We start from the raw sequence: 54,566 nt of genomic DNA, 5'->3' as shown, positions 1-54,566 counted from the left end.
TTATCCCTCCAAAATGAAGTAATATGCACATCAATTTATTACCTTATCCTACTTCGCCATACTTCTAAAAATACCTCCTTGTTCAACTAACCTGCCGCTTTAGTTCAATAAGAAAAAGCTTTACTCCTTCTTGAAGTAAAGCACTCGTTAGTTGAATAGCAACTCACATCAAAAAGACTTTTAGAGTTTGTAACATATGCTCTTAAACTCGAAAAAATGAAGAAAAAAGGTCAAAACCATTCGTATAATTTAAAATTGCAATCGTTACTCAAATGGTTCCACTAGCTCAGTTTCAGCCTTTTTTAAAAATTCTTCATAGGCTTCGTATTGCTCTTGTAGACGTATATGTGCTTGTTCACGTTCTTCCGATGTTGTTGCCTCTTCATAATCATGAATACTATCAGCGTAGTTACCTTTAGTGTCCTTATACTCACCAAAATATAATTCCCTTATGTGTTGCTCCATTTGAAGCCCACCGCCAGTGAAATTATAGATATCTGAAAATGCATTAACTAATGGCTCCAATAATCGGTCTCTTTGCTCCTCGTCATACTGCTCTGCAGTTTCTTGGAAAGCCAAGATTCGTTCCGTTGGCTTCTGTATCACAGACAATTGACCATAAAGTAGCTCCCGATAGCTATCTATTAATTGATGCTGCTGATAAAAAATCGTGCCGATTACAATCAGTAACAATAGTAATACCGCACTGTAAATCTTTTTCACAAATCCACGCTCCCTTTTAGCAAAAATTCAAAGCATTTTAACTGTTAAGTTAAACCAACCAATTAAGTCCCAATAACAGTAAATACCTTCTTAAACTAACCTGCTGCGTTAATTCAATAAGAAAAAAGGCTTTACTTCCTACTTGAAGTAAAGCACCCGTTAGTGGAAGAAGAACAGTTATTCAACTAAACCACATTCGTTACATTTTCAGATTTTGTTTTAGAATATAGATATCCTATCAATGAAAACGAAGCCACCATAATAGATAAAATCAAAAAGATATTCATACCTCCTATCATCATAAAAGGACTTAAAACAAGAATAGTTAAGGATGATAAAATCAATACTACAAGGAAAAATTGATTGATTCCTTTTCTTTTTTCCAATGGAATAAAATAAATTATAGGATATAGAATAATTGCACTAATAAACATAACAATTAATATCAAGACCAAATAAAAGACTAAAAACATAATTATCTCCTCTCTTCATCTTTCACTTAAATATTTTTCATTAATTATAACATTTAACACATTCTACCATTCATTTTTTTCAACTAACCTGCCGCTTTAGTTCAATAAGAGAAAAGGCTTTACTCCTTCTTGAAGTAAAGCACCCGTTAGTTTAAGTACATTTTTTCACAAACTCTTAGTTTAATTCAACACTCACTCAAATTAAATCTATTTATTTCCCTGACTTTTCTGGGTTATTAATAATAATTGAATCGAACAATATTTCCTCATTTTCATGAATGAGCTTGGGTGTAATAGTAAGTCTATCAGAACCACTTTGTAAATTCGCAAATGTATAGGACCCCTTTGCTGCATGTTTGGTTGTACTACCCGCTAAGTTTGTAAGCATCTCATATTCATTTCCAAATTCATCTTTCACTTCAAACTCAATATTATATGGTAAGTTAGACAGCTCGTATTTTGAAGGCATTTCAACCTCAAATGGAACATTTATTGTATAACCTGTTATATCTACAGATGGCACATTAAGTATGAAATCTTTCCTTGTATCTGTATAGTTGACAGGTATACCTTCAACATTAATCTTTTTTAATTTGAATTCAAATGACCAATCGCCTTCGACAATTTCGTCCGTTTCATGATTCCAAACACTTCCGGGTGACCATGAAAGACTTACTGTACGTGGTGAACCTCCGGTTAACTCAGGGGTTACGGTAATAACACCAGCATAAGTTGTATCTGTTACTTTTTTAATCGATGTAACTGAACTACCTTGAACGTTTCCGTTCGTTACTATTGGACTTCCGAAAATTGGGTGTTCTCCAAAATCTTCTTTTTTAGATTCAATAGCAAACGCAATAGTGACTGTTGTTCCATCATAAATTGCATCCCCAATTTCGATTGATACACCGTTACTCGTTTGCATTGAGCCTATAACCGTTGCATAGTCTTTGAAATAAGTAAATTGTGTTGTGTCACCATTAAAATAATCGACGATGTTTTGAACAATTGGAATTTGAGCTGCAATCGTTGGGGAAAGCACCAATACTGAAGAACCTATTCCAAAGGTCATTAAACCAACTGCTACTGCATAATGAAGAAATCGATGTTTTTTCTTATTCAAAATGTTATGAAGTAGACGTTTTTTCTCAATCTGTGTCACACTCTCTGGCTCTATATCATCGATATTTAGTTGAAGCATTTCTTGTAATTCATTCATTCTAATCGCTCCTTTATCGTAGGTAATGTTGCCAATTTTTTCTTTCCTCTATATAAACGATTTTCAACAGCTGCCTTTGTAATACCTAACGCAGCAGCAATCTCTCCATTGGATAAATCTAAATAAAATTTCATCAAAAATAGTTCGCGTTCTGTATCCGGTAATGTTTGCAATTCTATTAAAATCGATTCCTTCTGCTCTTTCCTTAAATAAAGTACCTCTCCATTTTTGTTATCCTCTTGTTCCTTCGTATGCTCAAGACTGACCGTTTCATTTTTTTTCTGTTTCCTATACATATCAATTGCTTTGAATTTTGTAATCGTACCAATCCATTTCTTAAATTCCAGTTCATCTCCATTAAACTTAGTGCTATTTTGCCAAACTGCTAAAAATACATCATTTACACATTCATCTACCGCACCAGTTCCGCATGAGTGTTGTAATATTTTCTTCGCTATTACTTTTACATAAGGCATATATGTATTGACCACAAAGGCAAGTGCCTTTTCCTGACGCTGTTGAAGCTTCCTTATAAAATCCGTCAATTTCTCAACTCCCTTCATTTATAACAACGAAAATAAAAAGAAACACTCTCGGAAAATTGAAAAAAAGACCATTATTATATTTGGTCTTCTAAAAATTATATATTGAAAGAATTAGCAGTAATTAGTATTTTCTTTAGATACAGAGCGTTATTAAACTAAACTGCCGCGTTAGTTCAATAGTAAAAAGGCTTTACCCCTACTTGAAGTAAAGCACCCGTTAGTTGAATATTCCATTTTAATTCTCCTCAGAATATTCTTGTGTGTAATACTCGACACCTTCTGGGTCCTCGATAATTCTTAATCCTACCTTTTCAAACTCTAACTTAATATTTTCGTCAAGAGTTACATAGTATTTAGAACCATCTGTCTTAATCGTGGCGTCTTTATAAACTTTATTAAATTGTTGGGTAAGTGGAATATTTTCTTTTTCAAGAACTTTATCAATATTGCTTTTTCTGTGACTCTTTCCCCTCTGAACATGACTACTAATCCTTATTCCCTCTTCTGATAAAACAATGATTTGATTAGAATTATTTATAAACCCTGAGTTTTCAAAATCTGAGACATATGCTTTTAATTCATCATTGTTGGAATTATCAGTACAAGCAACTAAAAGTAAAGCTGAGAAAAACAATAACATGAGCTTTTTCATCGCAATTCCTCCCTATAAAATATATACAGATTAATAACGTAAAGTTTTCAAAAAATTAGGAATTGTATGAAAAGAATCCTCAAACTAAGAATTATTGTTAAGTTTGAATTTCCTGAAATGCCGTTTCTTCAACTAAATGCATCATTAGTTCAATAAGAAAAAGTGCTTTACTCCTTCTTGAAGTAAAGCACTCGTTAGCTTAATAAGAGGGTGAATATATCCTATCTGTATCAGTATCAATTACAAAATCAACTTTAATATGATTGGAATAAGGTATTTGTTCAAAATTGTGAAGACTGCAAAATACATTTGCAAGATCACTATTACTTGTCTCTAATGCTAATTCTTTAGCTTTGAGGTACTTTAGCTTTAGTTGCTGTTTTGAACACTTTTTACCCGTAAGTAGAACTTGTTGAAAAAAACCGTCAATTTCAATAATCATAATAATCACGACTGGTTGCTAATCAGTCATATAGCTTAGATTTTTTTATAAATGAATCCTTATTTTATCAAATTTCCTTGTTGAACTAAACTGCCGAGTTAGTTTAAGTGTAACATTTCACAAACAAAACCACCTTCCTAAAATCAACCCTAGCCTTTAACATAGCCTTAATTAACAATAAAAAATTCTATAGCGAAACCCATTCTCTTCATTCTTTACCGATCAATTTAACTTTTCCTTTTAATAAGTACTGCAATGGTCATTTGGTTGGGGGAAGACAATTATGAAATTCATTCAAATAGATACTGTATAAAAAAATTCTCTTTGAATACGTGTACAACTATATTTATTTCATTTACTATTACTATAAAGCGTGATACCAAAAATGTAGCTATATTCATAAAGGAGTTTTGACATGAAGCATGTTTATACAGGGAAAACAAAAGATGTTTTTGCATTAGAAGATGGCAATTATCTTCTTCAATTTAAAGATGATGTTACTGGTGTTGACGGTGTTTTCGATCCAGGTGCCAATTCGGTAGGTTTAACTATCGAAGGTGCTGGCCGTTCAGGATTAAAGCTTACTAAATACTTTTTTGAAGTATTAAAGGAAAAAGGAATACCAACTCATTATGTGGATGCTGACATTGAAAAGGCGACAATGACTGTAAAACCTGCTGAAGTTTTCGGTAAAGGACTTGAAGTCATTTGCCGCTACCGTGCCGTAGGAAGCTTTTTACGTAGGTACGGATTATACGCTGAAGAAGGGCAGTCACTTGATGCATTCGTCGAAGTAACAATTAAAGACGATGAACGCGAAGACCCGCCGATTAGTGAAGATGCATTAGATATGCTCGGTGTCTTATCAAAGGATGAATATAAAGTATTAAAAGTATTAACACAGCAAATTGGAAACGTCGTTAAAGAAGAACTCGCGAAAAAAGGTATCGAGTTATATGATATAAAATTTGAATTTGGCCGTACAGGTGAAGAAAAAGAAATTGTTCTGATCGATGAAATCTCTGGCGGTAACATGCGTGCTTACAAAGACGGAGAATATATTGAACCATTAGAATTAGAAAAACTGTTCCTATAAGCAAGCAAAAGAAAAAGAAGAATCAAGGACATAACATATTTCATGTTATGTCCTTTTTGACGCTTACTTTGAAAACTTCCTTATATTAGATACAATATAAGGAAAGTCAAATAATATTGGAGGAATTAAAATGGAACTTACTGTTTATTTAGCTGGTCAGATTCATGATGATTGGAGAGAAGAAGTTGCAAAAAAAGCAAAAGCAAAAAATCTTCCTCTTATATTTGTATCTCCGCAAACAAACCATGATCGTTCAGACAATATAGGCGAAGAAATTTTAGGAAAACAGCCATCAAACCTTTATAAAGATGATGCAGCATCAAATATAAACAATTTCAGAACACAAGTATTATTGCAAAAAGCCGATATCGTCATAGCCCTATTCGGAGAAAAATATAAACAATGGAATACAGCAATGGATGCCAGCATGGCCATTGCCATGAACAAGCCAACGATTATCATTAGACCTGAATCATTAATACACCCATTAAAAGAGCTATCAAACAAGGCAAATGTAACCGTAGAAACTGTTGATCAAGCGATAGATGTTATCAGTTATATTTTTGATTGATACCAAAATAAAAAACAGTGAGTTGAATCTTACTCACTGTTTTTTCATTTCAAAAAGTGATCATTCACTTAGTCCCAGGTCTCATCAGCATTCTTTGACTCAAAACTATCGAGCAATGCACGCACTTCATCAGTTGACTTTGTGTTCATCAATTGATTCCTTAGTTCACCGGCTCCACGGAACCCTTTGACATAAATTTTGAAAAAGCGATGCAGTGCTGTGATGGAGCGTGGCAATTCTGCTGCATATTGATCTTGAAGATCCAGTTGCAATCGTAGAAGATCAAGGTATTCCGTAGTACTATGCTCTTGCGGTTCTTTTTCGAAAGCAAAAGGATTTTTAAAAATACCTCGTCCAATCATAACTCCGTCAATACCGTATTTTTCAGCAAGCTCTAAACCTTTTTGACGGTCAGGAATGTCGCCGTTAATGGTTAATAGTGTATTCGGTGCGATATGATCTCGTAATTTTTTAATTTTCGGAATCAGCTCCCAATGGGCATCTACTTGACTCATTTCCTTCCGTGTTCGCAGATGAATGGAAAGATTTGCGATGTCTTGCTTCAATATATGGGTTAGCCAGTCCTGCCACTCCTCTATCTCTGTAAAACCAAGTCTTGTCTTCACACTAACAGGCAAACCTCCTGCTTTTGCGGCTTGTATAAGTTCGGCTGCAACATCTGGACGGAGGATCAGTCCACTTCCCTTTCCTCTGGTTGCTACATTCGGAACAGGGCATCCCATATTAATATCAATACCTTTAAATCCTAGCTCTGCCATACCTAAACTCATTTGACGGAAATACTCGGGATTATCCCCCCAAATATGTGCCACCATTGGTTGTTCGTCTTCTGTAAATATTAAACGACCACGCACACTTTTCTGTCCTTCCGGATGACAATAGCTATCTGAGTTTGTAAACTCTGTGAAAAATACATCCGGTCTACCGGCTTTACTTACGACTTGACGAAACACAACATCCGTCACATCTTCCATTGGCGCAAGTACGAAAAATGGACGCGGTAAATCTTGCCAAAAATTATCTATCATACTAAATTTCAAATCCTCTCACTATGGTGTATCTATAGGTTAAAATGATAAAGTCATTTTTATAGTATAACCTAGCTTTTTTAATTTTTCTTCTAACATGTTTGCTACTCGAAAAAACAGAAGCAAAGCAGACGGTTAATTAGAGGTGCATAATCGCACTTCTATACCGTCTGCTTTTTATATTTCATCACTATTTAGTTGAGTCAAACTTCTATATATTATTTCATTTTGATAATGCGATTTTTATATGGGCTAAGTGATGCTCTTCGTGCCAAGCTAATTTTGCAACTTTTTTCGCTACTTTTATTTCGCCGTTTGTTTGATGAGTAAATACTCGATCTAATTGTTCTTCCGTTAAACTCTGCCCTAAAGATACGATTCGCTCATTTATTCCTTCTAACATTTTAATAGAACTTTCTACTGGAAGCAATGTATCCGGTTGAATAGCCCACTTTTCTTCATTAAAACCTGGTACTAATGGATTCTCATCAGTTAAAGCTAACTTCAATCGTTGATACATATTCAACTGAGAATCTGCAATATGATGAACAAGCTGGCGAACTGTCCAGGCACCTTCACGATAAGTTTTGTTTAATTCGTCATCACTTAAAGTGTCAACAGTTTCTCTAAGTCGCGCCGTATACGTTTTGATTTCCTTTAACCATTCTTTCATATTTTCTAATGTTACTTTTTCAGGAACTTGTAATTCTCCAATTGGGTATCTTACATCCATTTTCAAACCCCTTTTCCCTCATCAATATTTTATTTGTTGGTATTAACACTTAATATACCAATCAGTTCAGTTGTTGTAAACCTTCAATAAATAGATTTATAGCGTCTAAAGACCTAAATTATTAACTTCTTATTCTTATAAAACATAGGAATATAGTTTGCTTTTTATTATAATCTAAAAAATTTACAATTTTTTAATAGCTCCTTAACATCACAAATTTAACATCATAAGTGGAACAAAATTAATTAACCCTATTGGAGGTAATTTAATGAATAAGAAAAAAATCATCATTCCATTATTAAGTGCAGCAATTCTGTTTCCTTCTGCAGCCAATGTGTTGGCTCAACCAAACAAACCAATTGATACTGTAAAATCGGTTGAATTTATCAGCATGCCTGTACCTGCTACTACTGAGGAAAAATCAACGATGTACAGTGAAGCAAAAGTAAAAGTTACATTAAATGATGGTACTGAAAAAACGTTAAATTTGGATTACACTCCACTAGCTAAGCCAGGCGATGTCATTAACGGAAAAATTTTAGGTGCCGCATACGACATCAACGGCAATATCATTACAAATGCAAAGGGCGAGCCTATAGTTTCCACTTCACCAGACGCTAACTCACTCCTCAGTGTAAATGGAAAAAGCGGCAAATTACACATGATCAGCCATTTTGAAAGTATGCCAAATAATGAAATTGGAACAGTTCCAAGAGCGTTATATTTAAATACAGTAAAACAGGATAAGAAAACCGGTGAGATGAAAATCACTGATATCGAGCCAATTGATTTTTCAGCTTATGGAGGAGTTTGGACACCTTGTGCTGGAATTTTATCACCTTGGAATACTCATTTAGGCAGTGAAGAATATGAACCGAATGCTCGTGCTCATGAAGCAAATCCAGAAAAATCTAGTGTAACTCAATTTGCTCGCAACTATTATCAAAATCCAAATGCAATTGGAAACCCTTACCTTTACGGCTATACAACAGAAGTATCCGTTCATCCAAATGGGAAAGCAGAAGCGGTTAAACACCACAGTATGGGGCGCTTATCTTTTGAAAATGTAACAGTCGCACCAGATAATCGCACGGTATATTATGGGGATGACGGCGATTATGTGATGTCCTTTATGTATATTGCAGACGAAGCTAAGGATTTATCAGCTGGGACGTTATATGCGGCAAAATTTGAGCAAACTAGTGCTGAAAACGGCGGTGCTGGTAATATGAAGTGGATTAAATTAGGACATGCAACCGATGAAGAAATTAAAGAACTTGCAGAAAATCTTACTTTTAGTGATATTTTTGAAACGACTAACGATGCTGCTTATGCAAAAGCCAATGGATTCAGCCATATTAAAACTTCATCTGGTGAAGAATATTTGAAAGTCAAACCAGGTATGGAAAATGCGGCTGCGTTCCTTGAATCCCGCCGTTATGGTGCTATGCTTGGAGCAACTTCTGAATTTAATAAAATGGAAACACTCACATTCAACAAAGCAGATAACAAAATTTACATGGCTATGTCTACAATCGCAAAAGCCATGGAGGAAAACTCAAATGATCCTGTAGACGATATTCGCTTACCAAAAATTAACGCTGGCGGTATTTATGAAATGAATATAGCTGAAGGACAAACGGACCGTGATGGTAGAGCAATTGATAGTGATTATGTTGTTACTACTATGTCTGCTATTTTAGTAGGTAAAGACATCCCGAAAGACGCTGAAGGTAACAAAGCTGATCTTGATAGCATTGCAAATCCGGACAATATTGTCTACTCTGAAAACTTGAGAACTTTGTTTATTGCTGAAGACACCGGCAATCATGTAAATAATGTTGGCTGGGCTTATAACGTTGATACAAAGAAACTTTCTCGAATTATTTCTGCTCCAGATGGTGGTGAAGTAACCGGTATTCAAGCCATCGATGATTTAAATGGACATGCCTATTTAATGGTAGGTTCTCAAAATCCGGGCAACATCGGTTATATTAAAATGCCTTCTATAAAAAAATAATAATAAAGTAATAGGTTTGAAACGCCGAGACGGTTCGAGACAACCGAAAAATAATCTAGTTTTTTGTTAACATATGCGTTTCGGATATAAATAATATCAGCGAATATAGTAAAAACCCCCATTTGGTATAGTAGGTTTTCGATAATCTACTTCTAAATGGGGGGTTTTCTATGTTTAAGGATAAAGATTTGCAGTTAAACATCTATTCCTTATTATAGTTATCACAAAAAAGCAGATGGTATGGATACTTCTCTATCAACTGCTTTTTTTATACCAACTCCACGCTCGGGACCCTTCAAAATGCGCGGAGTATATGTGGCAACATAAGTGATGCTAGTGGGTTTACACGAATACTATTTATAAATATTTTTATATGTCAAAGATGTTTTTTCAAAACTTTTTCTAATATTCTAGTCCTGCAATCCCAAAACCTCCAGGACCAGCATGGGTAGAAATCATTGCACCTGCTTGCATCCATGTTACATTTTCGAAACCAGTTTCCTTTGCTATTTCATCCATTCTTTTCTTAATACTTTCATCAAGTCCGATAGAGTAGATCAAATACAGCTGTTTTCTATTAATATCGTATTGCTTTAAGTAATCTCGCATGAGTTTTTCTGCAACTATGCTCATACTCCCCCGATATTTTCTAGTTGAAACAAGCTTTCCTTCTATTAATTCAATGCAGGGCTTTATTTTTAATAATACCCCTCCAATATAAGCAACATTACTTACCCGTCCACCCGCTCTTAGAAAATCTAAACTGCCAGGAAGGAAAGCCAGTCTTGTTTTAGGAACTACAGATTCTATTTTTCCTATTAAGTCAACATGGCTAATGGAAGGTTCTTCCTTAAGCATAGTTACCGCATGCATCATGATTGCAGCTAATCCACCTGTAACGTTTAGCGCATCAATTAGGAAAAGATTTTCAAAATCTTCCGCTGCAATTAACGCACTTTGAAAGGAAGCAGATGCTTTTGACGTGTATCCAATATGAATAATGATGCTATCAGGAAAAGTTTTTCTAATCTTTGTAAACAATTCATGATACTCATGTACATTCGTTGCTGTAGTAGATGGTATTTTTTTGGTGCGACTATGATAATCAAAAACTTCCTCTACAGATAGATCCCCATCCAAATAATCCTTCCCATCCATGATGACATGCATCGGTACTACTTGAATTTGATGTTTTTCAACCAGTTCTTTCGGTATATCCGCTCCACTTTCTGTCGAAAAAATAATCCTGCTCATTGTACATTCCTTTCAAATAAGACAGTCATTCCTGCGTACTTATTTATTTTAGTTATCCTAAATATACACTATCAGGAGAAATTATCCATACAAATAATCAGAAAACTCCCTCAAATAAGGGCATTTCAACAACAAATTAAGGGACTACACTATATTATTATTTTCAATGTGCCGAGTGCACATGGGGTGTTTGATGAGTTTAAACTCTTTTTATAAAGCTTTTTCCCGTTAAAAAGTAAATTCTATCATCTTCCATTAAGACAACCATAGTTGATATTTTGGAAAAATCGAGACCTAATAATTAGAAATGTGACATATAATTATTGAGATAATTATAATAACATAAAAGAGGTGGAGAGTTATCTATGACACAAGATATAAGTCATGATTATTATAAAGAATTAATTGATTTACAAGATGTAGAAGGTGTCGAAGCTCAATTTCAAGGTTTACTTGAGGTTCCGATTGAATCAGTTTCTGACCTAGAAAAGTGGCTAAGGGATGAAAAAGATTTAATCAATAAAATTATGGAGGCGATGACAGGTCACCAAGTCGACTTCAACCGAAACACAGAGGATGCGGACATCAAGTCAACATATCTACACGATCAGCAAGTCGTTCAACCACTTTTAATGAAATATGAAGCAAAACTGAATGAGAAATGCTGTAAGTCTCCTTATGTAAATCAATTAGATGAGAACCATTACGGCTTAATGCGACGCTTTCGTGAGTCCAAAATTAAACTGTTTCGAGAAGAAAACATTCCATTGCTTGTAAAAGAACAAGAACTCTGTACTAAGTATAGTGAAATTATGAGTGGACTAACAGTTGAATGGGAGGGGGAGGAAAAGCCTTTTCCATTTATCGAATCCCAACTCGATAACCTAGACAGAGCCGTGCGAGAAAAAGCTTATCACGCAATGATATCAGCCTATCGTCAAATTAAGCCCGATATGGATGCCATTATGGATGAGCTCATTCAACTACGCCATCAAATTGCTTTAAATGCTGGCTTTGAAAATTATCGTGATTATATGTTTGTTGTCAAAAATCGTGAGTATAACATCCAGGATTGTTATGACTTTCATGAAAATGTAGAGAAACATATTATTCCAGCTTGGAATCGACTCGCAGAGGTTTTTAAGTCCAAGCTTGGTGTCGATACTTATCGCCCTTGGGATAACACCGCTAAACTATTGAAAAAACCACCATACTCCGAGGTGTCTACTCTTATGGATGGTGTTTCTGAGATGTTAGGAAAGACCGACCCATATTTTGCAGACCGTTTTGATTACATGAGAGCGCATAAGTTACTAGATCTTGGAGATCGGAAAGGGAAAAGCCCTGGTGGTTTCTGTACCATCTTACCAGTTTCCGAGGATACCTTTGTTTTTGCTAACCTTAGTCCATCCTTTTTCTCTCTTATCGCATTAATTCATGAAATGGGTCATGCGGTAAATGCGTACCTTGTGTTTTCGGAGCACGGTCCCTTGGAGGAACACCAAGACCGAAGTGAAGTTGCTGAACTATACTCTCATGGGATGGAATTGCTCTTATTGGATAAGCTTGATCAATTTTATCCAGAAGAAGAAGAATTTAAAAGTGCACAGCGGGAAGAGCTGAAACGCGCATTCACAATGTTATTCGGTCCATTATCAGGGGACCTCTTCCAGCATTGGATGTATACGAATCCAAAACACACTGCCAAAGAGCGTGATGAAAAATTCTTTGAAATTTCTAGCCGTTATGGTCTCAACCCTGTAGATACTTCTGGGCTTGAGGATGCAATAGGGATGAGTTGGGTAGGCACCCTTCATTATTTCCAAGTTCCTTTCTATACTATTGAATACTCCATCTCGATGCTTGGTGCTCTACAAATACTTGAGAATTATCGAAACAATCCAGAGAAAGCTGTCGAATCCTTTAAAAAAGGTGCAAGCGCGGATAACAATCAATCCATTGCGTCAATTTATAAAGAAACTGGGGTCAGTTTTGATTTTTCAGAGGCAGCCGTGAAGAGAATGGGTGAATTCCTAGAAAAAATCATTCAAGACATTCATTAACGTAGTGGAAACACTGTGAAGGATCTGTAAGGGATAATTATTTCCTAAATCTCTTCAAATATATTTCTTTAATTTAATTTGAATATTTTTCTAGAGTTCTATTATGGCATTCAAAAAAAAAGAACGAGTTTCACTTTAGGAAATTCGTTCTTTTTTTATTATACTGTGCAGTTGAAAAACACATTTTCAAAAACACCCCCCACCAACCCAAATTCCACCGTTGGCGTTTAAAATAAAGTCTTCCTATTTCCCCGCTTTTTGCCCATTTCCTTAAAAAGGATTACGCTTTTTCGGGCTTTTCCCACGCTTTTTTTCACGATTGTTTAACTATCGGGCTTGGCAGGCTTTTTCTCGTGCATTTTTGGAAAAACTTTATTTCTATTGGTGTGCTGAAAAGGAAAATGTTTATTTTGTTTGGAACGTTTTTATTTTGGGGTAACACTACTAACTCCAACCAAGCAACCGCTTAACAATGTGCGGAGTGTAGGTGGCAAAAAAAGATGTTGGTGGATTTAATTAAAAAGCTGGGTTCCTATTTCAATTCAATCTAGCTATTTTTTTATTTTCACAAATATTTTTAACAATAAATGCAGGCTGGAACATAACTAGCTTCAATATTAAAAACCTGTGAAATTTTACGACAAAATTTCACAGGCTTTTTCATTTCAGAGGATTGTTTTATCATAACCTCAACATTAATAAAGAAAATTTATTTATTCAAATACAGCTACTAATCGGCCTTTTACTTCATGATTTTTCAATTTTTCAATACCTTTGTCCACTTCTTCAAATGGAATTGTAATAAGATTTGGACTCATTTTTCCAGTAGCAAAACAATCATATACACCTTTTAAGTCTTCTACTGACCCACCATTACTTCCTAAAAGCTTAATTTCTTTTGTAATCATTAAATAAGTATTGATATTCGATTCTAATTTACCCATACCAACAATTACAACTGTACCTTGTGGTCTTACAGCTTCCAGTGCATCAGAAGTTGTTTGTCCAAAACCAGCAAAGTCAACAATGACATCGCATTCTGCTTCTTTCATATCTAGAACAGTATCGAATACCTTATGAGCTCCTAGTTCTCCAGCAAGTTTTCGTGCACCTTCAGAAACATCTGTAGCGTACACTTCGCAACCTTTAATTAGTGCCATTTGCAGTGCAAATTGACCAAGTCCACCGATACCGATGATTCCTAACTTTGTACCTTCTTTTGCTTGTCCAATACTGAATAGAGCACGATATGCTGTGATACCTGCATCTGTTGAAGCTGCTCCTTCTACAAAAGAAACACCTTCAGGAATGACTACACATTGATCTGCAGGAACACGCACTTTTTCAGCATATCCTCCGTCATAATTATAACCAGCAGTTACTTTTGTTTCTCTATTCATTGGGTTAGCCCCAACGCGGTCTCCAACTTTAAAACCTTCTACACCTTCACCCACTTCAATAACAACCCCTGCAAACTCATGTCCCATAATAACAGGACCATTTGGGAAAAGTGGCATCCAGCCTGGATCTTGCAATGCTGCAACGTCTGAATGGCATAGACCAGCGGCTTTCACGTCTATAACAACGTGACCTGCAATCGCCTTTGGATCTTCTTTTTCAATCAATTCTAGTGGTTTATTTGTACCTGAAAATAACCAACCTCTCATACTATCTCCTCCTAATTGTTCAAATCTAATTTTTGCAACCCCGCTAATAAATTTAGCTTCATTAATATTTTACCTGGTTTCTCTTTCTGTAAACCATCCTTAATATTTGCTATAATGTTGAGGAAACCAACACTTTCATCAAATCTGTCTAATAGGAGAGGAATATGATGAAATCCAATTCCAACCAAGCGATGCGGACAAAAAATTTCTTAAAAAAAGCATTTATTGAAATGGTACATAAGAAGGGATTTAATGCTGTTACGGTGAAGGACATTGTTGATTATGCACAATATAATCGAACAACCTATTATGTATATTATCAAAACATATATGAGCTTGTTGAAGAGTTAATGGATGAGATGTTTGAAGCTATTCAGTATTACAGCATGTCCAAATACCAAAATGATAGTCGGGTGAAAGTAAATGAGTTGACAACAAACTCCTTCGAGTTGTTGTATTACATATACGATCATCGTGATTACTTCAAATTATTACTTTTAGAAGATACATTACCCCACATTCACCAGCAATTGCCTGAAGCTATTTTTATTTTACTGAAGAATAAATTTGATATTCAATACGGAGTATCTACGGTTGATGATCACTCCCAAAAACGATATATGGCCTATGGTACGGCGGGGTTAATAATGGACTGGATTGCGCAGGACTTTGATGTAACACCCAGTGAAATGACAGAACGTCTCATAGGTATTTTTAATACCTTTGCAAGTGAGTTTTCTATAAAAGAATTCGACACTTAACAAACTTTGAATTTTCTTCTATACAATTTTATAAAAGTACTAAAACCTTGTTAAATAAAGAAAATAACATTTGCCAATTCATACGTCATTTCATATGTCATTATTAAAATGTAGTTGGGAGATACACTCACCTTAACAAGCAAAAAAGAACGAATTCCACCAAAATCGGAAGTCGTTCTTTTAATTGTAATTATGATAACTCCAACCAAGCGACCGCTTCACAATGTACTAAGTGTATGTGGCAACACAAGGTGTTGGTGGTTTATAAAAAGGCTTTTATTCCCTTTGTCAGAAACATACATGAAAACCACAACACTAACAATTGTTTGAATTACCGTAAATGTTTCTGACAAATAGTTACTTTTAGATAAATGTTTCAGAAATTGAGTCTTTACCAGTATACTTTCTACCTACAGTACCTGTGTACAGACTGCTATCCACTTCGATTAAAACAGGAAAGGTTCAAATAATAACTCCTCACTTTAAGCGAGGTCTTGTCTAACTCCATCCTTTAACCATTTCGCAGTCACTGTCTCTGCATTTAGCATTTCTTCTGGTGCACCTTCGAAAATAATTCGCCCACCGCCTTTTTTTCCTCCTCCCGGACCCATTTCTATTATCCAATCGCTCGCCGCTATAAAGTCTAAATTGTGCTCGATTACTATGACAGAGTTGCCTCTGTTTACTAGCTTCTGAAATACTTCCAGAAGTTTCTCATTATCTTCTGCGTGTAATCCTAAAGATGGTTCGTCTAACAGGTAGATTTGACCTTCCTTTTGTAATTGGCTTGCGAGTTTTAGACGTTGGATTTCTCCTCCGCTCAAAGAACTTGTCGTCTGTCCTAAGGTCAAGTACCCTAACCCTACGTTCTTTAGCGTATTCACTCTTTTTAGGATTTTTTGCTGTGTAAAATAATCAGCAGCTTCATCTATTGTTAATCGCAATATCTCAATTATATTTTTATCCTGATATCGATATGACAGTGCTTCGTCTGAGTATCTCGTTCCACCGCATGCTTCACATGGAATTGTTACTGGATCTGCAAATGCTACCTCTGGTGTAAGAACTCCTTTTCCTTTACAGACAGGACATGCTCCTAAAGAGTTAAAACTGAACAATCCTATAGGTTGTTTAGTTGCTTTTGCAAATGCTGCGCGAATGTCATCCATTATTCCCATGTATGTAGCCATGGTGGAACGGTTAGAAGTTCCGATAATACCTTGATCTACCGTTATGGACTCTGGATATCTCTCCTTGAAGGCTTCCAATATTAAGGAGCTTTTGCCTGAACCCGAAACCCCACAAACAGAGACTAAGACTTCTTTAGGTATATCAACATGCACATCTTTCAAGTTGTTGTTCTTAGCACCTCTTATTGTAAAATAATCTTTACTATCTCTTGTGGTTTTGTTTATTTTTAGTTTATGCTTTAAGGCGTTTGCAGTCGGAGAGTATTTTAATCCTTGTAAGTGCCCTTGATAGACAACTTCTCCTCCATTCACACCTGCACCTGGACCCATCTCTATTATTTCATCAGCTACTTTTATTACCGATAGATTGTGTTCGATTACAATCACGGTATTATGTTGCTGTTTTATCCTTTTTAGCATTTGAATTAACATATTCACTTCTTCTGGATGGAGCCCTGCACTTGGTTCATCAAAAATGTAGGTAATATTATTTAAACTGCTCCCTAAATGACGGGCAATTTTTACGCGTTGAGCTTCACCACCGGAAAGGGTCCCCATTTTTCTTGTCAGACTCAAATACCCTAATCCCATGTCGACTAATTGCTTTATATAGGGGATTGCTTGTTTAGCTATCGATTCTCCCATAGGTTCTTTTATTTTCTTTAGTTCTTCAAGTATTTCCGGAAGCTCTAATTGATCATATTCTGCGATATTTAAGCCATTTATTCTGCATTCTAAAACCTTTGGATTTAGACCTGACCCTTGGCATGTTGGACATAATGAATGGGTTGATACTGCTAATACATCATCTTGGGATATTTGTTTTAGTTTTGAGATATCTCTATTGATATAAACGCGCGTAAATCTAGGCAATAACCCATCCCACTCTGCATTGTGCGGTCCATTTTTTGTGTGAAACGGCGCATAAGCTCTTTCACCTTCCGGGGGACCATACAAAAACAGATGGAGGTCTTCTTCTGAGTAGTCCTTTAATGGTTTATCCGGATCAAATAATCCGCAGGTCATCATCCAATTTCCTTGCCAACCTGAAGGCGATAAAGGTTTAAATTTAACAGCATATTCCCGAAGTGAGTTATCGAAATCAACCAACTTATTTACATCGGGTGCAATCACTTCCCCAAATCCACTACATTCCGGACATCTACCAAAGGAACTTTGACTTGAAAAATCGTTAGCAGAACCAATCGGTGGTTGTCCTATCCTGGAAAACAAAAGTCTAATTAGTGGATCTATATCCATATAGGTGCCTACTGTTGAACGGGAATTGCCTCCAATAGGTCTTTGCTCTACAACTATGACCGGACTTAAATTTTGCATAAGATCGGCGTGCGGTCTTTCGTACCTCGGCATTTGATTTCTGACATAGAGAGGATAGTTCAAAGTCATTTGTCTTCTGCTTTCTGTTGCTAACGTATCAAAAACAACTGAGCTTTTACCTGATCCTGAAAGACCAGTAAATACGATGATTTTTTCTTTAGGTATGTTTAAATCTATACTTTTTAGATTGTTTTCTTTAAGCCCTCTTAAGATTATTTCATCTTTTCTTTCCAACATTTTACTATCCTTTCTGTGCATTAATGTATTATTACCAATCGTTCATCTATACCCTATTATCTAAAAATAAATCAACTACCTAAAACACATGAAACTACCCTATTTATAATTCTCTTGGGGCCTTGGCAGATAATTTCTTGTTCTAAATTAGTGGCACCCGAACATCATAAAAAAACGAATTCCACTATCGGAAATTCGTTCTTTTAATTGTAATTATGATAACTCCAACCAAGCGACCGCTTCACAATGGGTGGTCTGAGGGAACATATCCACTGGTTGAACTTCCTTCGTTTTGTATCCGCCATCTTCTAAAATTCTCAAATCACGGGCAAGCGTTGCTGGATTACAAGATACGTACACGACACGTTCTGGACGTTGTTCGATAATCGTTGCTAGTAGTACTTCGTCGCAGCCTTTTCTTGGTGGATCGACTACTAGAACATCTGCCTGCTTTCCTTCTTTATACCATTTCGGAATTACTTCCTCCGCAGGTCCCGCTTCAAAGTAAGTGTTTGTAAATCCATTGAGCTCTGCATTTCTTTTCGCATCTTCAATTGCTTGCGGAACGATTTCTACCCCGAGCACTTGTTTTGCTTTTTGAGCTAAGAATAAAGAAATCGTACCGATTCCGCAGTAAGCATCGATTACGGTTTCTTCACCTGTTAGTTGTGCATAATCCAGTGCTTGTTTATATAAAACTTCTGTTTGTTCAGGATTTACTTGATAGAAGGAGCGAGCGGAAATTTCAAAACGTACGTCTCCGATTAAATCCTCTATCACTGGTTTCCCCCAGATGACATTTGTTTCATTACCAAAAATCACATTTGTGTTTCGGTTATTCACATTATGAACAATCGATTTAACATTCGGCTCTACTTCACGGATAAACTGAATAACTTCTTCTTGCTTCGATAATTTTGCATGTTTCGTTATAAGAACAACCATCACTTCACCAGTTGCTCGACCCTTGCGAACTACTAAGTGACGAAGCTGCCCTTTTTTCGTTTCTTCATTATATGGGATTAAATCTAACTTCAATGCATTTTCTTTTACCGCTCGTAGTAAGCGATCTGCTTCATCTGTTTGTATTAAACATGTATTCGTATCTGCAATACGATGAGATTTAGCTTGATAGAATCCGGCGATTACTTGACCATTTTCTAAATCGAATGGAATTTGAGATTTGTTGCGGTATTCCCATGGCTTGTCCATACCTTTTACTGGTAGTACTGGCGCATCTATTTTCCCTATACGTTTCATGACATTGCGAACCATATTTTCTTTCCATGCAAGCTGGCCTTCATATGTCATATGCTGAAGCTGGCAGCCTCCGCATTCGTAAAATACTGGGCACGGTGCTTCTACACGAAATGGTGAAGGCTCCACGATATTCTTTAATTTGGCAAAGCCATAGTTTTTTAACGTTTTGAGCACATGGACTTCCACCGTTTCGTTCGGCAAACCTCCTGCGATAAATAATGGGTAGCCGTCGACCTTTGCCACTCCTGCCCCGTCATGTGTTAAATCTTCAATATAGACTGTTAACTGATCATTTTTTTGTACTGGTGTATTCAATGTAAATCTCCGTTCTAGTTATGATTGCTTCATTATACCAAAAAGAATGCGTACAAGTCTGCTGACCTGTACGCATTATCATATATTTTTCAGTTCTTCTACGTTCCTCACTGCCTTACATGTTATGCGTTTACTGTTATTGGTTGTTTTTTTAAAATTTCCGCTAACTTATTCCATGTATGAATTTCAAATGTAGGCTGGATATCTGTTTTGTTTAGCTTTCTTGTTGGATTAAACCAGCAAGTATCAATTCCGAAATTATTGCCACCTTGAATATCTGATGTAAGTGAATCACCAATCATTAATACACGAGCTGGATCAGAAATTTGTAGTTTTTCGAAGGCGTATGCAAAAATTTCTTTTTGCGGTTTTTGAAAGCCTGTTTCTTCTGAAGTAATAATGATTTCAAAAAGATTTTTTAATGCCGATCCATTTACTCGATTATGCTGTGCATCTTTAAATCCATTTGTAAGGAGTGCAATCCGGAAATCCTTTAAGCTAGCGAACATTTCCTCCACACCTTCAATCATATGAACTTCTTTTCCTAAATTTTCTATGTACTTCTGTCCGAAAATTACCGGATCTATTTCTAACGCCAGTTCTATAAATAATCGTTTAAAACGCTCGACTTTCAACTCTGATAAGGTTGTGCGTCCATTCTCTAGGTCATCCCACAAAATCTTACTAATGGCTTTATAGGTCCCCAGATAATCATTTAAACCATTCGGCAATCCATACTCTTCAAATAAAAGACGGAATGCATTTTGTTCAGTCATTCCAAAGTCGAGTAATGTATCATCCAAATCAAATATTAGTACATCATATTTCATCTAAATTGCCCCTTCCCTACCTCTGTAATTGTAACAGATTCAGTTAATTATTAAACTGGAATACCTTTTATAGGCTGATAAAAAATTTATGGGCTATATTCCATGTGTTATGGGCTATTTCAATAATTTAAGGGCTAAATCCGATTTTTATGGGTGATATCTAGATTTATAGGCTATTTACGATCTTCTATGGGCTATTTTAGATCTTTTAAGGATTATCTTAATCATCTCATACTAGCTCATCAAACTAATAATATAAAAAATGACCCCAATCTGTACGATCGAGGTCACTTGCATTTATTCCTCCTTCACTGCTCCGTCTTTAGAAGCAGCCCAAAAGGCTACGATAATGGAGCCGATTAATACGATGAATGGTGCATAAAACATCAAAAATTCTGTCATAGTTTGCTCCTCCTTATGCGTGATTCTTTTTGTTTCCACGTACATAATCTTTATTGAACAAGAACAACCTTAACAATAAATACAACGATGGGATTAACAGAGCAAGCCCAGCTATGAAAGCGATTATGAGAGCGATAGCCATTGCTTCATTTGTAAAGCTGTCATAAATCGTTAAGTAAGGATAGAGTAAGTATGGAAGATGCGAAAATCCGTAGGCAAAAAATGCTATTAGAAATTGACCTGCCAATAAACCAAATGCCAATCCGTAACTTCGTTTCGCCCATAGTAACCATACCGAACCGATAAAGAGCAATAACGACAATGCAAATGCCCACCAAATATCAACCATATTTTCATAATGCTCTGTATTATGAGAACGTAGCTCTACCATAATTCCACCCGCTGTAATAATAGTTGGAAGTGCCCAAATGAGCGCATACTTTCTCATCAACCTTGTTGCTTCTAAATCACCTGCTTTATTGGCATACCAGGTTAAAAATACTGCTGAAATATAGAGTACAGAGGAAAGGCTTAGTACTACTATTGACCAGGTGAGTGGACTTTTAAATAATGCTCCATAGTCAAGTGAAGGTGAGCCATTGACCATATTAACGAAGCCACCCTCTGAAATAGTTAGTACGATGGACAACGCTGCAGGAGTGAAAAAACCAGCCATTCCGTACATAAATGCATATCCTTTATGCCCCTTAAAGCCATATGTTTCAAAAGCATAATACGACCCCCGAATAGCGAGCAATATTATCGCAATACTTGCGGGCACTAGCAAAATAGTTCCAAAATAAAATGCGGTCTTTGGGAAAAAACCTACGATGCCGACAAAGAAAAATACAAGAAATACATTCGTCACTTCCCACACTGGTGATAAATAACGTTGTATAATATTTGTTAGTATTCGTTGTCTTCCAGTGAGCAAACTATAGGCGTTAAAAAAGCCTGCGCCAAAGTCAATAGATCCCACTATCAAATAACCAAATAGAAACGTCCATAATACAAAAACACCAATAATTTCTAATGTCATAAAATATCACCGCCTTTTTCCACATTTCGATCTTCAATTTCACGCTCAACTGGATTTTTTCTAAACATCCGAGTCAGCACTACTACGCTTCCAACACCTAAAATGAAGTAAAGACCTGCAAATAAAATGAGCATTTTGTCTACATGCCCACTAGTCGTAGCAGCATCCTCTACGCGCATGAGGCCTCTTAAAATCCAAGGCTGCCTACCGACTTCTGCTAGCCACCATCCAGTTTCTATTGCTATAACGGATGCCGGTCCACCTAATACAATGAGCAGGCGATACCACCTGGAATTAACAAATGTCCATCTAAGCTTTGTACCGAGCCAGTATAGTCCGGAAAGTCCTACCAACGACATACCAATCGTCACCATAATATTGAACAAGTAATGAATATATAAAGGTGGTATTTCATCCTCTGGAAACTGATCTAAACCAATCACCTCTGCTGTGGGATTAGCATGAGCTAAAATACTCAGTGCAAATGGTACTTTTATTGCATACTTCACTTCTCCATCATCTAAAATCCCATATAAAACTAGTGGAGCATTTTCTACTGTTTCAAAATGCCACTCAGCTGCAGCCAGTTTTTCAGGTTGATATTCCGCCAAATATTTCCCTGAAAAATCTCCAATAATGGCAGTAGCAATGGAAAATACTAAACCGACCTTCATCGTTAAAAATAATGCTTTTTTGTGATATATGTGATTAGATCCCTTCAGCAAACGGAATGCTGCAATTGCTGCTAACACAAACGCAGAAGTCATATACGCAGTTACCACTACATGCGCTACCTTTGTTGGCATCGCAGGATTGAACATAGCTAGTAGTGGGCTAATATTCACTAACTCCCCTTCCACCACATCAAACCCTTGAGGGGCATTCATAAACGCATTTACGATTGTGATAAAAACGGCGGAAAATGATGCTCCAACCGCCACTGGAATAAGTAACAGGAGATGTTTCTTTTGGTTCTCAAATCGATCCCATGTGTATAGGTAAATGCCAAGGAAAATTGCTTCAAAAAAGAAAGCAAATGTCTCCAAGAATAGTGGAAGCGCAATAATATTTCCTGCTAGTTCCATAAAGTTCGGCCAGAGTAAGGAAAGCTGCAAACCAATCGCAGTCCCGGTCACTACTCCTACCGCTACAGTAATCACGAACCCTCTTGCCCACCTACGAGCTAATAATATGTAATGTTCATCATTCTTTTTAATACCTACCCACTGGGCAATCATTATCATTAGTGGAATACCAACACCAATTGTTGCGTAAATAATATGAAACGATAAGGTCAATTCGGTCAGCGCACGACTAAAAAATACAGATTCTTCACTCATTATTCTTCCCCCATCCTAGTTCCCAAATATTCTCCCCGCAATTGATAGCATCATGATTCCTGCGACAATAAAAGCAAGCCACATTAAATATTTTTCTTGTTTCTTATACATGTGCTCCACTCCTTTCTCATTATATTACCCAATAATGAGAATATTGAACTTTATCTCCACTGTTGTTTTACAAATGAATACAAAAAAGCTCAACATATAAAATGCTGAGCAATTGCTTAAGGTCTATCCTCTTCTCGAATTTCTTCGATTGGTACGAAAACCTCTATATGTCTGTATAAATTTTGGAATGTTGCTGGGATATCCCCACCGTATTCACCATCTAAATTAAGAAGAACCTTATCCTCAGATGTTACTTTAATATTTTTCGCTTTTTTAAAAATAACATGTGGATCAGTCAAATGCTCACCACGTAGGGCTAAAGACGCCACACGAATAAACTCCGCTATGTTTAACTTTTTCAAAATTAATAAAGAAAACAAGCCATCGTTAATACTCGAACTTGGGGCAAGCTTTTCAAATCCACCAACGGAATTCGTTAAACCAACTAAGAACATCATCGCTTCGTCTTCAAATACTTCCCCATCATATTCAATTCTCACTTTTGTAGATTTAATCGATGGAAGCATCTCAATACCTTTTAAATAATAGGCTAGCTGCCCAAGTATCGTTTTAAGCTTACTCGGCACATCATAAGTAAGCTCTGTAATTCGACCACCACCTGCAATATTGATAAAATAGCGATCATTTACCATGCCGACATCGACTGGAATTGAATCCCCTTTAACAATAATCTCCACAGCTTTTTTTATGTCTCTTGGAATATGAACAGCTCGCGCAAAATCATTCGTCGTGCCCATTGGAATCAGACCAATTTTAGGGCGTTTCTCAAATGCGCTTACCCCTGCAACAACTTCATTCAGCGTACCATCTCCGCCAGATGCAATGATGATATCAAAACCATTTTCTACCGCTTTCTTTGCTGCCGCTTGAGCGTCACCTTCGCAGGTAGTCGCATGACACGATGTCTCATAACCAGCAATCTCAAGAGCTTCAAGCACTTCTGGCAAATTCTTTTTAAATAGTTCTCTTCCAGAAGTTGGATTATAGATAATTCTTGCACGTTTCATACTTATTTCCTTTCTGCTTCACAGTACTTTCTTGTTATAAAGACTATATTTCTTCACAAAAAGTTTCATACCACCATTAAAAGAGTCGACTCATGCCGACTCCTTTAAGGATTAGTTTAACTGACGTTATTTTTGTAGTGCAGGTAACCAAGCATTGCGAATTGCTTCATATACAGCTAGGTGAAATTCCTGATTATTAACAAACTCGTTGGACATTTGTGCATAAAATTCTTTTTGCACTTCCTCAAACGAAGGATCCTCTTTTGCCGGGAATTTTGCTCTACCTTCCATAACGAACTGTTGAACTTGTTCCGCACGTGGACCCCATTTAGATATCACTTCACCGTCTTTATTTAACAAAAGATATACGGGAATTGAACGCCCGCCATTTGTTAAATACTGATCCATTAAATCCAAATTCTCATCACGATAAACAGCACGAATCTCTACATTTGCCGCCTCTGCAATTTTACGTAAAACGGCGTTATTCATCATTGCATCTCCACACCAGTCTTCTGTAATAGCTAATATATGTGGTCCTTTTTCCTTTAATACTTGAATGAATTCATCATCCGCTGGTACATCAAATTTGTTGTAAATGCTGAAGGATTCTTCTTTTTTCGTAGTCATATCGTCCATATATTGAGTAAGTGGTTTTGCTTTTTCAAAATATTGTTGTTCAGTAGACAAATGAGTAGCCCCCTTTTTTCTAAGTATACTGCGTTTTGAATCGTTATTCAAACAAGCTCTATAACCCCATTTTATACTATTGTTTTTTTATTCGCTAGAAATGAGATTACGTCATTCACTTTCTTATGTATTCTTCCATCTTTGTAAAAAATGGAGCTTCCATCTGGTAGGGCATAAATTGTGCGTTCATTAGAAAGTGACATTAAATCATCATCAGATGCTTCGTTATAATGTACCTCCACACTAAAGTCTACTAAACCTAATCCTTTTATAACTAACGACTCTGGATAGTCTTCATCTTTTGTTAAAATACAACCCTTGCAAAATGCCAAAGCCCCGGCGCTATAGCCAATTAATAGCCCAGGATAACTTTTAATACTCATGGCTAGTTCTTTTTTCTCGATGATTTCAAGTAACTTTTCGGTTCTTCCTCCTATTAAATAAAGGGCATCGCTATCATCTATTCTAGAAATCATTTCCCTTTTTGATAGGTCTTCATGTAGCAATGTTAACCCCACATTCGAAATGTTGGCGAATCCCTGCTCCAAGCTTGACATCCAGCTATCATATTTTGAAATATCTGTTGCAAAAGGAACTACAACAATATTTGCATTTGGTTTAATCCGCTTCGATAATTCCTCAAATACTTCATCCAACTCACCCTTTAAAAAATGCCCACCACCAATAAAGCATAGCTCCAACGCATTCACCCCAATATGTGTTGATTATTAGTTTCTTTCATCATATCACCAGTATCGTTGGAAATAAACACCATTTAATTTGTGAATCTCTTGTTTATCGAAAAGACATCATGGTTTTCCTTTCTATACGCAAGCGATCACCCTCTATCCGAGAGAGTTTCACATACGTACGAGAGACATTAGAGACATCGTGTTTTTCCTTTCTATACGAGAGCGAATAGTGCCCATACGAGAAACATTCAATTCTATACGAGAGAGGCAATAACCAGATACCAAAAAAGGATGCCCGAATTCGGGCATCCTTAGTGTATTATCGTTTTGTAATTTCTTCGTTTAAGATTTTGTTAACAAGAGGCGGATTTGCTTGGCCTTTTGTTGCTTTCATGATTTGTCCAACTAAGAAGCCGATTGCTCGGTCTTTTCCGTTTTTGAAATCTTCGATAGATTGTGGGTTTGCATCAAGTGTTGCTGTAACGATTTCGCGTAAAGCACCTTCGTCCGAAATTTGTACTAAGCCTTTAGCTTTTACTACTTCTGCAGCGTCTCCGCCGTTGTCAGCAAGCTCTTTGAAAACTTTTTTCGCGATTTTGGATGAAATGGTACCATCAGAGATTAGTTTAATCATTCCAGAAAGATTTGCAGGAGTTAACCCTGTATCCTTCAACTCTTTTTGATCTGCATTTAAGTAAGCTGAAACCTCACCCATTAACCAGTTCGCAGAAAGTTTTGCATCTGCTCCATCGGCAATAGTTGCTTCAAAGAAGTTAGCCATATCCTTAGATAATGTTAATACGTGCGCATCGTATGCAGATAATCCTAGCTCTTCAATATAGCGTTGTTTACGAGCATCTGGTAGTTCTGGAATTTCTGCGCGTACACGTTCTAACCATGCATCGTCAATTACTAGGTCCACTAAATCTGGCTCTGGGAAATAACGATAGTCATCCGTACCTTCTTTTACTCGCATTAGTATCGTTTTACCAGTTTTCTCATCGTAGCGACGAGTTTCCTGTTCAATGATTCCACCAGCAGATAATACTTCTGCTTGGCGAACTTCTTCGTGCTCTAGTCCTCTACGTACAAAGTTAAACGAGTTTAAGTTTTTCAATTCAGTTTTCGTACCAAATTCTTCTTGCCCATAAGGACGAATCGAAATATTCGCATCACAGCGTAAAGATCCTTCTTCCATTTTACAGTCTGAAACATCTGTATATTGGATGATAGATTTTACTTTTTCTAAGTAAGCGTAAGCTTCCTCAGGAGTACGAATATCTGGCTCTGAAACGATTTCAACTAGTGGAGTTCCTTGACGGTTAAAGTCAACTAATGAATATCCATCCGCATGAGAAAGTTTACCAGCATCCTCTTCCATATGAAGACGAGTAATTCCGATGCGTTTTTTCTCTCCGTTTACTTCAATTTCAACCCATCCATTTTTACCGATTGGTTTATCAAATTGTGAAATTTGATATGCTTTCGGATTATCTGGATAGAAATAGTTTTTACGGTCAAACTTTGTATTTTGTTCGATTTCCATGTTTAATGCAAGTGCTGCACGCATTGCGAAATCTACTACGTTCTTATTCAATACAGGTAGCACGCCAGGGTATCCTAGGTCTATCACTGTTGTGTTTGTATTTGGCTCAGCTCCAAAATGATTAGGTGCTGGTGAGAAGATTTTCGAGTTAGTTTTTAACTCTACGTGTACTTCTAATCCAATAACTGTTTCAAAGTTCATATTATTTTCCCTCCCAAATTTGAGGAGTTTGTTTATGGAAATCAGTAGACTGTTCGTAAACATGTGCTACACGATAAATCGTAGACTCATCAAAATAATTTCCGATAATTTGTAATCCAAGTGGTAATCCATCTTCAAATCCACAAGGGATAGATATTGCTGGAACACCCGCAAGGTTAATTGGAATTGTTAAAATATCATTTGCATACATCGTCAATGGATCTTCTACGTTTTCTCCAATTTTAAATGCTGGAGTTGGAGCAGTTGGTCCGATAATTACATCATAGTCCGCTAACACTTTATCAAAGTCTTGTTTAATAAGCGTACGAACTTGTTGTGCTTTTTTATAATAAGCATCGTATGTTCCTGCACTTAACGAATAAGTACCAAGCATAATACGACGTTTAACTTCATCACCAAATCCTTGTGCACGTGTTTCTTTATAAAGGTCCAATAAGTTTTCTACGTTTTCCGCACGGAAACCATAACGAATTCCATCAAAACGAGAAAGGTTGGAAGAAGCCTCTGAAGACGAAAGAATATAGTATGTAGCTAAAGCGTATTTAGAATGTGGCAATGAAACCTCTTCCCATGTAGCTCCTTGTGCTTCTAATACTTTCAACGCATCCATTACAGACTGACGCACTGCTTCACTTACACCTTCTCCTAAATATTCTTTAGGCACGGCAATACGAAGACCTTTTATATCTCCTGTAAGAGCAGCTGCAAAGTTGGGAACATCAACATTTGCTGAAGTAGAGTCATTTGCATCAACTCCAGAAATTGCTTCTAAAAGTAGTGCATTATCTTCTACGTTGCGAGTAATTGGACCAATTTGATCTAAGGAAGATGCAAATGCTACTAAACCGAAACGAGAAACACGTCCGTATGTAGGTTTCATCCCAACAACACCACAGTAAGAAGCAGGTTGACGAATAGATCCACCTGTATCTGAACCTAATGAAAACGGTACTTCACCGGCTGCTACTGCTGCAGCTGATGCACCTGAAGATCCACCAGGAACTCGGTCTAATGACCATGGATTTTTAGTAGTTTTATATGCTGAGTTTTCGTTAGAAGATCCCATCGCAAATTCATCCATATTCAATTTACCAATTGTAACCATTCCAGCTTCACGTAGCTTTTTAACTACAGTTGCATCATAAATTGGATTGAACCCTTGTAATATTTTACTTGCACAAGTAGTTTCTAATCCCTGTGTTACGATATTATCCTTCACTCCGATAGGTAAACCAAATAATGGTCCACGCTCTTCAAAAGGAGTTCTTTCTAATTCTGTCGCTTCTTCTAGTGCTTTTTCTTTATTCAGTGCTAAGAAGGCTTCTACCTCGCCATCAAGTTTTTCTACACGGTCAAAAGCTTCGTTTGTTAAATCCACTAAAGAAACTTCTTTACTAAGTACAAGCGCTTGTAATTCTTTCGCTGAACGATTAAATAACGTCATGATTTTCCCTCCCAACAGCTATTAGTCCATGATTGATGGTACTTTTACTTGTCCTGCTTCTTGTTCTTTTACATTTAACATCATTGTTTCACGATCTAAGCCTTTAGTAGCTACGTCTTCTCTAAGTACGTTTACTAGCGGTAAAACATGAGTAGTAGGTTCAACATTTGTCGTGTCTAATTCTTTTAATTGCTCAGCAAATTCCGTAATTGCTCCTAGTTGAAGCGCAAATCGTTCTGCTTCTTCCTCGGTAATTGCAAGTCTTGCAAGATGGGCAACATGCTTTACTTCTTCTTTTGTTAATTCTGCCATTTATCACACCTCCGAATTCAGGTAACCATAAGAAATATCATATCATTTTTCACTCTGCTTGAACAGAGTATAGCAATCGCTTATTGAGTGTATATATGCACATACGCCTCTTCTTCGCCAGGTTTTTTCACAAGCAATGCCTCTGCGCCATCTAACGAATTGACTTGAACCTCGATATTCATCGAAGGATTAAAATGCGTTTTTATCAAGCCAGCGAGATGTTGCGTAAATCCAATCACCTCTGCAGTTCCATAAAACTGAATAGGAATGGTAATCGTCCATTTTTGGAGCTGTTTGTCTTTGAAATAGCCTGTTCCAATAATACTTGTATAATTGGTAAAATACGTTTCTACATCTTGCTTGAAGTTACGGAAAATTGTATCTAAATCACGATATCTCTCTTGGGAGTCCGCTGTAGGAAATAGAACATACTCCTCGTCTATCCCTTTCCAATCAGACACATTTTTCCCTGCTGGTGCTGTACTATACATAAAGTATGTTCCTGGCACAACAGCACTGCGGCTATTTTGCTTAAACAAACCAACTACAATCGGAACCTCTGCAAGACCATCCATTTGACGTAGACGGGTAACTACCTCTTCAGCAATTCGTTTCCCATTCTCTTCAATTTGAGCCTGAGTTAGCTTCTCTTCGAAAGTAGCACCATATTGTTCCTTCGTATAATAATACGTGGAGTTTAAGGCCAGTCCTATTGAAATTCCTGATAGTTTTACGGCATTATCTACTTTTTCCAAATAGTTTTGCTCCACGATATGCGTTATATATACGGGTGCTTTTTTCGCCTTTTCTTCTCCAGTTAAACCTTCATCGCTCGGATTTAACCCACCTTCTTCTTGATTGCTTCTTGCTAGCCAATCCTTTAACGTGCTCTTATCTAGGTACTGCCCTTCTTGGAATAAATACTTATCCGGCGAGAACTCATTTTGAGATATTCGAAGAAGTCCGTTTTCCACTTCTTTCATATCGTACTTAGTAGATAAATTCGATAAAACTAATCCTCTACTTGCGCTTTCTTCGTAAGGTAATAATGTTCGATAATATGTTTCATCTAGCTGTAAACTCGGAATTATTACTGTTTTGGTCTCTTCTTCTTCAGTATTTTGTATAACCTCTGTTTTATCACCCAAAGAAGGTGCACAGCCAGAGACCGTTAGTAATAAAGCCAGCGTCAACATGCCTATATGTTTTTTGGCCATGTTCGCCACTCCCTTACTCCACAATGGAGTCTAATAATTTTTGTTCATCCCAAACCTCGATACCAAGACTTGTTGCTTTTTCTAGTTTAGATCCTGCTTCTTCTCCGGCAATGACTAAATCTGTTTTCTTACTGACACTTCCGGAAACCTTACCACCTAAAGACTCAATCTTTTCTTTTGCTTCTGTCCGAGTTAGCTGTAAAAGCTTTCCTGTTAATACAACTGTTTTTCCGGCAAATGGACTGTTTTCTATTGCCTCTGCATCAATAATTCGACCAGTATACTTTAGCGTCAAGCCAGCTTCTTTTAGCCGATCAATCAATTGTTGAACCTCTTCTTGCTCAAAATAAGTCACTAATGAATCAGCCATTTTGTCCCCTATCTCAAAAATAGCGACAAGCTCTTCCCTAGTTGCTTTCATCAACGCTTCAAAGCTATGAAAATTCTGCGATAGTATTTTTGCCGCTTTTTCTCCAATATGACGAATACCAAGTCCAAACAATACTCGCTCCATTGAATTTGCTTTAGATGTTTCAATTGCTTCGACTAAATTAGTAGCAGATTTTAAGCCCATACGCTCAAGCTTTACTAAATCATCTACTGTCAGTGTATATAAATCCGAAATATCTTTGATGAGTTGTTCTCTAAATAACTGTTCTACCACTTTTTCACCAAGACCATCAATATTCATCGCATTGCGAGAAGCAAAGTGGTAAATACCCTCTTGAATTTGAGCAGGACATTGTGGATTAACACACCGAAGTGCTACTTCCTCTTCGATTCTAACTAATTCACTTTCACAAACTGGGCAATTAGTTGGCATTTTGTACGGTAACTCTGTCCCTTTTCTTTCTTCTGTAATGACAGAAACTACTTCTGGAATAATATCTCCTGCTTTTCGGATAATGACATGGTCACCTATACGGATATCCTTTTCTCGGATTAAATCCTCGTTATGAAGTGTAGCACGTTGCACAGTAGATCCCGCAACTTGTGCAGGTTCTAAAATAGCGGTTGGAGTGACAACACCCGTACGACCAACTGTTAGGTCGATATCGATAATTTTCGTGACTACTTCCTCAGCTGGAAATTTATACGCTATCGCAAATCTTGGACTTTTTGCCGTAAATCCTAGCTCTTCTTGTTGTGCATAATCATTTACTTTGATAACAATTCCATCAATTTCATATGGAATATCATGTCTTTTTTCCGTCCATTCTTCTATAAAGGTAAGTACTTCTTCGATAGATGTACATTTTCTTGTTTCATTATTGGTCGGTAATCCTTGTTTTTTCATAAACCCTAGTGCATCTAAATGATTGTCAATATTTTGGTCCTCACCGTCGCCACCCATGCCGTAAACGAACATCGAGAGATTTCTGCTAGCAGTTATTTTAGGGTCCAGCTGACGTAAAGAACCTGCCGCTGCATTACGAGGATTGGCAAATAACACTTCCGCTTGCGCAGTGCGTTCTTCGTTTAACTTGGCAAAAGAGGACTTAGGCATATATGCTTCTCCTCTTGCTTCTAAGGTTACATTTTCTTTCAAACGCATTGGAATGGCGCGAATGGTTTTAATATTACTTGTAATATCCTCACCTGTCGTACCATCCCCACGGGTAGCACCTCTTACTAGAAGTCCATCCTCATATAACAGAGAGATTGCAAGACCATCAATTTTCAATTCACATATATACGTTGGTGATTCATCGATAATGCCTTGAATACGTTTATCAAAATCACGCAAATCCTCTTCATTGAATGCATTAGATAGACTAAGCATTGGATTAGCATGCGTTACTTTTTTAAACCCTTCACTTACGATGGAACCAACGCGCTGAGTAGGGGAATCCGGTAATATTAAATCTGGATTTTGTTCCTCCAAAGCTATTAGTTCATGTAAATATTGATCGTACACGGCATCAGGAACAATCGGATCATCTAATACATAATAGGCATGTCCATAATCATTTAACAGCTTGTGTAGTTCCTGTACTCGTTGTTCTAACTGATCCATCCAAGATTCCTCCTGTTGTGGTTAAACTTTTTCGATTGGGGCAAATTTAGCGAGCAGACGCTTAATACCTGTAGGACTTGGAAATGCAATATCTAGCTCGGTATTCTCACCTTCGCCACGAACACTGACAACCATACCTTCTCCCCATTTTTTATGAGCGGCTTTATCTCCAACCTGCCAGCCCATTTTTTCTCCACCAGACTCGTTGTATAGCGGACGAGTAACTACTGATCTACGAGTATTACCTGAAGCCTTTGCATGTCTTTCTGGATTTTTGCCGATGTCTTTAGTCCAACCAACGACCTCTATAATATCATCAGAAATTTCATTGATAAAACGAGATGGGCTATTAAAGCTACCGCGTCCAAAGATTGTTCGAGACTGCGCGCACGTTATTACAAGTCTTTCTTCTGCTCGTGTGATTCCCACGTAAGCAAGGCGACGTTCCTCTTCCATTTCATCATCATCACCGAGGGAACGTGAATGTGGGAAGATATTTTCTTCCATTCCAATGATAAATACAACCGGGAATTCCAAGCCTTTTGCGGCATGCATCGTCATTAATATAATATTCCCTTTAGATGCATCTTCCTCTTCATCCAATTTATCTATATCAGAAATAAGAGCTAAGTCTGTCAAAAATGCAACTAGCGACTTGTCATCACTTTTTTCCTCAAAGGCTTTCGTGACAGATAAAAACTCTTCAATGTTTTCTAAACGACTTTCCGCTTCAATTGTCTTTTCATTTTTTAACATCGTACGGTAGCCTGTTTTATCAAGTACTTGCTCGACAATTTCGGTAACAGACAGAAACTCCTGCATTTGGGTCAAGTTTTGGATTAGCCCTTGGAATTGAATAACAGAGTTTACAGCACGTGCTGGTATCCCCATAAAGTCGACTTCTCTTAATGCATCTAATATAGAGCGATCCTGATCTATGGCATAAAGGGCCATACGTTCAAATGACGTTGCTCCAATGTTACGTTTAGGTTCATTAATAATCCGAGCTAGTGATAAGTCATCATCGTTATTGGCGATTAAACGAAGGTAGGCAAGCAGGTCTTTAATCTCTTTGCGGTCATAGAACTTTGTACCGCCGACGATAGTGTAGGCCATATTCGATTTAACGAGTACTTCCTCCATCACACGGGACTGAGCGTTTGTACGATATAAAATAGCAAAATCATTTAATGTACGATTTTCCAGTTCCATTAAGTCTTGGATTTTTTGTACGACATATTGTGCTTCCTGATGTTCATTCATCGCACGGAATAACTCAACTTTTTCACCTTCTAGATTCTCCGTTCGTAATACCTTCGGATATCTGCTCGTGTTATTACCAATGACGTCATTTGCCGCCTGTAAGATTCGCCTTGAGGAACGATAGTTTTGCTCTAACATAATTGCTTTTGCATTCGGGTAATCCTTTTCAAACGACAGGATATTCTGAATATCTGCTCCACGCCAGCGATAAATTGATTGATCCGAGTCCCCAACGACACAAATATTTTTGAACTTTTTAGCAAGCATCTGTACTAATTCATACTGTGCTTTGTTCGTATCCTGATATTCATCTACATGAATATACTGGAATTTATTTTGGTAAAATTCAAGTACATCAGGAACTCGCTTGAACAATGTCAATGTCAGCATGATTAAATCATCAAAATCGAGGGATTGGTTCTTTCTCAATTTTTTTTGATAGCTTTTATAAACATTGGCAACTGTCTTCTCAAAGGGATTCATCTCATTCATCTGAGCACGATACATATCCGAATCAATACAAATATTTTTGGCACTACTAATCGCATTAAGCATAGAGCGCGGGTCATATTGTTTGGAATCAATGTTCTGTTCTTTTAATACATTTTTAATAACCGTCAATTGGTCACTTGTATCAAGGATCGAAAAGTTTTTAGTGTAACCAATTCGATCAATATCTCTTCTTAAAATACGTACGCACATCGAGTGAAATGTAGATACCCACATTCTTTCTCCAGTTCCTGGTCCTAACAAGCCATCTATACGCTCTCTCATCTCTCTTGCAGCTTTATTGGTAAAAGTGATGGCTAAAATTTTCGATGGATAGACTTCCTTTTCCACGATTAAATAGGCAATTCGATGCGTTAGTACACGCGTTTTCCCTGAACCTGCACCTGCCATTATTAGAAGTGGACCTTCTGTTGTCTTCACGGCTTCTTCTTGTTCTTTATTCATACCATTCAATAAGTTTTTCGCGATGATTTCCATAGTGCACTTCCCTTCTCAGAACATTTGTTCTATCATATCGTAATTCTAACGTTTACTCAATATTCTTTACAGCTTGAACTGTCTTTAACGCTTCTGCCAAGTTGTCATATACATGATTACCAACAATGATTGTATCCGCATAGGTAGCCATCTGTCTTGCTTGCTCCTCCGTTTGAATACCTCCACCATAATATAACTTTGTGTTTTTTAAACGGTTCTTTACTTTTTTCACCGTCTGAACATTACCATACATTCCGCTATATTCCATGTAGAAAATAGGAAATTTAAATAAATGTTCCACCATCTCTGCATAGGCGATAATATCTTCTTCACTGCTAGGATGTACTGCATTCGTCAGTTTCGCTGCTTTACAATCAGGATTTAAAATACAATAACCTTCTGGGATAATTTCCTCCCAATTCATCACTTCTCCGTATTCCTTTGTAGCCGCATGATGTAAATCCTTAACCCACTTTGTTTCAGAGCTATTTAACACACTCGGTATAAAATAATAATCAAATCCAGGCGTGATAGATTCAATCGTAGATACTTCTAACGCCACTGGAACTGCATATCTTCTAATTCGCATAAGCAAATCTATCACATTATCAAGCGTCACGTTATCTGATCCGCCAATAATAATTGCATCTGTACCAGATTCGCAAATCTGTTCAAGAGCGTCTGCTTCTATGGTTTTTGCTGGGTCTAACTTAAATATATGTCGCCAATCTTTATATTCCATTTTTTTCACCTACATCTAATTAGTTAACATTCCCCTATTATAACAAAAAAACTGAACAGACATTGCTGTTCAGTACATGTTCTTACATATTTTGAATTCTTATATTTTTCTTCCTACTCTTTAATCGTTGGTGCTGGATTTTCTTCTGGATATAAACGTCCTAGCATTTCATCGTAAGTACCATTTCCGTAGTCGTATGCACGTCTTACGCGTGAAATTGTTGCTGTACTTGCCCCAGTTTCTTTTTTGATAGATTCATAAGTCTTTTTTAAGCGCAATAAATGAGCTACTTCGAAACGCTGTGCCAAGGATTGAATCTCACTTATCGTACATAGGTCATCAAAAAATCGATAGCATTCTTCCATATCTTTTAGTTCTAATACTGCTTTAAACAGCTGTTCCGTTTGATTGCCTTTTATTTTTTCTATTTGCATTAGGTAATCTCCTCTATATTTTGATTTGGATTGTTAAGGTAAGTACGTTATCATTTTCTCTAACCCTGGATTGGTTGGTATGAAACTGATCCATGTCTGACCAGGTACTAATTTGGCAGGAACTCCATTTTCCATCGGCATAAGTATTCCATCGATATTTTCCCACTCGATTTCCTTCATAATACCAGCTTGGAAAATATACGCTCTCCCACCACCATCTAACGATAACTGAAGTCGACCAGAGCTATCAATTACTTTATGTGGCATTTCCATACATATTATATTTGCAATTTTAATCGCTTTGTCTGTTTCTTTATCAACTGTTAAAGCTCCAGCAGTCTCTCTTTCATAAATACCTTCATCGGGAATGTACGTATACTCATTTTCAAATGCAGAGCCGGAACCGTAATGGACTGAAAAATTAGATACTGGATTACCGATTTTTCCCCCTTCGACTGATTCAAAAAAAGAAAACCTTGGTAATTTGCTAATTTCCATCGAAGCTCCTACTTTTTCTGCACCTGCTAAAATATGTTCTTCCGTAATATACGAATTATGTGGAGCTTTTCGCTCTCTCGATCGCTCAAATAATATGCCATCGTATTGCATTCCATTTATGTGATCAACTACACCAGCATTCAACATCTTTTGAGCATCAGGACTATACCCATGCGCTATATAAAACGCGTCCAATCCTTTAGCTATATCAACAAAGTAGTCTCTAGCACTTCGAACAGGTCCAAGTTTTTCTGGAATCTCACTTTGGTACAATGCTAAAAATCTTGTCACACTGCCTTCTGCTAGCATTTCATAAATGACATCCGCAATTGCGATTCCCGACTGTGGACGAGCGAGCGGATGATTGTTTATCGTAACGAGTACCGGTCTTTGTGTCAATTCTTGTTCTGAACCAACTCCAGTGAATGGTGCCGTATAAGGTAGTACTGCTCCTTCTACGGGTACTTCTACTTCTTCCACAATTTCATCTATTATTTCTTCTACAGGATTTACTTCCTGCCCTTCTTCTTTTTTGGAGCAAGCTACAAGCAGTATACTTGCGACCAATAATATCCCCCAACGTTTGAACACAACTTACGTCCCCCTACCGCATTAATGCTGGAAATAGTACTTGTTTTTTCATCACATCAAAAATCCCTCTTTGTGTAACCCTAACATATGGTAAGTGGGTAGCTTGAAGGAATAATAATGTATATATTGCATCCCCATGTTTAAATCCTCTATTAGCTAGTTCTCTTTTTAATACTAGCTCATCTTCTATTAATTGTTCTACAGGCTTATCTGAAAGTACTCCACCAATTGGTAGTTCTAGAGAACAGATTATTTGTTCATCCTCTACAATGACAATGCCACCATTCATTTTTTTGACTTCCTGAAAGGCCTGCTGCATGCTTTTTTTGTTCTTGCCTATAAGTATAATATCTCCTGTATTGGAGTATGAGGAAGCGAAGCCCATTAGAGAGGTCGCGAACCCTTTAATAAGTGTGGAAACCTTCCATTTTCCATTTCGATCTATTAACAATAGAAAGCTTTCGTCATGATTTTTAGATAGCTCGTTGTCCGTTGTATCAAGGCTGATGGAATATGGTTTTGTTATAACATCATTTACCATTTCTATTCCAAACGGTATCGAGAACTGAAAATCTGCTTCCGATACTTCGAATGACAGGTTTAAGTCTGGCATAGATGACCAATCAATTGGCTCCAATGTGGTCGTCTTTTGCTGCTCTTTTTTCAACCAAACTCCTTTAGATAACACACTTACTGGAACAGGACTTTGCTCATCCTTTAAGAAATTGAGATTTGCATAACGACCAGTTGCAATCACACCATGTAAATTGGACAGATTATAATATTTCGCTACATTAAAGGATGCCATCAAATACGCGTCAATCGGTTTTACACCAGCATCTAACGCAACTTGAATACATTTATCCATGACCCCATCCACGTGGAAGGAAGGTGTAGCTCCATCTGTTGTCATCATCAAATGATCAAAAATATGAAGATCCTTTTCTAAAATATCCTTTAATAGTTGGGGTAAATCTGGACGAATCGACGAATGGCGTAGTGTTACCGCATACCCATGAAGAATACGACGTTCCACTTCTTCAATAGTCATCGCCTCATGATCTCCATCCGCTCCTAATAAACGCATCCTTGCAAGCGTCCGCTCAGAAGCTCCAGGAAAATGCCCTTCAATTTTCATGCCATTTGTCTTGGCTTGCTGCATCCAGTACAGCATTTGATCATCACCAAATAGCAAACGCGGCCATCCAGTTAGCTCTCCACCCATAATTACGTCAGGGCGATTGATCCATTCTCCAATCGTTTTAGAAGTAAATAATTCTTCTTCATTCTCTAGCTCCGTCTGAGAATCAAAACGTGCCCACCAATAGAAAGAAAATGGCATTTTTTTAAGTTCATCCATCAATGAAAACGCTTTCTTATTTTCAAGCATCAAAAATAATGTTAAGTTATCTGCGATAAATGTAGTCGTTCCTAATTGAGCAGCGTAATCTGCGAATGTTTGTGGATTATAAAGCTGGAATGGATGTACATGAGGCTCTATATATCCAGGTACAATTTTTTGTCCCGTTGCATCATATACCTCTGTCTGGTCAGAAATTAATGGCATCTCAGAACCTGTATAAACAATACGGTCTTTTACAATCCAAATGTTTCCAGTAATCCATTTCTTTAAATGACTATGCAGAAACGTTGCATTTGTAATGACAATGTCCGGTGATTGTGTTCCATTGACTACATCAATCTGATGCCTTATTTCTTCAATTTTCCAAATAGGATATTGCATTCCATCCATTCTCCTTTCTTTTTGTATACTCATAAAAATAATATTAGCATAGTGCTTTAGTAAAGCAAAGTGTTGAATTGTAATTTCATAGAAATTTTACAGAATAATGCTTTGAGTCTAATAAACTAAAAAAGAGGCAGTGATAAAACTTTCCTCCAAAATAATAAGCCCCAAATAAGAACAAAAACCGGGCTAAAAAACGCCCGGTCCTTTAAGAACAAAAATCTGGATATGTCGTTGGTTGTAGTGAAAGGTGGCGTATCAGTCGGGAAAAGCGAGAAAGCCGATACCCCGCGGAAAATGTCTGCAAGGCAAAGAAAAACATTTCGTTTTCCTTTGCCTGTACATCAATTATTGAAATGTCCTCCAGCCGATATCCTTGCGGAAGAATAGACCATCCCATTCTAGCTTAGAAAGACCTGCATATACTTTTTGTTGTGCTTCCTTTAACGAAGACTCGCTCGCCGCCACTAGTATAACGCGTCCACCGTTTGCGATAAAATCTTCGTCTTCGACTTTTGTTCCAGCATGAAAAACATGTAAGCCAGCATTAGTTAATGAACTTAGTTCTGGCAGCTTTGCACCTTTTTTTACATCGACAGGGTAACCTTCTGAAGCGATCACCACACCAAGCATGGCTTGTTCTGACCAGGACAATTCAAATGGCTTTTCGTCCATTAATGCTGTCATGAACTTTCCAAAATCACTCGTCATTCGTGGCAGTACTACTTGCGTTTCTGGGTCTCCGAAACGGGCGTTGAATTCGATTACTTTTGGTCCTTCATTCGTTAATATAAGTCCTGCGTAAAGAATACCGGTAAAGGGGATTCCTTCTTCTGTCATTGCTTGTACTGTTGGAACAACCACTGTTTCATATGCTAAATCTACAGTATGCGAGGAGATTTGTGGTACAGGTGAATAGGCACCCATCCCGCCCGTGTTCGGTCCTTTATCACCATCATAGGCACGCTTATGATCTTGCGCAATGACCATTGGATAAATTTGACCCTTGTGCACAAAAGACATAAAGGAGAATTCCTCTCCCTCTAAATACTCCTCAATGACTACGCGAGACGAGGATTCACCGTATAGTTGATTGCCAATCATGTCTTCCACCGCTTGGTTTGCTTCTATCTCAGTCATGGCAACTACGACCCCTTTACCTGCTGCAAGACCATCTGCTTTCACTACGATTGGAGCTCCTAGCTTTTCAATATACGCCTTTGCTTTTTCTACTTCTGTAAACGTTGCATAAGTGGCAGTTGGAATATTATATTTCTCCATAATTTCTTTAGCAAAAGCCTTACTACCTTCAATCTGAGCAGCAGCTTTTGTTGGTCCAAATATACGTAATCCTTCTGCTTCAAAATGGTCCACAATGCCAGATGCTAGAGGTTGCTCCGGACCAACAAATGTTAGGTCAATTTTGTTATCCTTTGCGAATGCTGTAAGCTCATCAAAAGCCATTGCATCAATAGAAATAACCTGAATTTCTCCTGACATCCCTTCATTACCTGGAGCTACAAATACATTTTCCACTGTAGGTGAATCAATGAATTGCTTGGCGATTGCATGCTCACGGCCACCACTACCAATTACGAGAATATTCATCTAGAAATTTCCTCCTTAATGTTTGAAATGACGTACCCCAGTGAATACCATTGCAATACCATACTCATTTGCTTTGTCGATAGAATCCTGGTCTTTCACTGATCCACCTGTTTGAATAATAGCTGTAATACCTGCTTTTGCTGCCACTTCCACCGTATCATTCATAGGGAAGAATGCATCTGAAGCAAGACCTGCTCCTTGTGCACGTTGTCCAGCTTGCTCTAAAGCAATTTTAGCTGAGCCCACGCGGTTCATCTGACCTGCTCCAACACCGATCGTCATATCCTCAGTCGCTACTACAATTGCATTTGATTTTACGTGTTTAACTACGCTCCAGCCAAGCTCTAATGCTTTCCATTCTTCCGCAGTTGGTTCTCTGTCTGTAACGACTTTCACATCTGCATCTTTTAAACCAAATGTATCAGGAGATTGAACTAGTAATCCACCTTCTACAGATACTGTATTCCAAGCATCTTTTTTCGTTTGCTCATAAGAAATAGTTAGTAGGCGAATGTTTTTCTTCGCTGTTAGCATTGCAATTGCTTCTTCAGAGAATGAAGGAGCAATGATGATTTCTAAGAAAATACCAGCTAATACTTTTGCTGTTTTTGCATCTACTTCACGGTTTAACGCTACAATTCCACCGAAAATAGACGTCGAATCTGCTTCGTAAGCTTTAGTGAAAGCATCTGAAATTGTTTCGCCAGTTCCAACTCCACATGGATTCATATGTTTTACAGCTACTGCAGCTGGAAGCTTGAATTCTTTTACGATTTGAATAGCAGCATTGGCATCTTGGATATTATTATAGGATAGCTCTTTACCATGTAATTGAGTGGCAGAGGCAATCGAGAAATCAGATCCAAGTGGTCGTTTGTAAAACGCTGCTTGTTGATGTGGATTTTCACCATAACGTAAAGATTGTTTACGTTCATATGTAAGTGTTAATAATTCCGGAAACTCTTCCCCAGCTAAATCAGTCATATAGCCTGCGATTAACGCATCGTACGCCGCTGTATGACGGAAAACTTTTGCGGCAAGTTTGCGGCGTGTTTCAAGTGTCGTCTCACCAGTCTCTTTTAACTGAGCAAGAACTTCATCATAGTCAGATGCATCTGTTACCACTGTTACGTACTGATGATTTTTCGCAGCAGAACGAAGCATAGATGGACCACCGATATCAATATTTTCAATCGCATCCTCAAACGTTACATCTTGCTTAGAAATTGTCTCACGGAAAGGATATAAATTTACACAAACTACTTGAATAGGAGTTATTTGATGCTCTTCAAGTTGTGCTTGATGAGAAGGGTCATCATGCTTTGCCAATAACGCCCCGTGTATCATCGGATTTAATGTTTTTACTCGACCATCCAAAATTTCTGGAAAGTTTGTTACTTGGTCTACTGATGTAATCGCCACACCATTTTGTTCTAAGAATGCTTTTGTTCCACCAGTTGATAAAATTTCATAGCCAAGTAGTTCCAGCTCTTTTGCAAACTCGAGAATTCCTGATTTATCTGAAAGACTAATTAACGCACGTTTTGACACCATAATTCCTCCTTAGATTGGTAAATCTAGTTGTGTTTTAATATATTTAAAAGTTTATGTGTGCTGTCGGTGCCGATGAGCAAGACAGCTACACAACATGCTTTATGGATATTTTTTCCGTTTCGCGAGTAAATTTAACTTAAAAGCGAGTAAACGAACAGTGGACGAGAGTAAAATAAAAGTGAGCGAGAGTATTCTCCATGCAACCGAGAGTAAACTGCCAAATTACCGGCTAAACAACTGTTGCAAAGCCCGAATATATAACGCATGCTCTACTTCATGGATACGGTCCTCTGTTTTCTCCCGATCTTGTTCAACGACTTCAACTGCCTGCTGCGCAATGATAGGACCAGTGTCCATCCCAGCATCCACATAGTGAACCGTCACTCCGGTAACCTTCACTCCGTGATTCATGGCTTGGCCAATTGCGTCTTTTCCTGGAAATGCAGGTAGTAACGAAGGGTGGATATTGATAATTCGATTCGGAAAAGCTTCTAAAAGAACATCTCCGATTAATCGCATATAGCCTGCAAGGACAATCCATTCAACATCTAGTTCATTTAGTTTTTCTAAAATTACTTGTTCGTAAGCTACTTTGGTGGGAAAACTGGCTGGTTTAATAACAAGTGTCTCGATGCCCGCTTTCTCGGCACGCTCGACTACGAAAGCACCAGGCTTATCGGAAACTACGAGCACTGCTTCTCCAGCAAGATTTCCTACCTGTACTGCATCATAGATGGCTTGGAAGTTCGTACCACTACCTGATGCGAACACAGCAAATTTCGTTACTTCAGTCATTACACTATGCTCCCGTCATGTGTTCCGTTGAAGATAACACCTTCACCCTTCACAACACGTCCAATTATATGGGCTTTTTCACCATGTGCCTCTGCAATAGCAATTGCTTTTTCCGCTTCCTCTGCAGAAAGTGCAAGAACAAAGCCTATTCCCATGTTAAATACATTATATAAATCACGGTCCGCTAGCTCGCCTTTTTCTTTTAATAAATCAAATACAGGCAGTACTTCCCATGAACCTAGATCCACTTCTACAGCTAAACCATCGGGCATCATGCGTGGTAGATTTTCATAAAAACCTCCGCCCGTCACATGAGCCATCCCATGAATAGAAAGCTCTTGATGCATTTCTATTACCGGCTTCGCATAAATTTTTGTAGGTATTAAAAGGGCTTTCCCAATTTCACCTAACTCTTCGTATCCTTCCACAACATCATTCGGAGAATAGCCTTGCTCTTCAAATACAATTTTACGTACAAGGGAATAGCCATTTGAGTGAACACCACTTGAAGCAATACCTACAAGCACATCACCTTCTGAAATGTTCTCACCTGTTACGATTTTCGATTTTTCACAAGCTCCAACTGCAAATCCAGCGAGATCATACTCATCTTCCTCGTAAAGACCAGGCATTTCTGCTGTTTCTCCACCGATTAATGCTGCCCCAGATTGTACACAACCATCTGCCACACCTTTAACAATTTGTTCAATTCGTTCAGGGACAGCTTTACCTACCGCTACATAATCTAAGAAAAATAAAGGCTCTGCACCCTGAGCAACAATATCATTAACACACATTGCAACACAGTCCACACCGATTGTATCGTGAGAATCTGTCATAAATGCAAGCTTCAACTTTGTTCCGACACCATCTGTTCCAGATATCAAAACAGGCTCTTTATAATTCAATGAAGATAAATCGAACATCCCACCGAAACCACCGAAAGTACCCATGATTCCTTTTCTAGCTGTACGCTCGACATGTGATTTCATTCTTTGCACGGCTTCATACCCTGCTTCAATATTCACGCCTGCTTTTTCATATGCTTTTGACATGTAAAATCCTCCTATCGAACAAGCTCTTTTTCATGTGGTAGTTTCGTATCCGCGTAAATACTTGTTGGGTATTCTCCAGTAAAGCACGCTAAACATTGTCCACAATTTTTTTCAGCATCTGATCGTCCAATTGCCTCAACCATTCCTTCAACTGATAAGAAGGTTAACGAATCTGCTCCGATCAGTTCACGCATCTCATCAATTGTATTATTAGCAGCAATCAGCTCTGAATCTGAGCTTATATCAATGCCGTAAAAACAAGGATTTTTTAAAGGTGGTGAACTAATAACGACATGAACCTCTGTTGCACCGGCTTCCTTTAGCATTTTCACTATGCGACGAGATGTCGTTCCTCGAACAATTGAATCGTCTACCATGACTACTCGTTTACCATTTACAACCTGCCGAACAGGTGAAAGCTTCATCTTCACTCCGCGTTCACGTAAGTCCTGTGATGGCTGGATAAATGTTCTTCCAACGTACCGATTCTTTATAAGACCAAGCTCATAAGGAATACCTGTCGCTTCAGAAAAACCAATTGCAGCAGAAATACTAGAATCAGGTACACCCGTTACAACATCTGCATCAATAGTCAATTCTTTCGCAAGCTGCTTACCAAGACGTTTTCTAGCCATGTGGATATTAATTCCATCAATATCTGAATCGGGACGAGAAAAATAGACATATTCCATTGTACAAATAGTTCGATCTTTTTTCACTACATAACGCTCTGAACGGCAACCTTCATCATTTATTATCAATAACTCTCCAGGATCGATTGAACGAACTAGCTCCGCTCCGATTAAATCGAACGCACTTGTTTCAGAAGCAACTACATAAGCGCCATCCAGCATTCCTAAAGAAAGCGGACGCATGCCCTGTGGATCCTGTGCCACATACATCGCATGCTCGGTCATGATAATAACTGCAAAAGCACCATCCAATAAACGTAATGCTTCTTTTGCACGTTCCTCAAAGGAAGCAAATTTACTCTTCTTCAATAAATGTGCAAGCACTTCTGTGTCAGAAGTAGTTTGGAAAATACTACCTTGCTGTTCTAAATTACGTTTTAAACGTGTAGCATTTACGATATTCCCGTTATGCGCAATCGCCAGTCCACCAGTTGTCGAGTTAAATAATAATGGTTGCACATTTTCAATTCCCGATCCACCAGATGTAGCATAGCGAACATGTCCTACTGCTGCATGTCCTTCTAATTTTTCTAGCTTGCCATTACTAAATACATCGTTTACTAGGCCTTCCCCTTTTACTGCACGAAGGGTTTTACCATCCGTCACAATAATTCCAGCACCTTCTTGTCCTCTATGCTGAAGTGCATGTAATCCGTAATAACTCATAGCTGCAGGATTTGGATGTCCCCAAATCCCGAATACACCACATTCTTCGTTTAAGCCTCTGAGTTCAGCAAGCATGGTATTGCTCCTTTCCAAGCGGAACGGAATTCATCAACAGAACCGCTAATCCAAGTAGTTCCGTCTTCATTTGAAATTATTACATTATTTGAATCAGTTACTGTACCAATTTGTACAGCATCTTCTACGATTTCTTCAAATTTACTTGCATGCTCTGGTTTTACCGTAATGATAAAGCGAGATTGAGATTCACTGAATAACGCAGTTGTTGCAGACCCAGTAATGGTTACTTCTACTCCAAGACCAGTTGCACCGAATGCTTTTTCAGCTAAAGCTACTGCAAAACCGCCTTCTGCAATATCATGTGCAGATTGTACAACACCAGCTTTGATCGCTGTTAATAAAGCCTTTTGACGTGCAGCCTCTACTTCTAGGTCAATCGACGGTGCTTGTCCAAAAATACGTTTTTCCACTAACTTTTGAAGCTCAGAGCCACCAAATTCTGTATTTGTTTCTCCAATTACATACACAATATCTCCAGCTTGTTTAACTGATTGAGTAGTTACATGTGCAAGGTCCTCTACTAACCCAACTAGACCAATTGTTGGTGTAGGATAAACAGCAGTTCCGCTACGCTCGTTATATAACGAAACGTTACCACCAATAACTGGTGATTCTAATGCGATACAAGCCTCTGAAATACCATCCGCAGATTTTTCAATTTGCCAGAAGATCTCTGGATTTTCTGGGTTACCAAAGTTTAAGCAGTCCGTAATAGCAAGTGGTTTTGCACCTGAACAAACAACATTACGAGCAGCCTCAGCTACTGCAATCTTACCGCCAACCACTGGATCTAAATATATATAACGAGAATTACAATCTGTTGTCATAGCTAAGCCTTTGTTCGTACCACGAACTCGAACTACCGCAGCATCTGATCCAGGTGTTACGACTGTACTTGTGCGTACTTGATAGTCATATTGATCATAAACCCACTCTTTAGAAGCTATTGTTGGTTGTTGAAGTAGGTTAAGTAGTGTCTCCTTATAATCCGAAACTGCAGGCTCTACATTTTCCATCGCTTGGAATTCTGTATAGTAAGCAGGTACTGATGAGGGTTTATAGTAAACCGGCGCTTCCTCTGCAAGTGCATCTGCTGGGACATTTGCTACTACTTCACCTTTGTGAATTAAACGAAGCATTTTATCAGTTGTTACCTTACCAACCGCTACACAATCTAAGTCATATTTCTCAAAGATTTTCACGATCTCATCTTCGCGTCCTTTTTTCACAACGATTAGCATACGTTCCTGCGATTCGGAAAGCATCATTTCATATGCAGTCATTCCAGTTTCACGCTGTGGCACGAAATCTAAGTTCATCTCTACACCGAAACCAGCTTTGGACGCCATCTCAGCAGATGAAGAAGTTAACCCTGCAGCTCCCATATCTTGAATACCGATTAATGCATCTGATTTAATCACTTCTAAACAAGCTTCTAATAGAAGTTTCTCCATGAAAGGATCTCCTACTTGCACAGCAGGACGCTTTTCTTCTGAAGCTTCTGTCAATTCTTCCGATGCGAATGTTGCCCCGTGAATACCGTCACGACCAGTTTTTGCACCAGCATACATAACTGTGTTACCTTCACCAGCTGCAATCCCTTTTTGAATATCCTCATGATTGATGAGCCCTACGCACATCGCATTAACAAGTGGATTTCCCTCGTAGCAGTCATCGAATTGAATTTCTCCGCCTACAGTAGGAATTCCGATACAGTTACCATAGCCAGCAATTCCAGCTACTACCTCTTCGAATAAGTATTTCACACGCGGCGTTTTTAGTTCTCCAAAACGAAGCGAATTTAGCAGTGCAATAGGACGAGCTCCCATCGAGAAAACATCACGTATAATCCCGCCAACACCAGTTGCTGCACCTTGATAAGGCTCGATTGCAGATGGATGGTTATGAGATTCCATTTTAAATACAGCTGCTTGCCCATCGCCAATATCAATGATTCCAGCACCTTCACCTGGTCCTTGTAAAACATGCGGTCCTTTAGTAGGGAATTTACGTAAAACAGGTTTAGAGTTTTTATACGAACAATGCTCTGACCACATTACTGAAAACAAGCCAGTTTCTGTATAGTTCGGCAGTCGACCTAAAATTTTCTCTACCATTTCAAATTCTGAATCTGACATTCCCATTTGCGCATATATTTTTTGTTCTTTAATTTGCGTTGGATTTGGTTCAAGCATGACTGACATGAGTTTCCCTCCACTGTTTCACTATTGATTTAAATAACGCTAGTCCATCCGAGCCACCTATAAGTTCATGTACTGCGCGCTCCGGATGAGGCATCATACCAAGGACATTTCCTTTTTCATTGATAATACCTGCAATGTCCTCGATGCTTCCGTTAGGACCTTCTGAAGCATATTTAAAAACGATTTGGTTATTTTCTATTAAACTTGCTAGTGTTTCATCATCACAATAATAGTTTCCTTCCCCATGGGCAATAGGAATTTGTATTACTTCGTCTTTTTCATATCCAGTAGTAAACTGTGTTTCGTTATTTACAACTTTTAACTCCACGTTACGACACATAAATTTTAGATTTTTATTGCGTAGAAGTGCTCCAGGTAGTAATCCTGCCTCTGTTAACACTTGGAATCCGTTACAAATACCAAGCACTGGCTTACCTGCTTCAGCAGCTTTTACAACCTCTGACATTACGTTAGATTGTTTAGCCATAGCTCCACAGCGTAGGTAATCGCCGTATGAGAACCCTCCAGGCAATAAAATACCATCAAATCCACTTAAATCCTTCTCATCATGCCAAACGTATTCTACTTCTTCTCCAAGCTCGTCTTTGATCGCGTGATACATATCTAAATCACAGTTCGATCCAGGAAATACGATTACTGCAAACTTCATTTGCTTACAGCCTCCTCAACCTCATAACGATAGTCTTCAATTACTGTATTTGTAAGAAGTTTTTCACACATTTCCTTCACAACTGAATCTATATCACGAGTTCCCTCTTCTATTTGAAGCTCTAAAAATTTTCCGATACGAACGTCCTTCACTTCGTTATATTCCATTGAGTGAAGAGCTCCCATAACTGCAGAGCCTTGTGGGTCTAAAACACTTTCACGTAATGTTACATATACTTTTACTTTTTTCATTTTGATAATCCTCCTAGGCGGGAAAGTATTATTTCATAAACTTCAGTTAAGCTTCCTAAATTACGTCTAAACACATCTTTGTCTAATTTGTTATTTGTTTTGTCGTCCCACAATCTACAGGTGTCGGGAGAGATTTCATCCGCAAGAAGGATTTCTCCGTCTGCTGTTTTTCCGAATTCTAATTTAAAGTCGACTAAGGTTACACCAATTTCTTTGAAAATCGGCTGAAGCACTTTATTGATTTCAAGTGCGTTCGATTGAAGTGTATCTATTTCCTTTGGTGTAGCAACTGCTAATAATTCTAGATGGGCATTTGTCAGTAATGGATCTCCAAGCTCATCGTCCTTATAATAAAATTCCACGATAGCGTGCTTTAAAGGTGTTCCCTCTTCAATCCCTAATCTCTTTGATAGACTACCAGCCGCAATATTACGAACTACTACTTCAAGTGGAATGATATCCACTTTGCGAACAAGCTGCTCATTGTCTGAGATTTGCTCTACAAAGTGGGATTCAATTCCGTGGTTTTTTAACTGTTCAAACAGGATCGTGGTGATTTTATTGTTCAAAATACCTTTGCCATCTATATTTTCCTTTTTCTCGCCGTTAAATGCTGTGGCACTATCCTTATAGGAGACAAACAGAATATTTTCGTCCTCAGTTTCGAATAATTGCTTTGCTTTACCTTCGTATAATAGATGACCTTTTTCCACTTTAATTTCCCCCTGATCCGCGTTAGCTTAGTTAAGTCCTAAACGTTCAAAAATCATATCGACATGCTGAATATGATAATTGTAGTCAAAGCAATCATCTAATTCTTCTTTTGTTAATAAAGAAGTAACTTGCTCATCCGCATCCACAAAATTGCGGAAAGCAGTTTGAGATTCCCATGCTTGCATCGCAAGAGGTTGTACAGTATCGTATGCTGTTTCACGAGCTAAGCCTTTATCAATTAATGCTAGCAACACACGTTGGGAGTATATTAAGCCCAGAGTTGAATCCATATTACGTTTCATATTCTCAGGGGATACGGTTAAATTTTTCACGATATTACCAAAGCGATTTAGCATATAGTTAAGTGCAATCGTTGCATCCGGTAAAATAACACGCTCTGCTGAAGAGTGAGATATATCTCTTTCATGCCATAACGCAACATTTTCATAGGCTGTCATCATATATCCACGGATAAGGCGTGCCATTCCAACCATATTTTCTGATCCAATTGGATTGCGTTTATGTGGCATTGCAGAAGATCCTTTTTGTCCTTTAGAGAAAAACTCCTCTACTTCTCGTGTTTCTGATTTTTGAAGGCCTCGGATTTCAGTAGCAAACTTCTCAATAGAAGTAGCGACTAATGCGATAACGCTTAAGTATTGTGCATGACGATCACGTTGTAATGTTTGCGTAGAAATTGGTGATGCGGCTAAACCTAGTTTTTCACATACATATTGCTCCACAAATGGATCAATATTTGCATATGTTCCAACAGCACCGGACATTTTACCTGTCTCAATTACTTTAGCCGCTGCCTCAAAACGTTCTAAGTTACGTTTCATTTCCTCTGTCCATAAAGCTAGCTTCAAGCCGAAAGTTGTTGGCTCTGCATGAACTCCGTGCGTACGACCCATCATTACTGTGTATTTATGTTCTTTTGCTTTGTTTTCTAGGATTTCGATAAAGTTTTCAATATCTTTACGTAAAACAACATTTGCTTGTTTAATGATGTAAGAAAGAGCTGTATCTACTACATCCGTAGAAGTAAGGCCGTAATGTACCCATTTGCGCTCTTCTCCTAAAGTTTCTGATACGGCACGAGTGAACGCCACAACGTCATGTCTTGTTTCTTTTTCGATTTCTAAAATACGGTCTACATCGAAGGAAGCATTTTTACGAAGAAGAACTGTATCTTCTTTCGGAATATCTCCAATTTCAGCCCAAGCCTCACAAGCAAGGATTTCAACTTCCAACCATGCATTGTATTTGTTTTGTTCTGTCCAAATTGCACCCATTTCCGGGCGTGTATAGCGTTCTATCATTAAACTTCCTCCTATTTTATTACCAAATTTTAGATTCTTCTATCTCGTTTAACGTCTGTTCGATATCTGTTGATAGGATGGTGACATGTCCCATCTTTCTATTCTCTTTCGCTTCGTTTTTTCCGTACAAATGAACGGACCAGTTTGGATGCTTCGAAAGACTATTCGTAACAGGAATTACATGCTGTCCTAATATGTTTACCATAACTGTTTCTGTCCAAAGCTTTGGTTCTCTTAATGGCCATCCACAAATAGCTCTCACATGCTGATGGAATTGAGAAATACTACAAGTTTCAATTGAGTAGTGCCCCGAATTATGTGGTCTTGGTGCCAATTCATTTATCAATAGTTCATTATTCTCCAAAACAAACATTTCAACCGCAAGCGTACCTATTAAATTTAAATGGTTGGCAATTTTTTCAGCAGCCTCTATCGCTTTTGCAGTAAGGGATTCTTCTATACGTGCTGGCACAATCGTTTCATGTAAAATATGATTAACGTGAATATTTTCACCAATTGGCAAGCAATACGTTTGACCGTCTCCATTACGCTGTACAATGACTGATATTTCTTTTGTAAATGGAACAAAGGCTTCTGCGATACAGGCCGAATGGTCAAACAAAGATTTTGCTAAAGTTATTTGATCTTTTGTTTGAATTATTTGCTGCCCTTTGCCGTCATACCCTCCACGTGAAGTTTTTACCACACAAGGAAAACCAACTTCATCGATTCTTTGCTCTAACTCTTCATACGTAGTGGCTTCGACATATTTCGCAACAGGGACACCAGCTGACCGAATTTCTGCTTTTTCCAGAATACGATTTTGCGTTATTCTTACTAGTTCTGCACCTTGAGGAACATAGGCTATTTCTGATAATCTCTTTAACCCAGCATAATCAATATTTTCAAACTCATAAGTAATAACATCACTTACCTCTGCTAATTCCTCTAATGCGGTTTCATCATTATAGGGTGCAACTATTTGTATATCGGCAACCTGACCACAGGGAGAATCTATCGTTGGATCTAAAACTGCAATTTTAAACCCGGCTTCCTTTGCAGCTAGTGCCATCATTCGACCAAGCTGCCCTCCACCAATTATTCCTATCGTCTGTCCTGGATAAATTACTTTTGTCATTGTAGCTCACCATTGCTTTCAAATACTTTGTTTTTCATATCTTCTCTACGATGTTCAAGTCGTTCTGCCAACTCAGGGTCTTGTATAGAAAGGATTTGAGCCGCAAGTAATCCAGCATTTGTAGCACCAGCCTTACCTATCGCAACAGTTGCCACAGGTACTCCACCTGGCATTTGAACTATTGATAATAATGAATCTAATCCGTTTAATGCTTTAGACTGAACAGGCACTCCAATAACAGGAAGGGTTGTTTTTGCTGCAACCATACCTGGTAAATGGGCTGCGCCTCCAGCTCCTGCAATAATCACCTGTATTCCACGTGATCTTGCCTCCTCAGCATATTCAAACATTAAATCTGGTGTACGATGTGCAGATACTACTCTTTTTTCATAAGGTATATGTAGCTCCTCTAGAATCTCACAGCTATATTTCATTGTCTCCCAATCACTTGAGCTACCCATAATTACACCAATTTTTGTATTCATTATTTTCGTCCCTTCTGTCTACAATAAGCATAAAAAATTCCCCAAATAAACTACTCTCTCTATGCAAGAAAAGCAGTTTACTTAGGGAATATTATCGCCCAGTTTGTGTCGTAAAAAAACATAAACAAACACATCCTTTTGCAGTATCCATAAGTCGCTTTCCCTCATAGTCCAGTCATTACGGTGACTTGGTAGAGACGCTAAAGCCAATCCTTTAGCATATATGGGGATATAATGATCTATTTCTAATCATATTTTAACAACTTATATGGTTTACGTCAACGCTTAAATACGAACAATTAATTTTCAGATAACTCTAATGTTCGTGTTTAGACCATATTTTCACTTTTAAGATTCTTTAATTCCTTTTAACATGATTATTTGTTTAATAGGAACAGGTTGCCCATCTATCTCTTCAAAAAGTGGCTCCTCTCTTCGTCCTGCTATCTGATACCCATCATTAGTCATTCTTTCGATACATTCTGCTATGCTTTCTTTGTCTTCCACTTCAAACCATTTTGTTTCTTTACTCATTTAAATAGTTTTCCTTTCTTAATAGATTTAACCCAAAATCCGCCGTGAATTGACTTAGGTTCATACGCTATTATGAAAATTTTAGAATCTAGATCTTTAAGTCGTGCATACAGTTTTAACTCATATTTTCGTGGTGTTAATATTTGAAGAGCTTGTCTCTCTCCTTGTCGACCATTTGCATGCCAATCGGTAACTCCATACCCTTCTTCTCTTAAAATTACCGGTAAATTTAATTTTGTATCAGTAGAGATTGCATTAACCATAATATATCCAAGCGCCATTTTTTCTTCAATCTTCGTTCCAATAATCACTCCTGTGCCGTACCCTACTGCATAAGCAACCAAATTTTGAATCTCATTTAAGTTATCTAAAACTAGACCTAGCCCTACTATATAAATTACCACTTCTACCATACTTATTAATGCAGCGATATAGCGGTATCCCTTTAATGTAAGAATCATTCGCAAGGTAAAGAAAGTAACGTAGACAATATTAATAGAAAAGATTATGACTACCATTAAGATTGCAGATGAATCCATCCAATCAGCTCCTAATATGTTTTATATTGTTCTTCATTATCGCATATAGTGTCACAATTTCAAGGAATTCAGGTTTTTTAACGAAATTATTGAATTTTTCTTTCACTATAGATTCTGTAATTTTCTTTTAAATTTAAATTTTCTAATTTTGAGATGACAAATTTACTAAAAGATAGTACAATACACTAATTGAGTGAAGTGTTTAAAGTTATACTCTTATTTCATGAATGTTAGTAGAAAATATGACAAATAGGGGGATCAACCAATGCATGGACAATTTAGGAAAAGGTATACGCAAACTACACAGGAGCAAAAGATGTATGCAGTACAAGAAGTTCTTCAGAGTGGACGAGGACGTAAAGAGGTAGCCGAAGAATTGAATGTAAGTGTTAACTCTATCACGACTTGGATCAGAAAGTTTAAAGAAATTGGAGAAAATGCTCTAACTTCTTATTCACAGGATGAAATAATACGTCTTAAAGAGATTGAAAAAAAGTACAATGAACAGCTAAAATTAGAGATGCTAAAAAAGCAGCCTATTTATATCCATTTAAAGAAGCTACCTTATCCTAAAAAGATAAAGAAGCTTTGAAACAGTAATTACATAAAAATGCTTATTTAAGAGTGAAGATAATACTACTGATTTTCGTTTCTGGTGGACGCTTTTCCGCGAGCATGGCTTCAATCTCCTCGTCACTACGTTCCTAAGGAGCTTTCTGCTCGCGCTGTGATTCGCTACCTTTCACTCCAATCAACGAAGTGAGTAGTATTCTATAATAAGATTGGGCGTAGTATATCGGAAAGATTATGAGATTAGTTAAAGTATCTACAATTTTTACTAGGCACTTGATACAATGCTTTATAATGAGAGGAGAGCCCATAAAATTGTCCATATAGCCCTTAAATCTATTAATATAGCCCATAACTGGCTAGTAACCACCCATAAATTACGTTAAAGCCCATAAAGAAAGCAATATAGCCCATTAAACTATAACTATAGCCCATAAAGTAATTATATAGCCCTTAACTATCTATAACAAAAAAGCCGTTACCGATAAACTCGGTAACGACTTTTTCTTTGGTGCCCAGCGACGTCCTACTCTCACAGAGGGAGACCCCCAACTACCATCGGCGCAAGAGCTGAACTTCCGTGTCCGGGGCTGCGAAAGCAGATGGACAGCAGATTTCTTCGTCAGTTACACTCGTTCGATTCTCGCGTATGTAATACGCTCCGAGTCTCTCTCCCTTGCTTCCTCGAACTCTTTGCCCCTCTACTTTCTCGCACACTTTCTTGTAAAGAAAGACTGCCTACGGCTTATACAATATAAAAAACACAAAAAAGTCGCTACCGATTAACTCGGTAACGACTTTTACTTTGTGCCCAGCGACGTCCTACTCTCACAGGGGGAGACCCCCAACTACCATCGGCGCTGAAGAGCTTAACTTCCGTGTTCGGTATGGGAACGGGTGTGACCTCTTCGCCATCATCACTAGACTCTTC

At 37.7% G+C, this 54,566-nt stretch carries 47 protein-coding genes, 1 rRNA gene and 1 riboswitch; of the genes, 6 read left to right on the top strand and 42 right to left on the bottom strand.

What is annotated here, in order from left to right; all coding sequences use genetic code 11:
- Nucleotides 1-264: 264 nt before the first annotated feature.
- From BLR36_RS18285 to BLR36_RS18265, 4 genes are all read right to left on the bottom strand, one after another.
- On the bottom strand, nt 265-723 hold the full coding sequence (locus BLR36_RS18285; protein WP_093063174.1) for a hypothetical protein: 459 nt from the start codon (nt 721-723) through the stop codon (nt 265-267).
- Nucleotides 724-1,407: 684 nt separating this feature from the next.
- Nucleotides 1,408-2,415, bottom strand: a complete 1,008-nt coding sequence (locus BLR36_RS18275) for a DUF4179 domain-containing protein (RefSeq protein WP_093063172.1) — start codon at nt 2,413-2,415, stop codon at nt 1,408-1,410.
- On the bottom strand, nt 2,412-2,960 hold the full coding sequence (locus tag BLR36_RS18270) for a sigma-70 family RNA polymerase sigma factor (RefSeq protein WP_093063171.1): 549 nt from the start codon (nt 2,958-2,960) through the stop codon (nt 2,412-2,414). The genes BLR36_RS18275 and BLR36_RS18270 overlap by 4 nt, the downstream gene beginning before the upstream one ends.
- Nucleotides 2,961-3,195: 235 nt before the next feature.
- Nucleotides 3,196-3,612, bottom strand: coding sequence for a hypothetical protein (locus BLR36_RS18265; RefSeq protein ID WP_093063170.1), 417 nt, complete (start codon nt 3,610-3,612; stop codon nt 3,196-3,198).
- An 857-nt stretch (nt 3,613-4,469) separates the two neighbouring features.
- Here BLR36_RS18265 and BLR36_RS18255 point away from each other — a divergent pair.
- Entirely contained in the window at nt 4,470-5,150 is a 681-nt protein-coding gene (locus BLR36_RS18255; protein ID WP_093063168.1) for a phosphoribosylaminoimidazolesuccinocarboxamide synthase, read from the top strand.
- Between the two features lie 130 nt (nt 5,151-5,280).
- Nucleotides 5,281-5,721, top strand: coding sequence for a YtoQ family protein (locus BLR36_RS18250; protein ID WP_093063167.1), 441 nt, complete (start codon nt 5,281-5,283; stop codon nt 5,719-5,721).
- Between the two features lie 68 nt (nt 5,722-5,789).
- Here BLR36_RS18250 and BLR36_RS18245 read toward each other — a convergent pair whose 3' ends face one another.
- Nucleotides 5,790-6,770 (bottom strand): tRNA dihydrouridine synthase, encoded by a 981-nt coding sequence (locus tag BLR36_RS18245; RefSeq protein ID WP_093063166.1) that lies wholly within the window; start codon nt 6,768-6,770, stop codon nt 5,790-5,792.
- Between the two features lie 223 nt (nt 6,771-6,993).
- Nucleotides 6,994-7,503: a YfiT family bacillithiol transferase gene (locus tag BLR36_RS18240; RefSeq protein ID WP_093063165.1), complete on the bottom strand. Its 510-nt coding sequence runs from the start codon at nt 7,501-7,503 to the stop codon at nt 6,994-6,996.
- A gap of 268 nt (nt 7,504-7,771) precedes the next feature.
- Here BLR36_RS18240 and BLR36_RS18235 point away from each other — a divergent pair, with 268 nt between their 5' ends.
- On the top strand, nt 7,772-9,523 hold the full coding sequence (locus tag BLR36_RS18235; RefSeq protein ID WP_093063164.1) for a PhoX family protein: 1,752 nt from the start codon (nt 7,772-7,774) through the stop codon (nt 9,521-9,523).
- Nucleotides 9,524-9,925: 402 nt separating this feature from the next.
- Here BLR36_RS18235 and BLR36_RS18230 read toward each other — a convergent pair whose 3' ends face one another.
- On the bottom strand, nt 9,926-10,777 hold the full coding sequence (locus tag BLR36_RS18230; protein WP_093063163.1) for a DegV family protein: 852 nt from the start codon (nt 10,775-10,777) through the stop codon (nt 9,926-9,928).
- A 365-nt stretch (nt 10,778-11,142) separates the two neighbouring features.
- Here BLR36_RS18230 and BLR36_RS18225 point away from each other — a divergent pair, with 365 nt between their 5' ends.
- Nucleotides 11,143-12,840 (top strand): M3 family oligoendopeptidase, encoded by a 1,698-nt coding sequence (locus BLR36_RS18225; RefSeq protein ID WP_093063162.1) that lies wholly within the window; start codon nt 11,143-11,145, stop codon nt 12,838-12,840.
- A gap of 713 nt (nt 12,841-13,553) precedes the next feature.
- On the opposite strand, the gene BLR36_RS18220 is transcribed toward BLR36_RS18225, so the two are convergent.
- Nucleotides 13,554-14,507, bottom strand: a complete 954-nt coding sequence (locus BLR36_RS18220; protein WP_093063161.1) for a zinc-binding dehydrogenase — start codon at nt 14,505-14,507, stop codon at nt 13,554-13,556.
- Between the two features lie 164 nt (nt 14,508-14,671).
- On the opposite strand from BLR36_RS18220, the gene BLR36_RS18215 reads away from it, so the two are divergent.
- Nucleotides 14,672-15,268, top strand: a complete 597-nt coding sequence (locus BLR36_RS18215; protein ID WP_093063160.1) for a TetR/AcrR family transcriptional regulator — start codon at nt 14,672-14,674, stop codon at nt 15,266-15,268.
- 482 nt (nt 15,269-15,750) lie between these two features.
- On the opposite strand, the gene BLR36_RS18210 is transcribed toward BLR36_RS18215, so the two are convergent.
- The 33 genes from BLR36_RS18210 to BLR36_RS18055 form a co-directional block, all read right to left on the bottom strand.
- Entirely contained in the window at nt 15,751-18,033 is a 2,283-nt protein-coding gene (locus BLR36_RS18210) for an ATP-binding cassette domain-containing protein (protein ID WP_093063159.1), read from the bottom strand.
- 213 nt (nt 18,034-18,246) lie between these two features.
- Entirely contained in the window at nt 18,247-19,608 is a 1,362-nt protein-coding gene (rlmD, locus tag BLR36_RS18205; RefSeq protein ID WP_093063158.1) for a 23S rRNA (uracil(1939)-C(5))-methyltransferase RlmD, read from the bottom strand.
- A gap of 122 nt (nt 19,609-19,730) precedes the next feature.
- Complete coding sequence (locus BLR36_RS18200) at nt 19,731-20,438, bottom strand: YjjG family noncanonical pyrimidine nucleotidase (RefSeq protein WP_093063157.1); 708 nt, start codon at nt 20,436-20,438, stop codon at nt 19,731-19,733.
- A 297-nt stretch (nt 20,439-20,735) separates the two neighbouring features.
- The gene (locus tag BLR36_RS19280) at nt 20,736-20,840 is read right to left on the bottom strand and encodes a cytochrome bd oxidase small subunit CydS family protein (RefSeq protein WP_371326748.1); all 105 of its coding nucleotides are present in this window, start codon (nt 20,838-20,840) and stop codon (nt 20,736-20,738) included.
- 13 nt (nt 20,841-20,853) lie between these two features.
- A complete protein-coding gene (locus BLR36_RS18195; protein ID WP_093063156.1) occupies nt 20,854-21,879 on the bottom strand; it encodes a cytochrome d ubiquinol oxidase subunit II in 1,026 nt (341 codons plus the stop codon).
- Nucleotides 21,876-23,219, bottom strand: a complete 1,344-nt coding sequence (locus tag BLR36_RS18190; protein WP_371326747.1) for a cytochrome ubiquinol oxidase subunit I — start codon at nt 23,217-23,219, stop codon at nt 21,876-21,878. Before BLR36_RS18190 ends, BLR36_RS18195 begins: the two co-directional genes overlap by 4 nt.
- Nucleotides 23,220-23,446: 227 nt before the next feature.
- Complete coding sequence (locus tag BLR36_RS18185) at nt 23,447-24,358, bottom strand: diacylglycerol kinase (RefSeq protein ID WP_093063154.1); 912 nt, start codon at nt 24,356-24,358, stop codon at nt 23,447-23,449.
- Nucleotides 24,359-24,484: 126 nt separating this feature from the next.
- Nucleotides 24,485-25,048, bottom strand: coding sequence for a thioredoxin family protein (locus tag BLR36_RS18180; protein WP_093063153.1), 564 nt, complete (start codon nt 25,046-25,048; stop codon nt 24,485-24,487).
- Nucleotides 25,049-25,119: 71 nt separating this feature from the next.
- Nucleotides 25,120-25,749, bottom strand: coding sequence for a Type 1 glutamine amidotransferase-like domain-containing protein (locus BLR36_RS18175; protein ID WP_175454123.1), 630 nt, complete (start codon nt 25,747-25,749; stop codon nt 25,120-25,122).
- Nucleotides 25,750-26,059: 310 nt separating this feature from the next.
- Entirely contained in the window at nt 26,060-27,487 is a 1,428-nt protein-coding gene (gatB, locus tag BLR36_RS18170; RefSeq protein ID WP_093063151.1) for an Asp-tRNA(Asn)/Glu-tRNA(Gln) amidotransferase subunit GatB, read from the bottom strand.
- A 1-nt stretch (nt 27,488) separates the two neighbouring features.
- Nucleotides 27,489-28,952 carry an Asp-tRNA(Asn)/Glu-tRNA(Gln) amidotransferase subunit GatA gene (gene gatA, locus BLR36_RS18165; RefSeq protein WP_093063150.1) on the bottom strand — a complete coding sequence of 488 codons (1,464 nt, stop codon included), beginning with the start codon at nt 28,950-28,952 and terminating at the stop codon, nt 27,489-27,491.
- Between the two features lie 21 nt (nt 28,953-28,973).
- Nucleotides 28,974-29,264, bottom strand: a complete 291-nt coding sequence (gatC, locus tag BLR36_RS18160; RefSeq protein WP_093063149.1) for an Asp-tRNA(Asn)/Glu-tRNA(Gln) amidotransferase subunit GatC — start codon at nt 29,262-29,264, stop codon at nt 28,974-28,976.
- Between the two features lie 80 nt (nt 29,265-29,344).
- Nucleotides 29,345-30,481, bottom strand: coding sequence for a CamS family sex pheromone protein (locus BLR36_RS18155; RefSeq protein ID WP_254771452.1), 1,137 nt, complete (start codon nt 30,479-30,481; stop codon nt 29,345-29,347).
- Nucleotides 30,482-30,494: 13 nt separating this feature from the next.
- On the bottom strand, nt 30,495-32,498 hold the full coding sequence (gene ligA, locus BLR36_RS18150; RefSeq protein ID WP_093063148.1) for an NAD-dependent DNA ligase LigA: 2,004 nt from the start codon (nt 32,496-32,498) through the stop codon (nt 30,495-30,497).
- A 21-nt stretch (nt 32,499-32,519) separates the two neighbouring features.
- On the bottom strand, nt 32,520-34,748 hold the full coding sequence (gene pcrA / locus BLR36_RS18145) for a DNA helicase PcrA (RefSeq protein ID WP_093063147.1): 2,229 nt from the start codon (nt 34,746-34,748) through the stop codon (nt 32,520-32,522).
- 52 nt (nt 34,749-34,800) lie between these two features.
- Nucleotides 34,801-35,490, bottom strand: coding sequence for a heptaprenylglyceryl phosphate synthase (locus tag BLR36_RS18140; protein ID WP_093063146.1), 690 nt, complete (start codon nt 35,488-35,490; stop codon nt 34,801-34,803).
- Between the two features lie 113 nt (nt 35,491-35,603).
- A complete protein-coding gene (locus BLR36_RS18135) occupies nt 35,604-35,924 on the bottom strand; it encodes a YerC/YecD family TrpR-related protein (RefSeq protein ID WP_093063145.1) in 321 nt (106 codons plus the stop codon).
- A gap of 33 nt (nt 35,925-35,957) precedes the next feature.
- Entirely contained in the window at nt 35,958-37,013 is a 1,056-nt protein-coding gene (locus BLR36_RS18130; protein WP_093063144.1) for a DUF3048 domain-containing protein, read from the bottom strand.
- A 13-nt stretch (nt 37,014-37,026) separates the two neighbouring features.
- On the bottom strand, nt 37,027-38,757 hold the full coding sequence (locus BLR36_RS18125; protein ID WP_093063143.1) for an adenine deaminase C-terminal domain-containing protein: 1,731 nt from the start codon (nt 38,755-38,757) through the stop codon (nt 37,027-37,029).
- Nucleotides 38,758-39,108: 351 nt separating this feature from the next.
- Nucleotides 39,109-40,368, bottom strand: coding sequence for a phosphoribosylamine--glycine ligase (gene purD, locus BLR36_RS18120; protein WP_093063142.1), 1,260 nt, complete (start codon nt 40,366-40,368; stop codon nt 39,109-39,111).
- 15 nt (nt 40,369-40,383) lie between these two features.
- Complete coding sequence (purH, locus tag BLR36_RS18115; protein WP_093063141.1) at nt 40,384-41,919, bottom strand: bifunctional phosphoribosylaminoimidazolecarboxamide formyltransferase/IMP cyclohydrolase; 1,536 nt, start codon at nt 41,917-41,919, stop codon at nt 40,384-40,386.
- 225 nt (nt 41,920-42,144) lie between these two features.
- A complete protein-coding gene (gene purN, locus BLR36_RS18110) occupies nt 42,145-42,717 on the bottom strand; it encodes a phosphoribosylglycinamide formyltransferase (protein ID WP_093063140.1) in 573 nt (190 codons plus the stop codon).
- On the bottom strand, nt 42,717-43,772 hold the full coding sequence (purM, locus tag BLR36_RS18105) for a phosphoribosylformylglycinamidine cyclo-ligase (RefSeq protein ID WP_093063139.1): 1,056 nt from the start codon (nt 43,770-43,772) through the stop codon (nt 42,717-42,719). The genes purN and purM overlap by 1 nt, the downstream gene beginning before the upstream one ends.
- Nucleotides 43,773-43,783: 11 nt before the next feature.
- The gene (gene purF, locus BLR36_RS18100) at nt 43,784-45,205 is read right to left on the bottom strand and encodes an amidophosphoribosyltransferase (RefSeq protein WP_093063175.1); all 1,422 of its coding nucleotides are present in this window, start codon (nt 45,203-45,205) and stop codon (nt 43,784-43,786) included.
- On the bottom strand, nt 45,181-47,412 hold the full coding sequence (gene purL, locus BLR36_RS18095) for a phosphoribosylformylglycinamidine synthase subunit PurL (RefSeq protein ID WP_093063138.1): 2,232 nt from the start codon (nt 47,410-47,412) through the stop codon (nt 45,181-45,183). The genes purF and purL overlap by 25 nt, the downstream gene beginning before the upstream one ends.
- Nucleotides 47,396-48,082: a phosphoribosylformylglycinamidine synthase subunit PurQ gene (purQ, locus tag BLR36_RS18090; protein WP_093063137.1), complete on the bottom strand. Its 687-nt coding sequence runs from the start codon at nt 48,080-48,082 to the stop codon at nt 47,396-47,398. The genes purL and purQ overlap by 17 nt, the downstream gene beginning before the upstream one ends.
- The gene (gene purS / locus BLR36_RS18085) at nt 48,079-48,333 is read right to left on the bottom strand and encodes a phosphoribosylformylglycinamidine synthase subunit PurS (protein WP_093063136.1); all 255 of its coding nucleotides are present in this window, start codon (nt 48,331-48,333) and stop codon (nt 48,079-48,081) included. The genes purQ and purS overlap by 4 nt, the downstream gene beginning before the upstream one ends.
- Entirely contained in the window at nt 48,330-49,046 is a 717-nt protein-coding gene (purC, locus tag BLR36_RS18080; RefSeq protein ID WP_093063135.1) for a phosphoribosylaminoimidazolesuccinocarboxamide synthase, read from the bottom strand. Before purC ends, purS begins: the two co-directional genes overlap by 4 nt.
- Nucleotides 49,047-49,073: 27 nt before the next feature.
- Nucleotides 49,074-50,369: an adenylosuccinate lyase gene (purB, locus tag BLR36_RS18075; protein WP_093063134.1), complete on the bottom strand. Its 1,296-nt coding sequence runs from the start codon at nt 50,367-50,369 to the stop codon at nt 49,074-49,076.
- A gap of 19 nt (nt 50,370-50,388) precedes the next feature.
- The gene (purK, locus tag BLR36_RS18070; protein WP_093063133.1) at nt 50,389-51,507 is read right to left on the bottom strand and encodes a 5-(carboxyamino)imidazole ribonucleotide synthase; all 1,119 of its coding nucleotides are present in this window, start codon (nt 51,505-51,507) and stop codon (nt 50,389-50,391) included.
- Nucleotides 51,504-51,992 (bottom strand): 5-(carboxyamino)imidazole ribonucleotide mutase, encoded by a 489-nt coding sequence (gene purE / locus BLR36_RS18065; RefSeq protein WP_093063132.1) that lies wholly within the window; start codon nt 51,990-51,992, stop codon nt 51,504-51,506. Before purE ends, purK begins: the two co-directional genes overlap by 4 nt.
- 147 nt (nt 51,993-52,139) lie before the next feature.
- Nucleotides 52,140-52,239: riboswitch (purine riboswitch) on the bottom strand.
- Between the two features lie 101 nt (nt 52,240-52,340).
- Nucleotides 52,341-52,526 carry an NETI motif-containing protein gene (locus BLR36_RS18060; protein WP_093063131.1) on the bottom strand — a complete coding sequence of 62 codons (186 nt, stop codon included), beginning with the start codon at nt 52,524-52,526 and terminating at the stop codon, nt 52,341-52,343.
- Nucleotides 52,523-53,065 (bottom strand): DUF2179 domain-containing protein, encoded by a 543-nt coding sequence (locus BLR36_RS18055; protein ID WP_093063130.1) that lies wholly within the window; start codon nt 53,063-53,065, stop codon nt 52,523-52,525. Before BLR36_RS18055 ends, BLR36_RS18060 begins: the two co-directional genes overlap by 4 nt.
- A gap of 265 nt (nt 53,066-53,330) precedes the next feature.
- Here BLR36_RS18055 and BLR36_RS18050 point away from each other — a divergent pair, with 265 nt between their 5' ends.
- Nucleotides 53,331-53,657 (top strand): transposase, encoded by a 327-nt coding sequence (locus BLR36_RS18050; protein ID WP_093063129.1) that lies wholly within the window; start codon nt 53,331-53,333, stop codon nt 53,655-53,657.
- Nucleotides 53,658-54,444: 787 nt separating this feature from the next.
- Here BLR36_RS18050 and rrf read toward each other — a convergent pair.
- Nucleotides 54,445-54,560: ribosomal RNA gene (rrf, locus tag BLR36_RS18045) — 5S ribosomal RNA — on the bottom strand.
- Nucleotides 54,561-54,566: the final 6 nt, after the last annotated feature.

Origin of the sequence: Psychrobacillus sp. OK028 (genome assembly GCF_900103605.1) — a bacterium.
In the GTDB taxonomy this organism is placed as follows: domain Bacteria; phylum Bacillota; class Bacilli; order Bacillales_A; family Planococcaceae; genus Psychrobacillus.
Note: the sequence above shows the minus strand (reverse complement) of the source record. Positions and strands in the feature narration are given on the sequence as shown.

Excerpts from the sequence above, each read along its gene's own strand:
- BLR36_RS18265 (WP_093063170.1), bottom strand. The coding sequence starts at position 3,612 with ATGAAAAAGCTCATGTTATTGTTTTTCTCAGCTTTACTTTTAGTTGCT.
- purD (WP_093063142.1), bottom strand. The coding sequence starts at position 40,368 with ATGAATATTCTCGTAATTGGTAGTGGTGGCCGTGAGCATGCAATCGCC.
- BLR36_RS18140 (WP_093063146.1), bottom strand. The coding sequence starts at position 35,490 with ATGGAATATAAAGATTGGCGACATATATTTAAGTTAGACCCAGCAAAA.
- BLR36_RS18220 (WP_093063161.1), bottom strand. The coding sequence starts at position 14,507 with ATGAGAGGTTGGTTATTTTCAGGTACAAATAAACCACTAGAATTGATT.
- purM (WP_093063139.1), bottom strand. The coding sequence starts at position 43,772 with ATGTCAAAAGCATATGAAAAAGCAGGCGTGAATATTGAAGCAGGGTAT.
- gatB (WP_093063151.1), bottom strand. The coding sequence starts at position 27,487 with ATGAACTTTGAAACAGTTATTGGATTAGAAGTACACGTAGAGTTAAAA.
- purF (WP_093063175.1), bottom strand. The coding sequence starts at position 45,205 with ATGCTTGCTGAACTCAGAGGCTTAAACGAAGAATGTGGTGTATTCGGG.
- purS (WP_093063136.1), bottom strand. The coding sequence starts at position 48,333 with ATGAAAAAAGTAAAAGTATATGTAACATTACGTGAAAGTGTTTTAGAC.
- BLR36_RS18255 (WP_093063168.1), top strand. The coding sequence starts at position 4,470 with ATGAAGCATGTTTATACAGGGAAAACAAAAGATGTTTTTGCATTAGAA.
- BLR36_RS18185 (WP_093063154.1), bottom strand. The coding sequence starts at position 24,358 with ATGAAACGTGCAAGAATTATCTATAATCCAACTTCTGGAAGAGAACTA.
- BLR36_RS18235 (WP_093063164.1), top strand. The coding sequence starts at position 7,772 with ATGAATAAGAAAAAAATCATCATTCCATTATTAAGTGCAGCAATTCTG.
- gatA (WP_093063150.1), bottom strand. The coding sequence starts at position 28,952 with ATGACGTTATTTAATCGTTCAGCGAAAGAATTACAAGCGCTTGTACTT.
- purL (WP_093063138.1), bottom strand. The coding sequence starts at position 47,412 with ATGTCAGTCATGCTTGAACCAAATCCAACGCAAATTAAAGAACAAAAA.
- BLR36_RS18060 (WP_093063131.1), bottom strand. The coding sequence starts at position 52,526 with ATGAGTAAAGAAACAAAATGGTTTGAAGTGGAAGACAAAGAAAGCATA.
- BLR36_RS18190 (WP_371326747.1), bottom strand. The coding sequence starts at position 23,219 with ATGAGTGAAGAATCTGTATTTTTTAGTCGTGCGCTGACCGAATTGACC.
- BLR36_RS18215 (WP_093063160.1), top strand. The coding sequence starts at position 14,672 with ATGATGAAATCCAATTCCAACCAAGCGATGCGGACAAAAAATTTCTTA.
- ligA (WP_093063148.1), bottom strand. The coding sequence starts at position 32,498 with ATGGATCAGTTAGAACAACGAGTACAGGAACTACACAAGCTGTTAAAT.
- BLR36_RS18225 (WP_093063162.1), top strand. The coding sequence starts at position 11,143 with ATGACACAAGATATAAGTCATGATTATTATAAAGAATTAATTGATTTA.
- BLR36_RS18135 (WP_093063145.1), bottom strand. The coding sequence starts at position 35,924 with ATGCAAATAGAAAAAATAAAAGGCAATCAAACGGAACAGCTGTTTAAA.
- BLR36_RS18195 (WP_093063156.1), bottom strand. The coding sequence starts at position 21,879 with ATGACATTAGAAATTATTGGTGTTTTTGTATTATGGACGTTTCTATTT.
- purE (WP_093063132.1), bottom strand. The coding sequence starts at position 51,992 with ATGAATACAAAAATTGGTGTAATTATGGGTAGCTCAAGTGATTGGGAG.
- BLR36_RS19280 (WP_371326748.1), bottom strand. The coding sequence starts at position 20,840 with ATGACAGAATTTTTGATGTTTTATGCACCATTCATCGTATTAATCGGC.
- purN (WP_093063140.1), bottom strand. The coding sequence starts at position 42,717 with ATGACTGAAGTAACGAAATTTGCTGTGTTCGCATCAGGTAGTGGTACG.
- BLR36_RS18210 (WP_093063159.1), bottom strand. The coding sequence starts at position 18,033 with ATGTTGGAAAGAAAAGATGAAATAATCTTAAGAGGGCTTAAAGAAAAC.
- purB (WP_093063134.1), bottom strand. The coding sequence starts at position 50,369 with ATGATAGAACGCTATACACGCCCGGAAATGGGTGCAATTTGGACAGAA.
- BLR36_RS18155 (WP_254771452.1), bottom strand. The coding sequence starts at position 30,481 with ATGGCCAAAAAACATATAGGCATGTTGACGCTGGCTTTATTACTAACG.
- BLR36_RS18200 (WP_093063157.1), bottom strand. The coding sequence starts at position 20,438 with ATGAAATATGATGTACTAATATTTGATTTGGATGATACATTACTCGAC.
- gatC (WP_093063149.1), bottom strand. The coding sequence starts at position 29,264 with ATGGCAGAATTAACAAAAGAAGAAGTAAAGCATGTTGCCCATCTTGCA.
- purK (WP_093063133.1), bottom strand. The coding sequence starts at position 51,507 with ATGACAAAAGTAATTTATCCAGGACAGACGATAGGAATAATTGGTGGA.
- BLR36_RS18275 (WP_093063172.1), bottom strand. The coding sequence starts at position 2,415 with ATGAATGAATTACAAGAAATGCTTCAACTAAATATCGATGATATAGAG.
- BLR36_RS18250 (WP_093063167.1), top strand. The coding sequence starts at position 5,281 with ATGGAACTTACTGTTTATTTAGCTGGTCAGATTCATGATGATTGGAGA.
- BLR36_RS18230 (WP_093063163.1), bottom strand. The coding sequence starts at position 10,777 with ATGAGCAGGATTATTTTTTCGACAGAAAGTGGAGCGGATATACCGAAA.
- BLR36_RS18245 (WP_093063166.1), bottom strand. The coding sequence starts at position 6,770 with ATGATAGATAATTTTTGGCAAGATTTACCGCGTCCATTTTTCGTACTT.
- purQ (WP_093063137.1), bottom strand. The coding sequence starts at position 48,082 with ATGAAGTTTGCAGTAATCGTATTTCCTGGATCGAACTGTGATTTAGAT.
- BLR36_RS18050 (WP_093063129.1), top strand. The coding sequence starts at position 53,331 with ATGCATGGACAATTTAGGAAAAGGTATACGCAAACTACACAGGAGCAA.
- pcrA (WP_093063147.1), bottom strand. The coding sequence starts at position 34,748 with ATGGAAATCATCGCGAAAAACTTATTGAATGGTATGAATAAAGAACAA.
- BLR36_RS18240 (WP_093063165.1), bottom strand. The coding sequence starts at position 7,503 with ATGGATGTAAGATACCCAATTGGAGAATTACAAGTTCCTGAAAAAGTA.
- BLR36_RS18055 (WP_093063130.1), bottom strand. The coding sequence starts at position 53,065 with ATGGATTCATCTGCAATCTTAATGGTAGTCATAATCTTTTCTATTAAT.
- BLR36_RS18125 (WP_093063143.1), bottom strand. The coding sequence starts at position 38,757 with ATGCAATATCCTATTTGGAAAATTGAAGAAATAAGGCATCAGATTGAT.